Below are 57,671 nucleotides of genomic sequence, written 5' to 3' on the forward strand. Positions count from 1 at the left end.
TGTGGGATTGGCAGTTTCGGAGAACATCAATGTGTTTTCGCCCGCTTGTGATGGAATTTTGGATGCCAGCAAGTTGAAAATGCTGCCAAAGTTCATAAAACTGTCCAAACGGTCCATGCGCATCATAAAAATGAGCTTTTTGTTGTCGCTCTGCTACAATGTGGTGGGACTGTATTTTGCCGTGACAGGCCAGTTGCAGCCCGTGATTGCCGCTATTTTGATGCCTCTGAGTTCCATTAGTATAGTGGTGTTTACCACCTTGGCAACAAATTATTTGGGAAAAGAATTAAAAAATTTAGAAAGCTGATATATGTCATTTTTTGAGGAAAACCATCAGAGTAGTTTTACACCTAAATTCAGGCAGGTATGAGTGTTATTTATGTGTTGTTGGCCATAAGCATAACGGTGGCCATAGTCTTTTTTATAGCCTTTGTTTTTTCGGTAAAAAGCGGACAATACGATGATACCTATACCCCATCGGTAAGAATGTTGTTTGAAGATGAGGTGGTCAAGGACAAGGATAAATCAAACCTAAATAAAAAGGAAATCGAACAAACTAAAAGCACAAACCAATAAATATGGAAATACAACAGTTCCGTTACGATAACAAAATCGTACAAAAGTTCTTATACGCCACCATTCTATGGGGCGTAGTGGGTATGGCAGTAGGTCTCTTGTTGGCCTTTATGTTTTTGTTTCCCAATGTCACCGAAGGTATCTCTTGGTTGAGTTTTGGGCGTTTGCGTCCATTGCATACCAATGCCGTGATCTTCGCATTTGTGGGGAACGCCATTTTTGCAGGGGTGTATTACTCGCTGCAACGCTTGCTAAAAGCAAGAATGTTCAGTGATATCCTTAGCAACATCAACTTCTGGGGGTGGCAATTGATCATTGTGGCTGCAGCGTTGACCTTGCCCTTGGGGTACACCACATCCAAAGAATACGCCGAATTGGAGTGGCCGATAGATTTGGCCATTGCGGTAGTTTGGGTAATTTTTGGTTGGAACATGATCGGTACCATCTTAAAAAGAAGACAAAGGCACCTCTATGTGGCGATTTGGTTCTATCTGGCCACATTTGTAACCGTAGCAGTGCTGCACATCTTCAATAGCTTGGAATTGCCAGTAACGGCCTTGAAGAGTTACTCCGTTTACGCTGGTGTGCAAGATGCCTTGGTGCAATGGTGGTATGGTCACAATGCGGTGGCATTCTTTTTGACCACACCTTTCTTAGGTTTGATGTACTACTTTGTTCCCAAAGCGGCCAACCGTCCCATTTATTCCTATAGACTGTCCATTGTCCACTTCTGGTCATTGATATTTATTTATATCTGGGCTGGCCCCCACCATTTGTTGTATTCTGCATTGCCTGATTGGGCACAGAACCTCGGTGTGGTATTCTCCATCATGTTGATTGCTCCATCTTGGGGTGGTATGATCAACGGATTGTTGACCCTTCGCGGTGTATGGGACAAGGTGCGCACCGATGCTACATTAAAATTTATGGTGGTTGCTATCACAGGTTATGGTATGGCCACTTTTGAAGGCCCCATGCTTTCTTTGAAAAACGTAAACGCCATTGCCCACTTTAGTGACTGGATCATTGCCCACGTTCACGTTGGTGCCTTGGCTTGGAACGGATTCTTGACCTTTGGTATGATTTATTGGTTGGTGCCCCGAATGTTCAAAACGGAACTCCACTCCAAAGGATTGGCAAACTTCCACTTCTGGATCGGAACTTTGGGTATTGTATTGTATGCCCTGCCCATGTACGTAGCTGGATTCACCCAAGCCTTGATGTGGAAGGAATTCAACCCAGATGGCACCTTGGTCTACGGTAACTTCTTGGAAACCGTTACCCAAATTATCCCCATGTACTGGATGAGGGCCATTGGAGGTTCCTTGTACATCTTGGGTATGTTCGTACTGCTGTACAATGTGGTAAGAACAATTAGGTCGGGCAGTAAGGTCGAAGATGAAGCAGCAGAAGCTCCAGCTTTGGAACGCGTTGCGAAAAGAAGAGTAGCGGGCGAAACCTTCCACAATTGGTTGGAAAGAAAACCCGTCCAATTGACCATCTTGGCCACCATCGCCATCTTGATTGGTGGTATCATTCAGATTGTACCGACCATTTTGGTGAAATCCAATATTCCTACGATTACCAGTGTTAAACCCTATACACCATTAGAGTTGGAAGGGAGGGACCTTTATATTAGAGAAGGCTGTGTGAGCTGTCACTCGCAAATGATTCGTCCGTTCCGTAGTGAAGTGGAGCGTTATGGCGAATATGCCAAGGCAGGGGAGTTTGTTTACGACCACCCGTTCTTGTGGGGTAGTAAACGTACAGGTCCTGACTTGCTTCGAGTAGGTGGAAAATATTCCGATAGCTGGCACTTGAACCATATGTACGATCCACAGAGTACGTCCGCAGGTTCCATTATGCCATCGTACGAATGGCTGGTGACAGATGAGCACGATCGTAGCGATATTCAGGCCAAAATGGAAACCATGGTAAAACTTGGAGTACCTTATACAGAAGAAGATATTGCCAATGCACCAGAATCCATGGCAGAGCAAGCAGCGTCAATTGAAAAGAGTCTTTACGCAGACCCAGAATTTGAGAGAACGTACGAAGCGGATAAAAAGTACGCACAGGAAAATGGATTGGATTTTGTGGAAATGCGAGATCGTGAAATCGTAGCCTTGATTGCCTATCTACAGCGATTGGGTACCGATATCAAAATTGAAGGAACAGAAGAAACTATATCTCAAAACAAATAACCATGTTGAAATTTGTAAAAGAACATATGGAAACCATCGACGGGATAGCCAACTATCCCATGGTTTCCCTGCTTATCTTCTTTGTGTTTTTTGTGTTATTGTTCTGGTGGGTTTTCACCGCCACCAAGGAACACATAAGGGAGATGTCCGAACTGCCTTTGGATAACGATGATCAACAAAACAAACTATAACATTATGAGCACAAAAACACCTTGGTGGATACGAGTCCCCGTTCTATTCTTTTTGATCTTCGGATTGATGGAATTCTTTATAGACTCTGGTGATAAACCTGCAATTATCGAATATCCGATCACACAGTTTTTCCTGCTGTTGGTTTTAATGATTCTTATTGCCATAGAACTGATATTGGCTTCTATAGAGAACATAATGTTCCAAACCCTTTCAGAAGAAGGCAAGGAGCGCTACTTAGAGGCCAAAAGCAAAAAGTACGAATGGACATGGGCCAAAAATCTCATGAAAAATTTGACCAAGAGCCGCTCCATTGAGCGCGAAGGGGAAATTGTCCTCGATCACAATTACGATGGTATTCGTGAGTTGGACAACGTATTGCCTCCTTGGTGGGTATACCTCTTTTATGGCACCATAATTTTCTCGGTAGTGTACTTGGTGCGTTTTCATGTTATTGGGGATTATGATCAAGCACAGGAATACGAACAAGAAGTTGCTGCTGCACAGCAGGCCATAGAAGAATATAAAAGGACCGCAAAGGATTTGGTGGATGCCAGTACGGTAGAGTTCCTATCGAATGAATCGGACTTGGCCGCTGGGGAGAAAATTTTCCAGACCAATTGTGTTGCATGTCATACACAAGATGGAGGTGGGTCCATTGGGCCTAACCTAACCGATAAGTATTGGATATTGGGCGGAGGCATCAAAAATGTCTTCACCACAATTTCCGAAGGTGGACGTGACGGTAAAGGGATGATTGCATGGAAGCAAAGCTTAAAGCCTGCGGAAATAGCCCAGGTGGCCAGTTATGTCATCTCATTGGGCGGAACCACACCCGCCAATCCAAAGGAACCTGAAGGTGAAATTTGGGTGGACCCAAATGCTCCAGAAGATACCAATGGAACCGAATCTGAAACCCCGCCGACAGAGCAGGTTTCGGACTCAACTGAAGTAGCCATGCAGTAGCCTTTTAGGGCCGTCTATGGTAGTATATGAATCGATAAATCACAAATTCGATGGAAGAGAATTTTAGGGATTCCATAGGCACAATCACAGAAGAAGGAAAAAGGAATTGGATCTTTCCAAAGAAACCCAGTGGACGGTATTACGATTACCGAAAGTACGTAAGTTACTTTCTGCTGATTTTCTTGATAGCAGCCCCCTTTGTCAAGATCAACGGGCACCAGTTTTTGTTGTTCAATGTGCTGGATAGGCGCTTCAATATATTCGGGGTTCCATTTTGGCCGCAGGATTTTCACTTGGTGGTGGTGTCCATGATCATTGGAGTGATTTTCATCGCACTGTTCACAGTGGCCTACGGGCGTATTTTTTGTGGATGGATGTGCCCCCAGACCATTTTTTTGGAAATGGTGTTCCGCCGTATCGAATATTGGATAGATGGTGACCGAGGTGCGCAAATGCGATTGGCCAAAGCACCTTGGACGGGCAAGAAGATTCGGAAAAGAGTATTGAAGTGGATCATATTCTTCATTATCTCCTTTTTAATTGCCAATGTTTTCTTGGCGTACTTGATTGGCAGTGATCAATTGATTTCCTATATCACGGACGGTCCAATGGAGCACCTTGGCACCATGGTTCCGTTGCTGATTTTCACTGGAGTGTTCTACTTCATCTTCGCGTGGTTCAGGGAGCAGGTGTGCATCATTGCTTGCCCTTATGGAAGATTGCAAGGGGTATTGCTTGATAATAAATCCATTGTGGTGGCCTATGATCATAAACGGGGCGAAGGTGAAAATGGGCGCAAAAAGTTCAGAAAAAATGAAGACAGGGAAGCGCTCGGACATGGCGATTGTATTGATTGCCTACAATGTGTAAATGTCTGTCCTACGGGAATAGACATCCGTAACGGGACACAGTTGGAATGTGTGAACTGTACCGCCTGTATCGATGAGTGCGATCACATTATGGAGAGCATCGATAAGCCCAAAGGGTTGATCAGATACGCCAGTGAAGACGAGATTACCCATAAGAACAAGTTCAAGTTTACACCTCGGATGAAGGGGTACACCGCGGTACTTGTTGTTTTGATAGGGGTTTTGATCGGAATGTTGTTTATGCGGAACGAGGTCGAAGCAAATATTTTACGTTTGCCAGGGCAACTGTACGAGCGAAAAGAGAACAATATCATCAGTAACGTTTACACCTATAAATTGATGAACAAGACCACCAAGGATATCGAAAATGTGTCTTTTGAACTGATGTCGCACAATGGAGAAATCAAAATGGTTTCACAAGATAAGTTTACCGTTCCTGCAGAGGAGCTTACGGAAGGAACGTTGTTCATCGAAATAAACGCTTCGGCATTGAACGGTGATAAGGACAAATTGAAGATTGGTGTATATAGTGGAGAGAAACTCATAGAAACCACGGTGACGCAGTTTTTGGCACCAAGGAGTTATAATTAAAAAAGAAAATAATGAAAATTAATTGGGGAACAGGAATCGTATTGGCATTTATAGGCTTCATAAGCTTTATCCTATACTTTGTGGTTAGGATGAGCACGGATGACAGTGCCAACCACGATTTGGTAACGGAGGAATATTATAAGAAAGAATTGGCCTATCAACAGCAGATAGATGCATCAAAAACCGCTATGGAAATGAATGCCAACCTTACCGTTGAAAAAACGGCCGAAGGCTTGATGATTTATTTTCCAGAGCGTTTCAACCCGAATAAGATAAGTGGAACAGTGTCCCTATACAGACCGTCTAACAAGCATTTGGATACAAACTTTCCTATAAGTTTGTCCAAAACACATTTGCTCATACCTGACAATCGCTTGGTGGACGGTCGCTGGGACATTTCCATAAACTGGGAATACGAAGGTAATTCCTTTTTACATAAACAAAAATTGGTGTACTGATCATGTTGACCTCTGCTTTGGTTCTGGGATTGTTGGGAAGTTTGCACTGCTTGGGCATGTGCGGGCCAATAGCCTTTATGTTGCCATTGGAGCAGAACAACAATGTAAAAAAGACGGTACAACTGTCCATTTACCACTTCGGGAGGTTATTGGCCTACGGAATCATTGGATTGCTTTTCGGACTTTTGGGCAAGGGTTTGTCCCTGTTCGGTATCCAACAGAAGCTTTCCATCGGTATTGGTGCCTTAATGATCATTTTGGTGCTCATTCCTGGAAAATACTTTAACGGGCATAAGCTTTTATCACCCGTTTACTCAATTATTGGCAAGGTAAAATCCAAACTTGGGGCCGAACTCAAAAAAAAGACACCCGATACCTTTTTGACCATAGGATTTTTGAACGGCTTTTTACCCTGTGGTCTGGTATATATGGCGCTTTTGGGGGCCATGGCCATGGGAAACCCTTTGGAAGGTGGGCTCTACATGATGATTTTTGGTTTGGGCACCGTACCTTTAATGTCCTTGGTGGTCTATTCCAAAGGAATGTTCAGTACCTCGATAAAATCTAGAATACAGAAATTGATACCGGTATTTGTGGTCATCATTGGTGTTTTGTTTATTGTGCGCGGGCTTGGATTGGGAATACCCTATGTTTCCCCAAAGGCAGCCCCGGCCGACACCGTATCGGCGACCATAGAATGCCATCAACCCTAAAAATCGAATCCAGAATGAAAATAACATCAGCGGAAGAAGCGGTAGGAATTGTAAAATCAGGCGACCGGGTCTTTTTCCAAGGAGCGGCTATGACCCCCAACGAATTGATAAATGCACTTTGTGAGCGTCACCATGAGCTGAAGGATGTTGAGATAATTTCTATCCACACCGAAGGAGATGCAAAGTATACCAGGGCTCCTTATTGCGAAGCGTTTACCTTAAACGCCTGTTTTGTGGGCGGTAATGTTAGGACTTTTGTAAATACCTATATGGGGGACTATATCCCTGTTTTTTTAAGTGAGATACCTTGGTTGTTTGCCGACGAATATTTGCCTTTGGATGTGGCCTTTGTGCAGGTTTCACCTCCGGACAAACATGGTTATTGTTCTTTGGGAGTTTCAGTCGATGTGGCTTTGCCCGCGGTAAGGACTGCAAAAAAGATAGTGGCACAGATAAATCCCAAAGTGCCACGTACCCATGGTACGGGGATTGTCCATATTGACGAAATAGAGTTTGCTATAGAGATCGATCGTCCCATTCACCAGCATGACCCAACTCAGCCATCGGAAGTGGAACAAGAGATTGGTCGGCATGTAGCATCTTTGATTGATGACGGGGCTACTTTGCAAATGGGAATAGGAAACATACCAAATGCCGTGCTTTCCAACTTGGGCAACCATAAAAACCTTGGAATCCATACAGAGATGTTCTCGGATGGAGTTTTGCCTTTATTGGAAAGTGGTGTGATCAATGGGAAAGAAAAAGCAGTGAAAAGAGGTAAAATAGTGAGCTGTTTTGCCGTGGGCTCCCAAAAACTGTACGACTTTATAGACGATAATCCAATATGTGACTTCAGGGATTCCGGTTATACCAATGATACGGCAAGAATCCGTAGAAACCCCAAAGCAACTGCAATAAACAGTGCCATAGAAATTGATCTTACAGGACAGGTCTGTGCGGATACCATTGGAGGATACCAGTTCTCTGGTGTAGGAGGGCAAATGGACTTTATGCGCGGGGCATCCCTTTCAAAAGGAGGTAAGCCTATTATTGCTATGTCCGCCACTACCAAAAAAGGAGTTTCCAAGATAACACCATTTTTAAAGCAAGGTGCAGGGGTTACCACAACTCGCGCCCATATGCATTATGTGGCCACTGAGTTCGGTGTCGTTAACTTATTTGGAAAGAATTTGCAGCAACGTGCCAAAGCACTTATTTCCATTGCGCACCCTGATCATAGGGAAGGTTTGGAAAAGGCGGCATACGATAGGTTTCACGGATGACCTTGGTAGAAGCAAAGCACTAAAAAAAGGGGCAATCTTAAGATTGCCCCTTTTTTTGAATTACATGAAACCAATCAAAAATGTAATCCTTTAAATTTTAAAGGTGATTACCGGAGCTTCTGAATGGTTGGCGATATCTTCGCCAATACTGCCCATAAAGAAATGGGATAGACCCCTTCTACCGTGGGTTGGAATGCCTATAAGGTCGGCTCCAATCTTTTTGCTAAAGTTTATCACTCCTTTTTCCACCGTGTAGTCGTTAAAGATTTCAACCTCCATGCCTACATTGGCCTCGTCCAGGAACTTGGATATCTTGGCATAGGCATCGTTGGTGCTCATAAACTCGTCTCCTGGCGTATTAATGTACACCAAATGCAGTTTTGAGCCCAAAAGCTCGGCCATTTTTTTTGCCTTTTTAAGGGCGGGTACACTTTCTTCCTCAAAATCACTGGCGAAGACGAAGTTTTTTGGGTTAAAATTGTCCACTTCGTTCCCTTTGATGACCAATACAGGTACATCAGAGGTTCTTACTACTCTTTCTGTGTTGGAACCGATGAAGATTTCTTGAAGGCCATCTGCTCCATTGGAACCCATTACAATAAGGTCTGCTTTGTGTTTTTCGGCGACTTCGGCGACTTCACTGAACACTTTATAGTGTTTGATAACCGGGGTAACCGTGATATCTTTTAGATAAGGCTTGTCCAAAAAATCGGAAAAACGTTTCTCACCAAGCTTGATTAGGTGTACCACCTGTTCTTGGGAAATATATCCAGATTCACCCATAATGGCTGGCGAAAGCTCCAACATATGTAGGACAAATAGCTCTGCATTTTGTTCCTTGGCCAATGAGGCGGCCACTTTTAGGGCCTTTTCTGATTGATTTGAAAAATCAACGGGTACGATTATACTTTTCATTTTTTTGCTTTTTTAGGTTAAACGGTCATGGAAAATATTCGGGTATTCGGTTTTTTACGGTGCATTTTAAGGTCAAAAGCCATGCTGATATTTCTGACAAAAGGCCTGCCTTTGTCCGTCACCTTTATGGTTTTGTCCTCTATTTTAACAAGGCCATCTGCTTCCAGTTCGGATAGGTTGGCCAGAATGTTCTCAAAATCAACGACTTCTTTTTCTTCAGGTTTCCAATTTGTCTCAAATCGACACATAATATTGAGGATATGTCTTCTCAAAATTTGGTCTTCCTCATTTAAAATGTGTCCTCTAAAAATAGGGATTACACCATGTGAAACCAAATTCTGGTATTCTTCCACATTCTTTACATTTTGGGCAAACCCGTACCAGCTATCACTGATGCTGGAGGCTCCCAAACCAATCATCAGTTTGGTTTTGGAGGGGGTGTAGCCCATAAAATTTCGGTGTAGGGTTCCATTTTCCAAGGCTTGGTATAGACTGTCCGTGGGAAGGGCAAAATGGTCCATGCCAACATCTTTATAGCCAAACTCTGCAAGCATTCTTTTGCCCATTTCGTACTGTGCTTTTTTCTCTATGGAAGAGGGAAGGTCCTCTTCTTTATACCCGCGCTGACCATTTCCCTTGAGCCACGGCACATGTGCATAGCTGTAGAAGGCTATTCGGTCCGGTTTTATGGCATTGGTCTTCATTATGGTCTGCTCCACATCACTGCAATCTTGAAAAGGAAGACCGTAAATAATATCGTGCCCAACCGAGGTGTACCCTGTCTCACGGGCCCACTCGGTAACATTTTTTACATTTTCAAACGGCTGAATCCTGTTGATGGCCCGTTGAACGGTAAGGTTGTAATCTTGTACGCCAAAACATACTCTCCTAAATCCTACACCGTAAAGGACCTGTAAATGTTCTTTGGTGGTGTTGTTGGGGTGCCCTTCAAAACTAAATTCAATGGTATCCGCCTTTTTACTAAGTCGTGTAATACCGTTGATCAACATTTTTAAGTTCTCAGGCGAAAAGAAGGTCGGTGTTCCACCACCAAGGTGAAGTTCTTTGATTACAGGTCTAGACCCCATCAATTCCACATAAAGTTCCCATTCCTTTAAAACAGCTGTGATATAAGGAGATTCCACTTCGTGCCTTTTAGTGATGCGCTTATGGCAACCACAAAAGGTGCACATGCTCTCGCAAAAGGGCAGATGTATATAAATGCTGATTCCTTCCTCGGGGTTTTCCTCGAAAGCTTGGATTACGCTTGACTTCCATTTTTTTCCTGAAAAAGTTTCCATGTCCCAATAGGGAACAGTAGGATAACTCGTGTATCGAGGACCTGGAACATTATATTTTTGAATTAATTCGCACATAAGCTGCATACCATTACATTATAGGTCAAATGTACTTTTGATGGTTTGCAAAAAACATGATAAATGTCAGTATTGCCATATTGAAGGTCCTGAGGAACAATGAATAGCGCTATGTAATGATCCAGAACCATGGCAAAACCTCATGTTTACTGCATAAAAATGGCCCAAGCAAATTCACTTGGACCTCTTTTTGGGCTATGTTCGGTGATTTAATTTTGCATGATAAAGTTTATTGGTATACTGTATTTAACGCTTACGGGCTTACCTCTTTGTTCACCGGGTTTTACCTTGGGCAGTGCAGCGATGATTCTCGCGGCCTCTTGTTCCAATAGTTTGTCCGGTCCTCTTTTTTCTATGCCTACGACCCGTCCGTTGGTATCAATTACAAATTGTACGTAAACCCTACCTGTAATCCCCATTTCTAGAGCGGATTTCGGATAGCTGAAATTTGCCTTGATGTGCTCCTGAACCTTTTCATTAAAACAGGCTTTGCGTTCCGCTTGGGTCTGTAGGCCCTCACATCCAGGAAAAACAGGTACGTGTTCAATAACAGCGAAAGGCACTATGATATCTTCTTCGACTTCTTCCACATCAACATCCTCAATTCGAACTACGGCATCCTCAATATAAGTTTCTTGGCTACTCTCGGTACTTTCTATTATGGTCTCTTTTACATCTTCCACATCATCCACTATCTCAATAACATTGGGAGCAGAAGGTGGGGGCGGAGGTGGAGCGGTACGTATCATTTCGGTAATAGGTACATCTTCCTTAAGTTCGTCGGTTAGCTGTACAACTTCAGAAACTTTGGATTCCTCTTCATAGAACTTTACTTCAAAGGATTGCCATGTCATGAACAATACCGAAGTAAGTCCTATCATAAAATATAGACTGCTGTTGCGTCCAATTTCTGCGTTTGGGTTCTTTTTTGGTTTCATGACTTCTACGATTTAACTATGTTAAAGGTAGATTTATCCCAAATCAGAAAATATGATAATAATCAGGTTTCAAAATGGAGAGGAAACGATTGTTTTTTAGTGTGTTAGGTTATTTGTTTGGTTGTAGTGCCCAGTCATCTTTGGTAAGGTCAATATTGAAGTTCAGACTCAGCCTTACCATATCCTCACGGTAATTTTTAAACCTCCTGTTACAGTATCCGATATCCGCTTTTAGATTTGGGGCAAGTTGTTTCCCGACCCCAATGAAAACTCTATTTTCACCGTATGCATTTCCCTTCAGATTAAGAAATAGCTCATCAAAAGCCTTAAAATAGATATCCTTATAAATAGGTAGAACATATTGAAGACGGTACCTGATTCTATTGTTCGCCTTGGGCGCTTCTGTATTGATAAGCCTTCGGTTTTCCAAACGGATACGATGATCCAAGGAATTATCGTTGAACTCTGTCTGTAAGTTATACTCCCCATACAACCAAAACTGGTTTGTGTTCACTACATCATTGGGTTCCAAATAGGAATTGGAATTGAGTAATGCAACCCCTCCGGTAAAAGTAGAGGCCTTACTTATTTTGTAGGATGCCCCTGTTCTAAAAAAGAAAAAGCCATATTTGTCAAGCATTTGATGATGGCGGATAATCCCAACCGCCGGTATGCTCCAATCTTCGTGAACTTTGGCGGTTCCACAAAGAACCAACCAAGACCCATATTCATTTTCCTCAGAATTTTGAGTATAACCAAACTGTATTGAAAAACAAGCGAAAACTATGGAACAAAGCCAATATGAAAGAAACTTTGAGAGCTCCATAATCAGCGGTTTTTGATTGTTGGAGTACAAAGTTTTCCATTAAATTAAATGACAAGTTATGATACTTGTCATAGATTGATTTTCTATATACCTAGGATATTTTTAAAGTTGTTTTTTCTTTTCGTTTTCCCAAATAAGGGCAGCTGCACCGCAAATGGCTGCCGTTTTCCCCTCCATTGAGGAATGCAGGAGCTTTACTTTTCCCTTGTAGACATCCAACAAGAAACCATTAAAGTATTTTTCCAAAGGTGTCATGATCCATTTTCCGCTATTGGTAAGCCCGCCCATTAAAATAAATGCTTCGGGTTGGGTAAAGGCCGTAAAATTTGCCAAGGCCTGTGCCATAATTCGGGCCGTATAGTCAAATGCCTTCAGTGCAATCTCATCGCCCTCTTCAGCGGCTTGGGTAATATCCTCTCCGTGAAGGTCGTTATAGGCAATATCCCTGAACCTGCTATCCACCAGATATTTGCTCTGCATGTACATTACGGTACGTTTTAGGCCTGTGGCGGAGACATAAGCTTCCAATCCTCCTTTTACACCGAGTCCGGTAAGCCTTCCATCGCCAATGGTCATATCCACATGGCCCAACTCGCCGGCAAAGCCGTCAAAACCGTCAATAAGTTGACCGTTGGCAACAATTCCGGCTCCAAAACCGGTGCCCAAGGTAATCACAATAAAATCAGTCATATTCTTGGCACCTCCGAACAGCATTTCCCCCAAAGCAGCGGCACTTGCATCGTTCATGATTCGGATGGGCATATCCAATCGCTGTTTGAGCAGTTTTACCAAGGGAACACTTCCTTTCCAAGCCAGATTACTGGCACTCTCAATGGTGCCGTTTTTACTGGATGCATTTGGTGCCCCGATACCACAGCCGATAATGTTGGCATCTTTCCCGAAATTTTCTAAAAGTTCATCAACGGTAGATTTTATTTTATCCAGGTAATTATCAAGGTTGGGATATTCTTTGGTCCTAAAAAATGTTTTTTCGTAGCATTCGCCATGTTTGTCCACCAAACCTATCTTGGTTTTGGTTCCACCTATATCAATTCCTATTACTAAATCCATTTTAATATTACGTTGTTGTTCGGTCCCTAAATATAACCAATATGGCAGCAATAAAATAACCCGTTGGATTTTTATAGTAACTCGTTTTTTGGAAAAATCGGGGATAAAAATCGAAGTTACTGATATCTGTCATGTTTTAGGTCACAGGTCGATTCTACTTTTGAATCGAGAATAGAAATCAATAAATATATTAGGTATGAGCAGTTTAAATAAAATATTAATTCCTTTTGATTTTTCCGAAGCATCAGTCAATGCTTTGGAATATGTGGTCAATTTTGTGGGCACGGAGAAATTCATTGGCATTGTTGGTCTGTATGTTGGTGCCATGCCCATAAGCGCATCTGACAATGAAAAACTGGGAAAAGATTTCTTCAAAGTTTTGGAGTCTTTCGAAGTGCGATTAAAAGTTGCTCCTGAATTTATTACAGATACGGGAGAAGTAATCAATACTATCCTGTCCGTACAAGAAAAGAGTGATGCCGATCTAATCATGATGGGCACCATGGGAGATAAGATTACGGATGAGGCCATAACAAATACCTCAAAATTGGTGCTGGAAGCCAATTGTCCTGTAATCTCCATTCCCTATGGAACCGAAATCAAGGATCCCAAAAACATTGCTTTGGTAATGGGCGGGGAACGAATTGATGATAAAGAGGTTTTGGGCACCCTTTTGGATGTGGCCCGAACTTTTGATGCCAGGGTTCATGTGCTCACCATTTACAAAGATTCGATATATGATGAAGAGGCGGTAATAGAATCCAATGAAAATTTATTGGAATACTACTTGGAGCATTTTTATGCTGATCATACATTCACTAAAAATGAGGACATAGAGCAAGGTATCCTTGACTATATCAAAGAAAAAAACATAGACCTGTTAACCATTTTGCCACGAAACCATACCGAAAAAAGTACCCCTTCGGAGGGTAGGTTGACCAAACTGTTGACCCTCCACTCCGAGATACCTGTTTTGGCCTTGGACTAACCTTTTTACCTTTTTAGCATGCTGCCACTGCTGATTATTTTAGGTATCACCATTGTTTTGTTCGTTTGGGGAAAGTTCCCTCCCGATGTGGTCGCCCTCATGGCGATGTTGTCGCTCTTTCTTACGGGTATTTTAGATTTGGGAGAGACTTTGGCCGGGTTCAGTAATCCGACCGTGATCATGATCGCGGCCCTGTTTATAATAGGGGAAGGGCTTTCCCGAACGGGATGGACCGCAATGGCGGGGCAATTTTTTGTGAAATGGGCAAGAAAGAATGTATCGCGACTATTGGTCATCGTTACTTTGGGCTCCAGCTTGTTGTCGGGTTTTGTGAGCAACACGGGAACGGTCGCAGCATTGCTTCCCGTAACTGTGACCGCAGCTTGGAACGCTGGCACACTTCCATCAAAATTATTGATTCCCGTAGCCTTTGGCTCCAATACCGGGGGATTGCTGACATTAACGGGTACACCTCCAAACATTATAGTGAGCAATGCATTGGCACAGAATGGGTTTACGGGTTTTTCGTTCTTTGAATTTGGATTGATAGGGGTGCCGCTCCTGATTATTTCCGTGCTCTATTTTAGGTATGTGGGCCATAAATTGCTTCCAGACCATAGAACCAATAACAAGCCCATGGCCATAGATCAGGAAATGCACAAATGGATAGAGAACTATAGTATCGGAGATAACCTGTACAGATTGCGCATACGTTCCATGTCGCAATTGATCAATACCAAGATCAAGGATTGGAATTTTGAGAGTGAGCACAAGGTATCTGTAATGCGCCTTAAGCGAAGGCATCCGAACAAACTGCACAGAATTCCACAATTTGTGGAAATGCCAGGGCTGGATACAGAAATGCGATATCACGATATCATAACCGTAAAAGGTGAACCAGAGGATGTAGATAAGTTGGTGATTAAGTTCCATTTAGGGGTAATCCCCCTTAAACCTGAATCCGATATGCTTAAAAAAGAGTTGATCAATCAGGAGGTGGGCATGGCGGAAATGATTATAACGCCAAAATCAGTTTTTGTAGGAAAGACCATTAATTTGGGACATTATCTTCGTCAAGCAGGAGTGCAACTTCTGGCGGTTTCTAGGGATAATGCACCTTTGACAGGAAAAATTGAGATCAAGGCAGGTGATGCGTTTGTGATTCGTGGTCAGTGGGAAAATATCATCGCACTCAAATCCATGTATGAAAACCTGGTGATATCCGGCAGTCCAGAAGCCTTGTCCAAAAATGTGGATCAACTCACCACTAGGAGCTATATTGCTCTTGGTACTTTGGTACTGATGATTCTACTTTTGGTATTTAATATATTGCCGGGAGCTATTGCCGCATTGGTTTGCGCAGGAATAATGATGTTGACCGGCTGTGTGCCCATAAGTAAAGCTTACAATGGGATCAGTTGGACCAGCGTGGTAATGATAGCGGCCATGATCCCCATGGGCTTGGCTTTGCAAAAAACAGGAGTCGCACAATTGGCCGCCAATAGCTTGGTGGATACCTTGGGAAACATACACCCCGTGGCTCTTTTGGCAGGTATTTTCCTGTTGACAGCGGCTTTTAGTCAAACAATCAATAACTCGGCTACAGCAGTATTGATGGCACCCATAGCGATTATGGCCTCAATGACCTTGGGAGTTTCCCCAAAACCTTTTATGATTGCCGTTGCCATAAGCGCATCCACTGCATTCTTGACACCAGTAGGAACGACCACAAACGCAATGGTCATGGCAGCGGGAGGATATAAGTTTATAGATTATATGAAAGTAGGCGGACCACTACTGCTACTTTTCTTTATAGCAACATTAGTACTAGTTCCATGGATTTGGAGCTTCTAACCATTAAAAAACATCAGAAATGAGCACAACCAAAGACCTAAGCAAGTATGGATTGAAAAATGTCCGCGCACAATGGAATCTTGATGCCGAGACACTACAAAAATTGACCGTCGAAAATAACATGGGGGTGGAAACGGATAACGGCACCCTGTGTGTAAATACAGGAAAGTTTACCGGTAGATCTCCAAAAGACCGTTTTTTGGTGAAGGACGAATACACCAAGGACAAAGTTTGGTGGGGCAGAATAAACAAACCAGTATCTCCCGAAAATTTTGATAAGTTATATGATGAGGTCACCAGCTACCTCGATGGCAAGGAAGTTTTTGTAAGGGATGCCTATGTATGTGCAGACCCAAAATATAGAATGAATGTTAGGACCATAACCGAATATCCATGGTCCAATTACTTCATCAAAAATATGTTCTTGCGTTTGGATGAGACCGAACTCGAAAACTTTGAAGAAGAATGGTTGGTGCTTTGTGCTCCCGGGTATGAAGCTCAGAACCCATCTGAATATGGAATATTGAGTGGCAACTTCTCAATACTCAACTTTACCAAGAAAATTGCCTTGGTAGCTGGCTCTGCCTATACGGGTGAGATGAAAAAAGGAATTTTCTCTGCATTGAACCTGATATTGCCGACAGAGAAAGAGGTATTGCCCATGCACTGCTCCGCCAATGTTGGCGAAGCAGGGGATACCGCAATTTTCTTTGGATTGTCAGGTACGGGTAAAACTACCTTGTCCGCCGATCCCGATCGTAAACTTATCGGGGACGATGAGCACGGCTGGACCAAGGAGGATACCATCTTCAATTTTGAAGGAGGGTGTTACGCCAAGGTGATCGACCTTACAGAAGAAAAGGAGCCGGATATCTTCAGGGCGATTAGACCAGGAGCCTTATTGGAAAACGTAGTATTTAAGGAAGGAACCAAAGAAGTGGATTATTCTGATAGTTCCATTACCCAGAACACAAGGGTAAGCTATCCGATTTTCCATATCGATAACATTCAGGAACCTTCTTACGCATCCAACCCCAAGAATATCTTTTTCTTAACTTGTGATGCCTTTGGGGTGTTGCCACCGGTATCCAAACTGACCCCTGGTCAAGCGGCGTATCATTTTATTTCTGGTTATACGGCCAAAGTGGCTGGGACAGAAGCTGGTATTACGGAGCCCGTTCCATCGTTCTCCGCATGTTTTGGGGAACCTTTTATGCCATTGCACCCAGCGGTGTACGCGGAAATGTTGAGCGAAAAAATGAAAGCCTCCGGGGTAAACGTCTGGTTGGTAAATACCGGATGGAGTGGAGGACCTTACGGAGTGGGGTCAAGAATCAAGCTTAAATACACTAGGGCAATGATTTCTGCTGTTCTTGAAGGTAAATTGGATGATGTGGACTTTGATACCCATCCGATTTTTGGTTTATACATGCCAAAATATTGTCCAGGAGTACCAACAGAAATTTTGGACCCAATGAACACGTGGTTGCAAAAAGGAGCGTATGTGAGCAAGGCCATTCAATTGGCGCACTCGTTCCACATTAACTTTGATAAATTTGCAAGTCAAGCATCGGATGAGATCATGAACGGAGGACCGCTCATTGATTCGCACCACAGCTTGACAGAACATTTTTAAGAATCAGTACAGTGAGTGATAAGAACATTTTTAATATTGAAAACTTAGGGGCGCCTACATATAGGTCGCCCCTTCAACTTAGTACCGTAGAGGGAGACCATATTTTTAATTTTGTGAGCGAGTCCGATAGACTGGTGTTCGACCTTTCCATGGACTATTATAATCACTGTTTGAACGATGGAGAGTCTCCTATCTGCATGGAGCAAGCGGGGCCAAGGCAGGATATATTTTTTGATGCCAAGAATGCCACTGCGGCCATAGTTACTTGCGGTGGACTGTGCCCCGGAATAAACAATGTGATCAGGGGCTTGGTGATGGCTCTTCATTATTTCTACGGGGTTAAAAAAATTGTTGGTATTCCCTACGGATATGAAGGTCTAAATCCTGAAAAGGGCCATGAGCTGGTGGAATTGACCCCGGATAAGGTCAAGGATATTCATCAATTTGGAGGTACTTTTTTGGGTTCTTCAAGAGGTGGACAGGATGTCTCGGTAATGGTGGATACCCTTGAAAGCAATAAGATTGACATGCTTTTTGCCATCGGAGGGGACGGAACCTTAAAAGGTGTGAATGCCATTGGTGAGGAAATTTCCAAAAGAGATGCCAAAATCAGCGTTGTAGGGATTCCAAAGACCATCGACAACGATATTGACCTGATCGATGAATCCTTTGGATTTCAGACAGCTTTTGATGTGGCCAGTCCCATTTTAAGGGATGCCCACAACGAAGCTACAGGGGCTTACAATGGTATTTCCATTATCAAATTAATGGGGAGGGACAGCGGTTTTATCGCAGCATCGGCCGCTTTGGCCATGCCAGTGGTCAATTTTGTGTTGGTCCCGGAGATGAATTTTTCATTAGAGGGGGAAAATGGGTTTTTTGCTGCTCTGGAACAAAGGTTGCTTCAGAAAAAACATGCGGTTATTGTAGTGGCCGAGGGTGCTGGCCAACAATTGTTCAAGGAAAGGCAAATAGTTACCGATGCATCGGGAAATGTTCAGCACGAGGATATTGGTGTCTTCCTAAAGGAAAAAATATCGGAATACTTCAAAGGAAAGAGTCCTGTGACCATTAAATATATCGACCCAAGCTACATTGTTCGTTGCGCACCTGCCAATTCCAGCGATAGTGTATATTGTAGCCGATTGGCATACCATGCGGTGCACGGGGCCATGGCCGGAAAGACCAAATTTGTCGCCAGCAGGGTCAACAATAGGTACGTGTACATTCCCATCTCGGAAGTAACCAAAAAACGCAAGAAAATTGATTTGGAGGGCGAATTTTGGTTCTCCGTATTACAGAGTACAGGGCAGCCTTTTTTCTTGGGATAGAAATTGAACTTGAACTGACAATTGTCATTAAATAGTATCTTTACTAGGCTTAGATTTGAATATAATCAAAACAATAATCATGGAAGTACATGTTCAATATCAAAAGATGATGACCAGCGAATCATTAACCCAATTATTAATGAAAAAACTGGAAGGGTTGGAAACAAAATATAACTGGTTGATCAAGGCCAATGTGTTATTTAAAACAGAGAACGATAAAACGGGAGAAGGCAAGATTTGTGAAATAGAACTGAGTGCCCCCGGACCAAGAATCTTTGCAAAGTCCGATACCGATGATTTTGAAAAATCCATGTCCCAAACTGTTGAGGATTTAAGAAGACAACTTGAAAAGAGACAGGCAACTTTTGCCTCGCATTGATAAATTAGGCATTTGCTGCGCATGAATTTTTTAAAACAATCGTGATGAAACTCAAATTAATAGGCATAATTCTATTGCTACTTACCAGCTGTTCGTCTACCAAGTTGGTGAGTACTTGGAAGAACCCGGACAATGTGGTTTTTGATGCCTATCAAGTACTGGTCGTGGGTATGGTAAAAGATGATGCGGCCAGAATGGAGTTTGAGGATAGATTTGTCCATGCTTTGAAAGAGCAAGGGGTAGATGCCATGCGCAGCATTGACCTGTTCGATGTGGAATTTACTTCAGCTGAAAGGTCGGAGCAAGAATTAAAAGAGGTAGAGGAACAACTATTGGACAAGGGCTTTGATGCCATTCTGTTTACCAAGGTGGTGGGTGCGGAAAATAGGAGGACATTTCGGGAACGCATCAACAATATTGATAAAATGATGCTCAGGTTCAGCAGTGATTATTTAGAGCATCAGGATATCTACTACAATTCTGAGTATTACGACAGTTTTAATATTTACCACGCTGAAACATCTCTCTACTGTATTTGCGTAGGAAAGGAGATAGAGCTCATCTGGAGGGGCGATGTGGATGTTACCGAGCCCGAAAACGTGAACAAGACCATTGACTCCTACATCAAATTGATCACAAAATCAATGGGCGAGCAGGATGTTATCTTCAATTAGAAAGACCCATAGCCTCTAAAACTCCTAGAAAGTCAAGTGCAATCAACACAGGGATTGCTATCAAGATTACGATCAATATAAAAACCATGATTCGTAAAAACCCGACCATGAGTTTGTTGCCTATGCTAATTTCATCTTCCATAATAGTGTAGTTTCTAACAATTTAAGAAAATATTTGGTTATTTCCTTATATGGGCCGACCACTATTCGATTAACGGATGTTTTTAGGCTACGTAATGTGAATGGGTCAATCGTTGTCATCTTTCTTTTTGCTCAGCAGTTTTGCAAGTTCTTCCAAAGTAATGCCTTTGGTTTCCGGCATCATAAAAATCACCCATAACAATTGAAGTACCATCATGACAGCAAAAAAGATAAAAATAGGCCATGGATTCTCCTTGAAGATGCCTATCTCCGCATCCAAAAAGGTAGGGGTCAGCAAGGTGATCAGAGCGGCAAAGACCCAATGTGTCCCTGTTCCCCAGGATTGTCCGTAGGAGCGAACCTTGTTAGGGAATATTTCAGAAATAAACACCCAAATAACCGCGCCCTGCCCTACTGCATGTGAAGCAATAAAAATCAAGATGAAAGTCAGCAATAATATCGAGTTGGCCCCTGAATAGAAGCACCATCCCACCATGGCCAAACTCACAATGTATCCGATGGAGCCAATGTACATGAGTTGTTTTCTGCCAAGTTTATCGATAAGGGATATGCCTACAAAGGTGAAAATCAAATTAATGACACCGATGGATATGGAACTAAAAAGCGATTCACCTGAAGCGAGACCTGCCCGTTCCAAAATTTCAGGTGCGTAGTAGAGGACAAAATTGATCCCAGATAGTTGATTGAAGAAGGCGATTAAAAAAGCCAATACCAAAGGTTTATTGTACTTTCCAGAAAACAAGCCTTCACTTGTCTTTTCTTTGGTCTCCACTATCGCAATTTTGATTTGTTCCAGATGAAGTGATGCCTTGTCCTTCGCAATTCCCAAAAGCGTTATGGACTCGATGACCAGGGCATCTGCCTTATCCTTCATTAAAAGCCATCTTGGGCTGTTGGGGATTTTGAACACCATGATGGTATAGATCAGAGCGGGGAGGCCCTCAATGCCCAACATCCAACGCCAAGCTATGCTTTCCTCAAAAATTATCCCGATAAGATAGTTGGAGATAAAAGCCAATAGAATCCCAAAAACAATATTGAACTGGTACATGGCCGTGAGCCTTCCTCGGGTCTGGGCCGTGGAAATCTCGGAAATGTAAACAGGAGCAGCTACAGATGAGGCTCCTACGCCCACGCCGCCGATAAACCTAAAAAACGAAAAACTATAAGCTTCCGGAGCAAAGGCCGAGCCTAGAGCCGATGCGAAATACAGAATGCCTATCCAGAACAAGGTTTTCTTTCTTCCCAAACGGTCTGTGGGAATTCCCCCGAAAAGCGAACCTAAAACGGTTCCCCACAATGCCATGGACATGATAAAGATACCGTGGAAGGTAAAAATGGAATCGCCCAAAAACCAGTTGGTGTCCCATATCTCTTTTATGGGTTGGTTGGCCCCGGAGATTACTACGGTGTCGAACCCAAACAAAAAGCCCGCTAGGGCCGCCGTCAATGAAATTCTGAAAATACGTTTGTCCATGGAGGATGAATTTTGCTAAAGCTAACCAAAATTTATAAAATCTTGGAAATGTATTTCATGATCAATTCCGAAGCACCTTTATTGACGTTGATGTAATTGGCGTTGATAGCTCCAATATTTTTGATGGAAATAGGTTTGTTCAATAGGTCATTCATCAAATTGTCAAAACTATCCTGACTGGAAATCGGAATAATTCCTCCTTCGTTGACCAAGTCCTCCGCTTCCTTGAAACCTCCAAATTGTGGTCCGATGATAATTGGGATGCCAAAAACCGCAGGCTCCATGGTATTGTGCAATCCTGTGGCAAAGCCACCGCCCACGTAGGCAACGTTGGCATAGCTGTAAATTTTGGTCAGCAAACCAATGGTGTCCACAATAAGGACATCGATTTCCATAAGGTTTTGGTTGCCCAATTCGGAGTAGCGTACCGCGGGTTTTTCGAGTGCAGAAGCAATTTTATCGATATGTGCCGACTTGATTTCGTGCGGTGCGATGACAAACTTTACTTTTTCGGTGGCTGTGTTGATGTAATTGATTAGGATTTTTTCATCTTCCGGCCATGTGCTTCCGGCCACCAAGCAAAGTTGATTGTTCTTGAAGCGATCCATAAAGTCCAATTGGTTGTTTCGTTTCAGGATTTCAGAAACTCGGTCCAATCGAGTATCGCCACCAATACTGGAATTTTTTATTCCGATGGATTCCAAAAGTTTTTTTGATTTATCATCCTGAACAAAATAATGGTCAAACTTCCTTAGGCTCTTTCGCATAAACCCTCCAAAGGATTTAAAATAAATCTGTCTTTCTGAGAAAATGGCGGAGACCAAAATGGTTGGGATATTTCTTTTTTTGAGATGATATAGGTAATTGGGCCAGACCTCATATTTTACAAAAATGGCCAATTTCGGATTTATAAGATCTAAAAAGCGTTTGACCTTGGCATTGCTGTCCATAGGTAGGTACACCACCACATCGGCTGCGGATGTGTCCTTTTTGACCTCATAGCCGGAAGGCGAAAAGAAGCTGAGAACCAATTTATGTTCGGGATATTTGGAGCGTAATCGTTCCAAAATAGGGAGGCCTTGCTCAAACTCGCCAAGGGAAGCCACGTGCATCCAAATGGTTTTGTCTCCCTTGTTCAATTTTTCTTCCAACAAAGGAAAAGTTCTCTTCCTGCCTTGAACGAATAATTTGATCTTAGCATTGAAAAGGGCAATCACTTTAAGGCCAAACCAAGCAACGTTGATGAGAATGTTGTAAAGAAAGCGCAAGGACATCATTTTTCGCTAAAATACATTCTTTCCGCCAGAGACCATTATGGCATCTTAATTTCTTAATTTTGACGTATTAATTTATTCGGATGAAAAAAATTCAAATGGTTGACCTAAAAGGTCAATATGAAGGTATAAAAACGGAGGTCAATGATGCCATTGCGGAAATCTTGGATTCTTCTGCATTTATAAACGGGCCCCATGTACAGGCCTTTCAAAATGAGCTACAGGAGTATTTGGACGTTAAACATGTGATTCCATGTGCCAATGGCACCGATGCACTGCAAATATGTATGATGGGCCTTGGACTGAAACCGGGCGATGAGGTGATTACAGCTGACTTTACCTTTGCGGCGACCGTGGAAGTAATCGGTCTGCTGCAATTAACACCTGTTTTGGTAGATGTAGAGCCCGATACGTTTAATATAGATGTGAAAGCCATCGAAAAGGCGATTACCCCTAAAACAAAGGCAATCGTTCCTGTTCATCTATTTGGGCAATGCGCCAATATGGACGAAATTATGGAATTGGCCAAAAAACATGATTTATATGTCATTGAAGATAATGCGCAGGCCATAGGAGGTTCTTATTTTTCCAAAGACGGTTCTAAACAAAAGGCAGGCACAATCGGAAATGTAGGGGCAACATCGTTCTTCCCATCAAAAAATTTGGGCTGTTATGGAGATGGCGGCGCTATTTTTACCAACGATGATGATTTGGCACATATTATCCGTGGTATTGTAAACCACGGCATGTACAAAAGGTACTACCATGATGTAGTCGGGGTAAACTCCCGATTGGACTCCATTCAGGCTGCTGTTCTAAGGGCCAAATTGCCCAAGTTGGACCACTACAATCAAAAACGTTGGGAGGCAGCATCAAAATATTCCAAGGCATTTAAGGGGCAGGAGCATATCATTGTTCCAAAGATTTCCTGCGGTTGCGATACGGAGAAAAGCGTTTGCGATTGCCATGTATTTCACCAATATACATTACGGATCACCAATGGCAAAAGAGACGCGCTTGTGCAACATTTAAATGATAACGACGTTCCTTGTGGTGTATATTATCCGGTTCCGTTGCACAAACAGAAAGCTTATGTGGACGACCGATACAACGAAGATGATTTTCCTGTGACCAATCAATTGGTGAACGAAGTGATTTCTCTTCCGATGCATACCGAGCTGGATGATGAACAAATTGAATATATAACCAGTTTGGTAATCGACTTCGTAAACAAATAAAAATGAAAATACTCGTAACTGGCGGTTTGGGCTTTATTGGCTCCCACACCGTTGTTGAACTACAGAATGAAGGTTTTGAAGTGGTTATTGTGGATAACCTTTCCAACTCATCCATTAATGTTTTGGATGGTATTGAGGCCATCACAGGAAAGAAACCTCTTTTTGAAGAATTTGACCTTCGTGATAAGCCCAAGGTCCAAGATTTCTTCCAAAAACACAGTGATGTTGCCGGTGTAATTCATTTCGCGGCATCAAAGGCTGTTGGAGAAAGCGTGGAAGAACCCCTTCTGTACTACGAGAACAACCTTGGTGTATTGGTCTATATCCTTCAAGAGTTGAAGAAAAAGGGTGGTGCAAGCTTCATCTTTAGTAGTTCCTGCACGGTTTATGGCCAAGCGGATGAAATGCCGATAACTGAGTCAGCCCCAGTTAAACCTGCTGAATCCCCATACGGGAATACCAAGCAAGTGGGAGAGGAAATTATTAGGGATACCTGCAAGGTAAACCCAGACCTTAAAGCCATTGCATTGCGATATTTCAATCCGATAGGAGCGCATCCATCAGGAAAAATTGGAGAATTGCCCATCGGTGTTCCTCAAAACTTGGTTCCTTTTATCACCCAAACAGGCATTGGACTTCGCGAGCAGCTTTCTGTTTTTGGCGATGATTACCCCACGGAAGATGGCACATGTATCAGGGATTACATCCATGTGGTTGATTTGGCCAAGGCGCACGTAGCGGCATTGCAACGTCTTTTGAAAGATGAAAATGAAACTAACTACGAAGTCTTCAATCTCGGAACAGGGACCGGAAGCTCCGTTCTGGAGGTCATCCAAAGTTTTGAGCGAGTTTCCGGCGAAAAGCTAAATTATAAGATTGTGGATAGAAGGTCGGGAGATATAATCCAAGCCTATGCCGATACCAAAAGAGCCAATGAAGTGCTTGGGTGGAAAGCAAAATCCAGTCTGGATGATGCCATGAAATCTGCTTGGGAATGGGAGAAAATAGTAAGAAGTTAAGTCGGAATAATCCCAAATCTTGATTTGTACGTAGATAGAGTATGCTTCCCAACTACAATAACAGTTTGGAGTTGCTGGAAAGTGTCCAGCAAGAGCAGCTCTATCAAAAACTTTTGATGCAGCTCAAAAAAGATTTTGAATTGGCCAATGTGCCCATTAATCTTCCTTTGGATATAGCTCCCGAAGAACTGAAAAGTATCATTCACGAAAAAATTTACTTTTTGATTGTGGAAAAGTTCCCGGAATATCTCAACCTATTATATGTGGTGGATATTTCGGAAAATGAAATTAAAAGGATAGCTCCATCCGATGTTGTTGACATTTCGGCCGAGGTATCCTTTTTGTTGTTGAAAAGGGAATGGCAAAAAGTGTGGTACAAGGCCAAATATAGCCGCTGACCTTTGGTCATACCTTCACATAGATGCCTTTTTTGTCCATAAAGTAGCCCACGACCCAACAGGTGAACATGATCCACAAGGCAAATAACAAAGAGCCCATATAACCACCGGACCAAGAAATGAACACGTTGTCGGCAATCCATCTATATAGCGAACCATCTTTGGTGTTGATTGCGTAAAGTGATATCACAAATACTTCGGACAACAGATAAATGAACAAGGTGTTTTTGCCGAAGACCTCAAAAAAGTAGCTCCAACTTTTTGCTTTCCTCATATCCAAAATATAGATGAGTATGGCAATCGCCATCAGGTCGATTCCGCAAGTAAGCAGTACAAAAGAGCTTGTCCACAGTTTTTTGTTGATGGGAAGAATCAGGTCCCATGCCAATCCAGCGAAGATCAGGGTAAAGCCCACCATCATCAATTTGGCCACTGTTTCATAATTTTGGCCGTTGTTCTGGATAAATCTACCCGCCAAATAACCAATAATTACGTTTACAATAGCTGGCAGTGTGCTGAGCAATCCTTCAGGGTCAAAAGCTATGCCCTCGCCATGGTACATGTGGCTCGGTCCAATTAGCCATTCATCCAGTTTAAGGACAGCATTCTCTGTCAGTGTGAGGTCCCCAAAACCGATCAGAATCAGATGGTAGCCAACCAAAAATGCCAAGCTCAGCCAAATGGCCGTTTTTGTCTTTACAAAATGAAGGATTATGGAGGCGAACATATAGCAGAGCGCAATACGTTGAAGAACGCCAAATACTCTGGTTTCCGAAAATGGCTTCAACTGTCCTTCATCAAAAAACGGATACCAATACATTAAAAATCCCAAAAGAAAAATAATGGCGGTTCGCTTCAATATTTTTTTAAATACAGCCCCATTTCCCATAGCTTCATACTTTTTCATGCTAAAGCTCATGGAGTTTCCAACAACAAAGAGGAAAGTGGGAAAAACAAGGTCGGTCAACGTAAAACCGTTCCATTCGGCATGTAATAATGGTGAAAAGGAGGTAGAACCATTTCCTGGGGAGTTGACTATGATCATCAAGGCAACATCAAGGCCCCTGAAAACATCGAGGGAGAGGTATCTGTTTTTGAGTTTGGACATGTTTGGTTGGTTTAGGGTCGGTCAAGTTAAATTATTTTTAGTTTCCACTGTTAATTTCAGTTAAAAATTTCATTTTTATTGCTTTACCGTTTATTCTGTGATATAGTTGTAAATTTGAGTAAGAAAATCACGGGAATACAAGCATATAAATGCTAAAACCCGTATTTTTGACAAAATTTTCCATAAAGTTTTGGAGAAACAGAAAGAATGGACAAATATTCATTTTTAAACGCTGCGCACACTTCATTTTTTGCGGAGCAATACGATAAATATCTAACGAATCCCGATCAAGTAGAGCCCAGTTGGAGGGCTTTTTTTCAGGGTTTTGATTTTGGTCTGGAAGGATCCCTCGAAGATTTGGGAATCGAATCGGATAAGGGTGATGGCGGCATGGTCGTGCTTTCCAATGGACGGAAAGTAGAAATGCCGGAAACCTTGCAAAAGGAGTTTCAGGTCATCCGCCTAATCGATGGTTACCGTTCCCGTGGGCACCTCTTTACCAAAACCAACCCGGTAAGGGAAAGGCGCAAGTATGAGCCTACCTTGGACATAGACAACTTTGGTCTTACCCAAGATGATCTGGACACTGTTTTTGATGCTGGAAAGATATTGGGCATTGGCCCTGCATCCCTAAAGGAAATCATACGCCATCTGGAAAGCATTTATTGCGATGCCATTGGGGTGGAGTATATGTATATCCGCACTCCGGAACGCATCCAGTGGATTCAGGATTGGCTCAACAAGAACGATAATCATCCCGATTTTACACCGGACGAGAAAAAGAATATCCTCCGTAAGTTGAACGAGGCCGTTTCCTTTGAAAGCTTTTTGCACACCAAATATGTGGGGCAAAAGCGATTTTCGCTGGAAGGCGGTGAATCTCTGATCCCGGCATTGGACGTGATCGTTGAAAAGGCTGCGGACAAGGGAGTAAAACAGTTTGTGGTCGGAATGGCCCACAGAGGTCGTTTGAACGTATTAACCAATATTTTTGGAAAGTCGCCCAAAGACATCTTCAGTGAGTTTGATGGTAAGGATTACGAGGAAACCATCTTTGATGGTGACGTAAAATACCACTTGGGATGGACCTCAAAACGTGAGACCGACTCTGGGAAAATGGTAAATATGAACATTGCCCCGAACCCTTCGCACCTAGAGACCGTGAACTCTATCGTTGAGGGTATTTCCAGAGCTAAGCAGGACCGCGATCATGGGGACAATATTTCTGAAGTATTACCGATTTTGATTCATGGTGACGCCGCTTTTGCTGCCCAGGGAGTGGTCTACGAAGTGATTCAGATGGCCCGTTTGGATGGTTACACCACAGGAGGGACCATTCATATTGTGGTAAATAATCAGATTGGATTTACTACAAATTATTTGGATGCAAGGTCCTCGACCTACTGTACCGATGTGGGCAAGGTTACCCTTTCGCCTGTACTTCACGTAAATGCTGATGATGCAGAGGCCGTGGTACATGCCACCACCTTTGCCTTGGAATATAGAATGCGGTACAAGCGGGACATTTTCTTGGATCTATTGGGATACCGTAAATATGGACACAACGAGGGTGATGAGCCCAAGTTTACCCAGCCGTTGTTGTACAAATCCATATCAAAGCATAAAAACCCAAGGGATATTTACGCAGAGAAGTTGATAGCAGAAGGCATTATCGACGAGAACTACGTAAAGGAACTTGAAGAAAAATATAAGAACGATCTTGAGGAGAATCTTTTGGATTCCCGAAAAATCGAGAAGACCAGAATAACCCCGTTCATGCAAGATGAATGGGAAGGGTTTGAGCAAGTGACCGAAGAGGTAATGCTGAAACCTATGGACACTTCCTACGATCTTAAAAAGTTGGATGAGGTTGCCAAGAGTATCACCAAATTGCCAGAGGATAAAAAATTCCTGAGGAAATTGGAGCGATTGGTGGAAGGTCGCCATGCCATGTATTTTGAGGATAATAAACTCGATTGGGCCATGGGCGAACTTTTGGCCTATGGATCGTTGATCGAGGAAGGTTACGATGTTAGGATGACAGGCCAGGATGTGGAAAGGGGAACCTTCTCGCACAGGCATGCGGTCATCAAAACCGAAATGCACGAGGAAGAAGTGGTGCTGCTGAACGAGATGGGAGACAACCAGAATGGGAAATTCCATATCTATAACTCCTTACTGTCAGAATATGCCGTTATGGGATTTGATTATGGCTATGCCATGGCAAGTCCGAAAACATTGACCATATGGGAGGCACAGTTTGGGGATTTCAGTAACGGTGCACAGATTATTATAGATCAATATTTGTCCTCGGCGGAGGATAAATGGAAATTGCAGAACGGATTGGTCCTTTTGTTGCCCCACGGTTATGAAGGTCAGGGAGCGGAGCACTCATCTGCACGTATGGAGCGATACTTACAGCTTTGTGCCAAGGATAATATGTTCGTGGCGGATGTGACCACTCCGGCAAACCTGTTCCACTTGTTCCGAAGACAAACTAAGGCCAACTTCCGTAAACCATTGGTGGTATTTACGCCAAAAAGTTTGTTGAGGCACCCAAAAGTAGTCTCCACCAAAGAAGAAATGGCCAACGGTAGTTTCCAAATGGTGATAGATGATGCCGATGCAAAAGCGACCAAAGTAAAAACATTGGTGTTCTGTACCGGTAAATTCTATTATGATCTTCTGGACAAACGCGATGAACTGGAAAGGGACGATGTAGCTTTGGTACGTGTGGAGCAATTGTTCCCTTTGCCTGCCGAAGAAATGCGAAGCATTATCAAAAAATACAAGAACGCTGACGATATTGTTTGGGCGCAGGAAGAACCAAGGAATATGGGGGCATGGGGCCACATGTTGATGCATCTGGACGAGGCCAAACAGTTTAGGGTGGCATCCCGCAGGTTCTACGGAGCGCCCGCCGCTGGTAGTGCCGTGCGTTCAAAAAGACGTCATGCCCAAGTATTGGACTACGTTTTTGACAAGAGTAAGGACAACATGCAAATAAGATAATTCAAGTATAAACTATAACAGAATGGTTTTAGAAATGAAAGTTCCCTCACCAGGGGAATCCATTACAGAGGTAGAAATAGCCGAGTGGTTGGTAGAGGATGGAGACTATGTGGAGAAGGACCAGGCCATAGCCGAAGTAGATTCGGACAAGGCAACATTGGAGCTTCCTGCAGAGGAGAGCGGAATTATTACCCTTAAGGCCGAAGTCGGGGATGCCGTAGCTGTTGGCGAGGTGGTTTGCCTCATCGATACAAGCGCCGAAAAACCCGGAGGCTCATCGGATAAATCAGATAAAAAGGAAGAATCCAAGAAAGAGGAGTCCAAAAAAGAAGAAACAAAGAAGGAAGCGCCAAAGAAAGAGGAACCCAAAAAGGAAAGCTATGCTTCCGGTACCCCATCACCAGCGGCCAAGAAAATATTGGACGAAAAAGGAGTCGACCCTTCATCAGTTTCTGGAAGTGGCAAAGATGGAAGAATTACCAAGGATGATGCGGTAAAAGCCGTTCCATCCATGGGAACACCTACTGGCGGTAACCGCGGCGAAAGTCGTTCCAAATTGTCCATGTTAAGAAGAAAGGTGGCCGAACGATTGGTTTCTGCCAAGAACGAGACCGCGATGTTGACCACATTCAACGAAGTGGATATGTCCGCGATCTTTGAATTGAGAAATCAATACAAGGAAGAGTTCAAGAACAAACATGGTGTAAGTCTTGGATTCATGTCCTTTTTCACCAAAGCGGTAATCCGTGCCTTGGAAATGTATCCGGCCGTTAACTCTATGATCGATGGCAAGGAAATGATTACGTACGAATTCTGTGATATCAGCATTGCGGTATCAGGACCAAAAGGTTTGATGGTTCCCGTAATCAGAAATGCGGAAAACTTGACGTTCAGAGGAATCGAATCCGAAGTAAAACGTTTGGCCATCCGTGCAAGAGAAGGTGAAATTACTGTTGATGAAATGACAGGAGGTACCTTTACCATTACCAACGGAGGTGTGTTTGGTTCCATGTTGTCCACTCCTATCATCAACCCACCACAAAGTGGAATCTTGGGAATGCACAACATTGTAGAGCGTGCCATTGTTAGGGATGGCGCCATTGCCATTGCACCGGTAATGTACGTAGCACTTTCTTATGACCACCGTATTATTGACGGTAAGGAATCCGTAGGGTTCTTGGTGGCTGTCAAAGAAGCATTGGAAAGTCCAGAAGAATTGTTGATGGACGGAAACGTGAAAAAAGCGTTGGAATTATAATCTAAATATTAAATAGAAAAGTCGCTGAGCAAAGTCGAAGCGATATCGTGAAATCTATAAGCAAATGCCTTTACTTTTTTAAGTAGAGGCATTTTTTATTGTAGTCGATTACGGCCTTACCTTTTTTCAGTAGATCCGCGCCTATGATTCCATCAACGGGCAGGGCATTGTGGGAAACTAAAGCTTGGTTCACATGGGTAAGATCAAAAAGAACGACCTTCTGTTTTTTCTTTTTCCAGTCCCCGATCTGTATTTTGTTCTTAATGGAGATCAAAGTTTCCATTTCCGAAGCACCAGCTCCAGCGGCTTTAATGTCCGTAGCTTCCGAGGCCATTTCAAAAAATGCAATTTTGTCCATCCCCACGCAGGTATTGGATGCTCCGGTGTCCAAAATAAACTTGCCCGTAACACCATTGATACTGGCAACGAGTTCAAAATGGTTGGTCTCGGTCAATACCAAAGGTATTTTAATGTAGTCTTTGGATTTAAGGAATTTTTTGAGTGATGCCATAGGGAAATATACGCTTGAGGAATCTTTAATCCGAACAAAGTTTTGGGACGTCTAAGATAAGCCTATTTTTGTGTTATGATTGAATTCAGCTTTAAGAAGATTGCCGTCATCGCTGTGTGCGTGGTAATCACCATGTCCTGTAATCAGAAGGATAAGGAAATGGACACGGTGAAAATTGCCGAAAATTACGTCAGTGCCCTGAACACATCCGATTATAAGGAACTGGTCGGGTTGTTTTTGGACAGCATACGGTTTAATGAAATGGACCATGTGAGGACTTTTAGTAAAGAGGGCTATCGTTCTTTGTTTCAGTGGGATTCCGTGTTCCGTCCAAAGTATAAGATCTTGGATATTAACAAAAGCGGGGACAGCCTTGAATTAAAAGTCTCAAAGGCGTGTGATAGGATTCTTTTTCTGCAAGAAGAACCCTTCGTTAGCCGTGAAATCATGAAAATCAAGAATGGCAAAATTTATAGTATTGATATCGTCGAATATGTCGATTTCAAGGATTCTTTGTGGGCCGATAGGCGGGAAAATTTGGTGTCTTGGATAGCTGAGCATCATCCTGAATTGGATGGGTTTATTTATGACCAAACCAAGGAAGGTGCAGTAAAATTTCAAAAGGCCATAGCTTTTTACAGGACCAGAAAGGATTCAATACGTGTTCAAGAATAATAGAATGATCATAACCGATACCCACACCCATTTATATAGTGAAGCCTTTGACGAGGATAGAGATGAGATGATGCAGCGGGCCCTTGATGCCGGGGTGGAACGCTTTTTTATCCCTGCTATCGATTCAACCTATACCCAATCCATGTTGGATTTGGAATCCGATTATCCGGACAACGTGTTTTTGATGATGGGACTTCACCCTACTCATGTCAAGGAAAACTATAAAGACGAACTGGCCCACGTAGAAGAGTGGTTGGATAAGAAAAAGTTTTACGCCGTGGGCGAAATAGGGGTGGACCTGTATTGGGACAAGACCTTTTTAAAAGAGCAGCAGGAGGCCTTTGCCCATCAGATTCGGTTGGCGAGAAAGCATCAGTTGCCCATAGTGATTCATTGCCGTGATGCCTTTGATGAGGTGTTCGAGGTCTTGGAACAGGAAAAAGGAGAGGGTCTCTTTGGGATTTTTCACTGTTTTACGGGGAGCTTGGAACAGGCGCATCAGGCTATATCATACGACATGAAGCTGGGCATTGGAGGAGTGGCCACCTTTAAAAATGGTAAAATAGATCAGTTCTTGGACCAAATCGACCTGAAGCATATTGTTCTGGAAACCGATGCACCATATTTGGCACCGGCACCCTATCGTGGAAAACGGAACGAAAGCTCGTACATTATCAAGGTATTGGAAAAACTATCATCCATGTATGGTATGCCAGAAGAAGAAATCGCTGCAATCACCACAGAAAACTCCAAAGAAATATTTGGAATCTGATCTATGAAAAAGAAGACCAACATATTACTGATCTATACGGGAGGAACCATTGGTATGGTGAAGGACTATAAAACCGGTGCGCTCAAGGCGTTCAATTTTGAGGAACTGGTGAAAAATATTCCCGAGCTGAAGCAATTGGATTGTAACCTAAGGGGTGTCTCTTTCAGTGATCCCATCGATTCATCGAACATGAACCCCGGTTATTGGGCACAGATTGCTTCCATAATTGAAGAGCACTACGAGGAAAATGATGGTTTTGTGGTGCTTCATGGTAGCGATACGATGAGTTACTCTGCGTCGGCACTTAGCTTTATGCTCGAGAATTTGGAGAAGCCGGTAATTTTTACTGGATCGCAATTGCCTATTGGGGATCTACGTACAGATGCCAAGGAGAACCTGATCACGTCCATCGAGATAGCCGCCCTTCAGAAAAAGGGGAAACCCATTATACGCGAGGTCGGTCTATATTTCGAATATAAGCTCTATCGTGGCAACAGGACCACCAAAATAAATGCGGAACATTTTGAAGCTTTCAATTCCTTAAACTATCCTCCCTTAGTGGAGTCCGGTGTCCATTTAAATGTCCACGACAACTATTTGATAAAAAAGGTGACCAAAAATAAGTCGCTCCAAGTACATAAAAAGATGGATGATCGGGTTGCGATTTTGAAACTTTTCCCCGGAATCAATCAAAATGTACTGCAATCGGTGCTGAATATTCCCGATTTAAAGGCATTGATACTAGAAACCTATGGTGCTGGAAACGCTCCAATGGACGAATGGTTTTTGAATGCGATAAAAAAAGCCGTGGAAAATGGATTGCACATGATCAACGTTACCCAATGCTCTGGCGGCAGTGTTTCTATGGGGCATTACGAAACCAGTGAAAAACTGAAGGAGATGCAACTGGTTAACGGCAAGGATATTACAACTGAGGCTGCCATAACAAAAGCGATGTACCTATTAGGGACGGGGGTTCCCGACAAATTGTTCAAGACAATTTTTGAGACGCCCCTTCGTGGTGAGATGGTGTAAAATTAACGCATCAAATTTCTATAACTAATAATTTTTTCGTTTATTGGTCGGCCTAAATGGAACAATAGAGAGGTGGCCGAGTGGTCGAAGGCGCACGCCTGGAAAGTGTGTATACACCAAAAGTGTATCGAGGGTTCGAATCCCTTCCTCTCTGCTAGGTATTTTAATTTTTCAATTGTAAAATTTTTATATCTTTATATTATTAACTAACTAAATTTAAGTTTAAGTAAAATGAAAAAAATATCCTTTACTCTGGCTGCTGCTGGAATGTTTGTGATGGGAACAACAACTGCATCTGCAGCAATGTTACAAGAAGAAGCTGAAGCCAGCGCTAGCTTCACCCAAGTATTGAAAGAGCAATTTATCCAAGGGGGTCCTGCCTTCATGGGAATTGTACTTCTTTGTTTGATCTTGGGATTGGCTGTTGCCATCGAAAGAATTATTTATTTGAATTTGGCAACTACCAACTCTACCAAATTGAAGCAACAAGTTGAGGACGCTTTGGCTTCTGGTGGTGTTGAGGCAGCCAAAGAGGTTTGTAGAAACACAAAAGGACCAGTTGCTTCTATCTACTATCAAGGTTTGGATAGAGTAGATGAAGGACTTGAGTCTGCTGAAAAAGCTGTTGTGGCTTACGGTGGTGTTCAAATGGGACAATTGGAGAAAAACGTTTCTTGGTTGTCTTTGTTTATCGCTATTGCTCCAATGCTTGGGTTCATGGGTACGGTAATCGGTATGATCGCGGCCTTCCAGAAAATTGCAGCAGTAGGTAACCTGAGTGCATCTTTGATTGCAGGAGATATCCAGGTAGCGTTATTGACAACCGTATTCGGTTTGATCACGGCGATTATCCTTCAGATTTTCTACAACTACATTATTGCTAAAATCGATAGTATCGTAAACGATATGGAAGACAGCTCAATCGCTTTGATTGATATGTTGGCTGCCCACAAGAAATAATTACGAATTAAAAACTATCGAGAATCATGAATAAAATAGTAAAAATATTGCTCATCGTCATCGGATTGGTAGCGGCCGTACTTTGGTTCTCTCTTCCGTCTGCCGATGATCCAAATGCCATTAACAGTGGCGCGATGAACTTCATGTTCATTATTATGTATATCCTTTTGGCTATTGCTGTGATTACTTCAGTAGTGTTCGGGTTGGCAAAATTGTTCACCACAAAAGGAAGTGTCAAGAAAGCCCTTTTCGCCATTGGCGGGTTAGCTATCATCGTAGCTATATCTTATGGGATTTCTTCGGACAATATGGCTGTGGTTGAAACAATGTCCGAAAGAGGTATTGAAACCACGGAAGGAACTGTGAAAAACATTGGAATGGGATTGAACGTATTTTTCATCCTAACCCTTATTGCGGTAGTTCTGATGATAGTACCAGGTTTGAAAAGAATGTTTGTAAAGTAAAAATTGAATTATGCCTAGAAGAAAAGGTGCGCCGGAAGTAAATGCCGGTTCCATGGCGGATATTGCATTCCTTCTGCTGATCTTTTTCTTGGTGACCACCACCATAGAAACTGACGCAGGTTTGGATCGTATGTTGCCGCCGATTGAGCCGCCAGAGCAAGATGTTGTGATTAAGCAGAAGAATATTTTTACTGTTAACATCAACAGGAATGGACAGCTTTTGGTTGAGGATAATTTGATGGAAATTGAGGATTTGAGAGAAGCCGCCACCGCCTTTTTGGAAAACGGTGCCGATGGATCTTGTACTTATTGTAAAGGTAAGAAGGATCCTTCTTCATCAGATAACCCGACAAAAGCGATTATTTCATTGAAGAACGACAGGGAGACCAAGTATAGTACGTATATTACTGTTCAGAACGAGTTAGTAGGTGCGTATAACGACTTGCGTAACCGTGAAGCACAGCGTTTGTATGGACAGGACTTTACAACTATGGAATCAAAATATTTGGATCCAGAGACTCCATCAAACGTGAGAGATGACCTGAAAGACAAAGTGAAACGTATCCAAGAGATGTTTCCACAGAAGCTTTCAGAGGCAGAAACAACAACCGATTAAAAACTATATTTAATATGGCTAAGTTTACCAAAAAGAAGGAAGGAGATTTACCAGCGGTGTCAACAGCTTCGTTGCCAGATATCGTTTTTATGCTACTTTTCTTCTTTATGACAGTGACCACGATGAAGGATAGTTCTTTAATGGTTGCAAACACCCTTCCAAATGCATCTGAAATAAAGAAGCTCGAGAAGAAGGATCGCGTTATTTATATTTATGTAGGGACACCTACTCAAGAATATCAAAAGGTTTTTGGTACAGAGCCAAAAATCCAATTGAATGATAAATTTGCCAATGTGGACGAAGTAGGTTCATTTATTTTGGCAGAACGTGCAAAGAAACCGCAAGAACTTCAAAATGTATTGACTACTGCTTTGAAGGTTGATAAAGAGGCCAATATGGGCCTTATTACCGACATTAAGCAACAATTGAGAGAAGTAAATGCCCTTAAAGTGAATTATACCACTTATGAGGGAGATGCTTTTAACAATCTACAGTAGGCAATAGCTTAGATTTAGTGGGAAACGCTCCAAATTTTTAATTTGGGGCGTTTTTTGTTTTAAATTGTCACATGATTCAGTTGTTTTACAAGATTTCGATTATTTCACTTTGCATGTTGTGCTCTTGTTTTGTTTTGGGCCAATCAGCTACAGATAGCACACAGGTACAACCCGTGGATAACAGTTATCTGGAAGACCAGTTTTATATAGGTGTTGGATATAACGTGCTGTTGAATAGTCCTGATGCACTCGACCAGCGTAACCTTTCCTATAATCTGCAACTTGGTTTTATCAAGGATATTCCGCTCAACAAAAGGAGAAACTTTGGATTTGGTGTTGGTTTGGGCTACGCCGCTAATTCCTACTATTCCAATATGGGGGTTACAGAGGACGGTGATGTAAGGACTTATCAGATTGTAGATGATGAGAACTTTAACCGTAGTAAGTTGGAAACACATGCGATAGAATTTCCTCTAGAGGTTAGGTGGCGTACATCTACAGCAACAGAATATAAGTTTTGGAGAATATATGCAGGAGCCAAATTGGGGTATGTGTTTTCTGGGAGATCCAAATTGGTTGCTGATGAGGGAAATGTTTCCTTCTCAAATGATGACATTAATACACTACAGTACGGCCTTATGCTGAATTTTGGATATAATACATGGAACATCCATGCTTATTATAGTTTAAATCCTTTGTTGAAAGAAGGGGTTTCAATTGCAGGTGAATCCATCGATTTAAGAGTTCTACGGGTCGGACTCACCTTTTATATTCTATAGCCAGTATTTGAGAATAATAAGTTGGGAGCAGCATCCTAGCATAAAACCAATCAATAGCTCATTTTTTGTATGGGCATTTAGGTATAATCTGGATGTAGCTACCATTCCGGTAAATAAGGTAAACAAACTAATGGCGATGGTAATATTAATTTCAAAATGAATGCTCAGCGCTACCATAAAGGTCAGAATACTTCCCATCCCTAAAAGGTGCATACTGGTCTTGAACCGAAAAAACAACAGGACAATGGTAGCCGTGGTAGCCGTTAAGAGCCCGGTAAAGTAATAAAAGAGCTCGTGTACGTAATTATTGGGTATTACCTTGTACAATATCATCAAAAAGATAATGCAGCTAATATAGAGCGGATATTTGCGTTCTTGAATGGTCGGTAAAAATATGGAATTGATTACACCGAGATTTTTCAAGATCAGAAAAAAAATAATCGGAATAATCACCGTTAGTATAAAAATGGGGAGTATGTTCCCACTTTGGGTCTCTAAAGTGCTGTAAGGAGCCACCAAAAAATACACTATAGTTCCTCCAATCGGTATGAACAACGGATGGAATAGGTAAGATATAATGTTGTATACGTGGCGCATTATATTTCTTTTCGTAGCCTTGCCACTGGAATATCTAGCTGTTCCCGGTATTTGGCTACGGTTCGTCGGGCAATAGGATACCCTTTTTCTTTTAGAATCTTGGCCAATTTTGCATCAGTAAGAGGTTTCTTCTTTTCCTCATCGCGAATAACGGTCTCCAAAATCTTTTTGATTTCCCTTGTAGATACATCCTCTCCCTGCTCATTTTTCATGGCCTCTGAAAAGAAATCCTTTATCAGTTTGGTACCATAAGGAGTGTCCACATATTTACTGTTGGCCACCCTTGATACGGTGGATACGTCCATGTCTATTTTATCAGCTATATCCTTTAGGATCATGGGACGCAACTTGCGCTCGTCCCCCGTCATAAAGTACTCTTTTTGATATTCCATGATGGTGCTCATGGTAATGTACAGTGTCTGTTGGCGCTGCCTGATGGCGTCTATGAACCATTTGGCGGCATCCAATTTCTGTTTGATGAACATGACGGTGTCCTTCTGGGATTTGGACTTTTCCTTGGCGTTTTTATAGCCCTCCAGCATATTACTGTACTCTTTGGACACGTGTAGCTCTGGGGCGTTTCTCCCATTAAGGCTGAGTTCCAGTTCACCGTCCACGATCTTAATGGAAAAATCGGGAACAATATGCTCTATCATCCGGGTATTTCCTGAATACGACCCTCCCGGCTTTGGATTCAATTTTTCTATTTCAGAAATTGCTTCCTTAAGCTCTTCTTCTGAAACGTGGTGTTTTTGAATGAGCTTGGAATAATGCTTTTTTGTAAAATATTCGAAAGAACGCTCAAGTATATTGATGGCAAGTTCAACAGAAGGCTTTGGCTCCTTGCGCTTCAATTGTATGATGAGGCACTCATCCAATGAACGGGCAGCAACCCCCGGAGGGTCTAGGTCTTGAACGATTTTTAGAACCTGTTTTATTTTATCTTCCTCTACGTAAATGTTTTGTGTAAAGGCAAGGTCGTCCATTATATCTGGAAGTGGTCGGCGTATGTAGCCGCTTTCGTCCACACTGCCCACCAAAAATTCGGCAATAGCCCATTCTTGGTCATCCAGATAGACGGTATTGAGCTGGTTGAGCAAATATTGCGTAAAGGACGTGCCAGCGGCATAAGGCACCCTTTTGTCCTCATCGTCGGCACTGTAATTGTTGGCTTGGGTTCTGTAATCTGGTATTTCATCATCACTTAGGTAGTCATCAATATTGATTTCCTCCGTATCGATACTTTCATTATCATCCGATTCATCATACGTATCCTCATACATATCATCCAGAGCATCATTTTCCTCTTTTCCGCTCTCCAATGCAGGATTTTCCTCCAGCTCTTGTTTTAATCTTTGTTCAAAAGCCTGTGTGGGCAATTGAATAAGTTTCATGAGCTGAATCTGCTGTGGAGACAGTTTTTGGGAAAGTTTAAACTGTAGATGTTGTTTCAGCATACGGATTGATGATTTACAATCTTACCTTCTTAAAATAATAAAATCAAATTAAAACTCGGCGTTCTGCGGTGTTCTAGGGTAGGGGATTACATCTCTAATGTTGCCCATTCCTGTGGCAAATTGAACCATACGCTCAAATCCTAGTCCAAATCCACTGTGTACGGCAGTACCAAATTTTCTAAGGTCAAGGTACCACCAAAGTTCTTTGGCGTCTATGTCGAGTTCCTTTATTTTTTGTTCCAGCACATCCAAACGTTCTTCTCTTTGTGAGCCTCCTACAATCTCGCCAATACCGGGGAAAAGTACGTCCATGGCGCGTACGGTCTTGCCGTCCTCGTTCAATCGCATGTAAAAAGCCTTGATGTTCGCAGGGTAATCAAAAAGGATTACCGGACATTTAAAGTGCTTTTCCACCAAGAAACGTTCGTGCTCACTTTGTAGGTCCGCACCCCATTCATCAATAGGGAATTGGAATTTTTTCTTTTTGTTGGGCTTACTGTTCTTCAATATATCAATGGCTTCGGTGTAAGATACCCTTTTAAAGTTGTTCTCTACAACGAATTTCAACTTCTCGATAAGGGCCATCTCCGAGCGTTCGTTCTGCGGTTTGGCCTTTTCTTCGTCCAATAGGCGTTTTTCCAAGAATTCAAGATCATCCTGGCAATGGTCCAGTACATATTGAATAATGTATTTGATAAAATCTTCTGCAAGATCCATATTGGCATCAAGATCATAGAAAGCCATTTCAGGTTCTATCATCCAGAATTCCGCCAGGTGGCGGGATGTATTGGAGTTCTCTGCCCTAAATGTAGGTCCAAAAGTATAGACCTTGCCAAGTCCCATGGCATAGGTTTCAGCTTCCAACTGTCCCGATACGGTAAGGTTGGTCTCCTTTCCAAAAAAGTCCTCTGAGTAATCCACTTCACCAGAATCAGTCAATGGTGGTTTTTTGGCATCCAAGGTGGACACCCGGAACATTTCACCAGCGCCTTCAGCATCCGAACCTGTAATAATAGGGGCATGCATATAGTAGAATCCATTTTGCTGAAAGTAGCTGTGAACAGCAAATGAAAGTACCGACCTCACACGCATTACGGCAGAAAAGGTATTGGTCCTTACCCGAAGGTGAGCCTTCTCCCTTAAAAACTCCAACGAGTGTTTTTTTGGTTGGATAGGATAGGTCTCCGGGTCTGCCGTTCCGTGAACAAATATGTCAGTTGCCTGAATTTCCACACTCTGCCCACGGCCTTGACTTTCTTCCAAAGTCCCTGTTACTTTTAGGGCGGCCCCGGTTGAAATCTTTTTGAGCAATGCTTCGTCCAGATTTTCAAAATCGACTACACATTGGATATTATGTATGGTGGAACCATCGTTAAGGGCGATAAATCGGTTACTTCTAAATGTTTTTACCCATCCATTTACTTCAACGGAATCTCCTACGGGTTGCTTTTCTAGCAATTCTTTTATGGAATAAGACATCATTCTAAAACTATGGTGATTTAGTTGGTAAAGATAGGTTTTTGATAAAAAATGATGGCAATGGATTGGCCTAATTTATGCCGGTTGTAAACACTATTTTTCCTTGGGGTTGTCCTCGTCCTGGGGCAATATGTCGATTTGAGGTTTTTTGAGCACTTGCTTGTTGGCAATGCTTCGTTCCAAAGACAATAACAAGGAAGGTAACAGAATCAAATTGGAAAGCATGGCAAAGAGCAAGGTGGCCGATACCAGTCCTCCCAACGCTTTGGTGCCCCCAAAACTTGAGATGATAAATACAGAAAACCCAAAGAACAGCACAATGGAGGTGTAGAACATGCTCACTCCCGTCTCACGCAAGGCCGCGTACACGGACCGTTTGATGTGCCAACGATTTGCTGTGAGTTCCTGTCGGTATTTTGCCAGAAAGTGGATCGTGTCGTCCACGGAAATCCCAAAAGCGATACTGAACACCAAGATGGTAGATGGTTTTATGGGTACTCCCAAATAACCCATGAGGCCGGCTGTTATGACCAATGGCAATAGGTTGGGCACCAAGGATATGATGACCATTCTAAATGATCGGAACAGGTAGGCCATAAAAAGGGAAATCAAGCCTATGGCCAGTGCAAGCGACAATAATAGGTTTTTTACCAAATATTTAGTCCCTTTTAGGAACAATAAAGCTTTACCCGTCATAAAAACGTTGTACCTCTCGTCTGGGAATTCCTTTGTGATGGCTTGTTGCACATCTTTTTCGATTTCCTCCATGCGATCGATTTTTACATCGCGCATATAGGTGGTCAAACGGGCAGTTTGCCCTGTGCTGTCCACAAAGCTTTGTAAAAGGTCGGCCCCACCTGTAGATGACTTTTGAACAGCACTCATGATGAAGGTATTCTCTTGGCTGGTAGGGAGCTGATAGTATTTTGGAATACCGTTGTAGTACGCCTGCTTGGAATATTTTACCAGGTCAACTATAGAGATTGGTCTTGATAGTTCCGGTATTTCGTCTATAACGGTTCCCAAACGGTCCATACGTTTTAAGGTCGCTGGCTTCACCACTCCATTTTTTCGTTTGGTATCCACTACAATTTCCATGGGCATGATGCCGTCAAACTCTGCTTCAAAAAATTGGATATCCTTGTAGAAATGACTGTTCTTGGGCAAATCCTCAATCCTACTTCCCGTGATGCGCATCTGGTAAATGCCAATAATGCTCAAGACCAAAACAGCAACGGTGGTGATGTAAACTGCAATTCGATGGTTTCTAACAATGTTTTCCATCCAGTTCACAAAGTAATCCATCCACTTTTTGTTCAAGTGTTTGAGATGCTTCGTTTTGGGAAGCGGCATAAAACTGTAAATAATCGGGATGATCAATAGGGATAGGATAAAAATCCCAACAATATTAATGGAGGCTACGATACCAAATTCCTTGAGAAGGTCGCTGTCCAAAATGATAAATGTAGCGAAACCTGAAGCTGTGGTAATATTGGTCATTAGGGTGGCGTTGCCGATCTTGGATATAACCCGTTGCAACGATAATGCCTGGTTTCCGTGCTTTTTGACTTCTTGCTGATATTTATTGATCAAGAAGATACAATTGGGAATACCGATTACAATGATCAGAGGTGGAATGAGTGCCGTTAGTATAGTTATCTCGTACCTTAAAAGACCGAGTATTCCAAAGGCCCACATCACCCCAATAATGACTACGCACATGGAGATAAAGGTTGCCCTGAAACTCCTAAAGAAAAAGAAAAATATAAGGGATGTAACCAAAAGTGCACCTACTATGAACAATCCGATTTCATCAATAATGGATTTGGTGTTCCAAGTACGGATATAGGGCATCCCGGAAATGCGAACATCCATCTGGGTTTCTTGTTCAAAGTCTTCCACGAGTTCGGCAAGGTCGTTCAAGATAAACTCGTTTCTTACCGCAGTGTTCATAATGTCCTTATCCAGATAAACAATGGTCTGTATAGTTCCGCTTTCAGGATTGTACACTAAGTTATCGTAAAACGGAAGTTCTTTGAACAGGTGGTTGGTAAGGGAGTCGATTTCCTGCTTGGTCTTTGGAGCACGGGAAATCAAAGGTTCCATGGAGAAGGTCTGGGTCTCATTATCTTTAATGAGTTCCTTTAAGTTCTCTAGGGAAATCACATAATCAACCTCAGGAAATGCATCAAGCTGTTTGCTCAATGTATTCCAACGGTTAAAGTTTTTTGGTGTGAATAGGGCGGAATCCCTAATGGCAAGAACAATAGCATTGCCTTCTTCACCAAAGATTTTGGTAAAAGCGTTGTATTGAATACTAGCTGGATGGTCGTCTGGCAGAATATTGGCTTCTGTATTGGAAAACTGCATGTTTTTCCATTGCATGGCCAAAAAAACGGTAATGCCGATAACCGTCAAAAGAATCAGGATTCTATTGCGGAGTATAATGCCAGCGACCTTGGGCCAAAATCCTTTAGTGAGCTTTGCTACCATTTGGGTTTTGTTGGCCGCAAAGGTAGAAAATGATATGCTGTGTTCCTAGGAAAGTAGCTGGTCAAAATCCAAGTTTTATACCTTCATGATCTCCGCTTCTTTAGCAGTGAGGATAGCGTCGACCCTGTCGATGTATTTGTTGGTTAGTTCCTGGACATCTACCTCGGCGTTGTTCAGAAGGTCTTCGGAAATATCCAGCGCTTTCAATTCTTTATTTGCCTCTTGTCTAGCGCTTCGTATACTTACTTTGGCATCCTCGGCCTCGCCTTTTGCCTGCTTTGCCAATTGTATCCTTCGCTCTTCCGTTAATGGTGGAACGTTAATGATTATGGTTTCCCCATTGTTCATTGGGTTGAACCCCAAATTAGCATTCATGATGGCGGTCTCTATTTCACCCAACAGGTTTTTTTCCCATGGTTGAACCGACAGTGTGCGCGCATCGGGAGTATTGATGTTGGATACTTGGGAAAGTGGTGTCTGCGAACCATAATAGTCTACCATTACCGTAGAAAGCATGATGGGGCTTGCTTTACCGGCCCTAATCTTGGTCAATGCCTTTTGCAAGTGTTCAATGCTTGCTTCCATGCTTTCTTTTGTGCTATCAAGAATAAATTTTACTTCTTCGTCCATAACTTTCAAATTTATAAAATTGAAACCAAAGTATATGCCAACCTATACGTTGACCACTGTTCCTATATTTTCTCCGGATACTATTTTCATTAAGTTGCCTTGAGTGTTCATGTCGAACACTACAATGGGCAGTTCGTTTTCCTGGCTTAGTGTAAATGCTGTGGTGTCCATAACCTTGAGTCCTTTGGAAAGCACTTCGTTAAAGGAAATGGAGTCAAACTTAGTGGCATTCTTATCTTTTTCGGGGTCGGAGGTGTAAATACCATCCACGCGGGTACCTTTTAAGATGACGTCGGCTTTTATTTCGATGGCCCTTAAAACAGCGGCCGAGTCCGTAGTGAAGTAGGGGTTTCCGGTTCCGCCACCAAAAATGACCACTCTGCCTTTTTCTAGGTGACGAATAGCTCTTCTTCTGATAAAAGGTTCGGCCACCTCATTGATTTTGATGGCAGATTGTAATCGGGTCTGAACTCCCTTGAGTTCCAAAGCGCTTTGTAGGGCAAGACCGTTGATTACCGTGGCAAGCATTCCCATATGGTCGCCCTGAACGCGGTCCATCCCTTGGCTTGCGCCGGCGAGACCCCTGAAAATATTACCGCCACCTATAACTATGGCGACTTCAACACCCTTTTCGATTACAGCTTGTATTTCTTCGGCATATTCGTCCAATCGCTTGGCGTCTATACCGTATTGCTGTTCGCCCATAAGGGCTTCCCCACTTAGTTTTAATAAAATTCTTTTGTAATGCATTGAGAGTTTCTTGAAGTCCGGACAAAAATAATCAAAAATATTTATGGCAAATGAAGAATTGCAGGTTAGATCTGGGCATAAAAAAACCGCTTCGGAAGGGAAGCGGTTTTTTATATTTATTCTACTGGTGAATTAGCCAAGGGCAACTCTTGTGAAACCTGTAACTTCCAAACTGGAATCTACAGATTTAACGTATTCTGCTACACTTTGCTTGCTGTCTTTAATGAAAGCTTGGTTCACCAAAGTGTTGTCTTTAAAGAAACGGTTCAATTTACCTTTTGCGATGTTGTCCAACATAGCTTCTGGTTTTCCTTCTTGACGCAATTGATCTTTAGCGATTTCAATTTCCTTATCAATGATGGATTGGTCTACACCTTCTTCGTTAAGTGCAACTGGGTTCATTGCAGCAGCTTGCATAGCTACGTCCTTTGCAGCTTCAGCAGCACCATCAACATTGGCGGACAATCCTACCAATGTAGCGATTTTGTTCCCAGCGTGGATGTATGAACCAACGAACGGAGCGTTCAACTTGTCAAAGCTTCCGATTTCTATTTTTTCACCGATAACACCTGTTTGCTCTGTCAATTTTTCGGAAACTGTCATTCCATTGAAGGAAGCAGCTAGGAAATCGTCTTTACTGTCAAAACCAAGGGCCAAATCGGCCAAATCGTTTGCAAGTTTTACAAAGCTATCGTTCTTGGCAACGAAGTCGGTCTCACAGTTAAGGGAGATTACTACTCCTTGTGTATTGTCATCGTTCACTTTTGCGATGGCAGCACCTTCGGAAGATTCTCTGTCAGCTCTTTTAGCAGCAACTTTTTGACCTTGTTTTCTTAGGATTTCAATGGCTTGGTCAAAATCACCATCTGCTTCGACCAAAGCTTTTTTACAATCCATCATACCAGCTCCAGTAGCCTTTCTTAAATTATTTACCTCTGCGGCAGTAATCTTTGCCATTTTTCTTTTCTTTTAAAATTTTATGTAAAGTAAAACACTAAAAAAGTGTTTTTGTTTAGGACAATGTTAAATCAATGGGTTTATTCAACTCCACCTTTTACGCTGTCTTGCCATTCTTTAAGCTCATCCCACTCACCATCGGCAGCCATTTTTGCTTGTTTTGGCCAAGATGTTGGGTCTAGGTGAGCCAAAGTTGAGCTAGCTTCTGTCAAAGTTTCTTTGATGTCGTCAGCGTCAGCTTTTGCCAATTCAGCGTAAGTAGTGATTCCACTTTCTACTAAAGCCTCGGCAGCTTTAGGTCCTATACCTTCAATTTTGGTAAGGTCGTCTGCTTTAGCTTCTTTTTTAGGAGCGGCTTCAGCTTTTTTGGCTGATTTTTCTTCAGAGGATTTTTTCTCCTTTTTGGGTGCGTCCTCGTCTTTGTCTTTTCCACTACCTTTTTCGCTCTTTCGCTCTTCCAAACCTTCGGCTACTGCACTGGTTACGGATTCCAAGATAGCTTCGATGGATTTACCTGCATCGTCGTTGGATGGAATTGCGTAATCAACATCACGAGGGTCGGAGTTGGTATCCACCATTGCAAAAATCGGGATGTTCAATTTTTGGGCTTCTTTTACCGCAATGTGCTCACGCATGGTATCCACGATAAAAAGTGCACCTGGCAAACGGGTCATATCCGCGATTGAACCCAAGTTTTTGTCCAACTTGGCACGAAGACGATCAACTTGTAATCTTTCCTTTTTAGAAAGGGTGTTGAAAGTACCGTCCTTCTTCATGCGGTCGATAGAAGCCATTTTTTTAACGGCTTTACGAATGGTCACAAAGTTGGTCAACATACCACCTGGCCATCTTTCTGTGATGTAAGGCATGTTTACTTTGGATACTTTGTCCGCAACAATATCTTTTGCTTGTTTTTTTGTGGCTACGAAAAGGATTTTTCTTCCTGATGCAGCAATTTTCTTAAGGGCCTCGTTGGCTTCCTCAAGTTTTGCAACCGTTTTGTAAAGGTTGATTACGTGAATCCCGTTACGCTCCATGTAGATGTAGGGCGCCATGTTCGGGTTCCACTTTCTAGTAAGGTGTCCAAAATGCACACCTGCTTCCAGTAAGTCTTTTACTTCAATTTTACTTGCCATTTTTTGTACTTAGTTTACGTTCCGTTGTAAGTAGCAATGTGCAGGTGGTCACAAATTTTGTTCGCCCTGCCCATTTAGATGCTAAACTAGTTTCCAAAAAGTCGATAATTTTATCCCTTTTGGAACAACGACAACTTTGATTAAAAATTTAACCCTGAAATTTGGATATTTTCAGGGTTTTCAATGAACTTATCTATAATTGTGTGTCGAAACACCCAATGTATATTAACGTTTGGAGAATTGGAATTTCTTACGGGCTTTCTTTTGACCGAATTTCTTTCTTTCCACCATTCTTGGATCCCTTGTCAACAAACCCTCTGGTTTAAGGATTCCCCTGTTTTCGATATCAATTTCGCACATTGCTCTGGACAAGGCCAAACGTACGGCTTCTGCTTGACCAGTGATACCACCACCGTAAACATTTACTTTTACGTCGTAGTTTCCTTCGGTCTCGGTTAAAGTAAAAGGTTGTTTTACTTTATATTGCAATGTACCTGTGGTAAAATAATCGTTAAGATTTCTTTTGTTTACTGTAATGTTTCCAGAACCTTCGGAAACGTAAACTCTGGCCACAGCTGTTTTTCTTCTGCCTATCTTATGAACCACTTCCATTATTTGTAGTCGTTTAAGTTTATTGCTTTTGGTTTTTGCGCTTCTTGTCCGTGCTCTGCACCGGCATATACCTTAAGGTTTCTGAAAAGTTCAGCTCCAAGTTTGTTCTTTGGAAGCATTCCTTTTACAGAGTTCTCAATGATGCGCTCAGGATGCTTTTCCAATACTTCTTTCGCAGAAGCGGAACGTTGTCCACCTGGATAACCTGTGTATCTTTGATATTCCTTATCGTCCCACTTGTTTCCGGTCATGTCGATTTTCTCGGCATTGATGACAATTACATTGTCCCCACAATCAACATGAGGGGTAAAGTTGGTCTTATATTTCCCTCTAAGTATTTTGGCTACTTTAGACGCCAATCTTCCTAAGGTCTGTCCTTCAGCATCAACCAATAACCATTGCTTGTCAACAGTAGATTTATTGGCGGAAATAGTTTTATAACTTAATGTATCCACTTCTCGAATATTATTGATTTAAATAACCTATCCCGATTAACGGGCTGCAAATGTACAATTATTAGATTGAATTACAAACGGTTGATTGGGAATATTTTTTCACTTTTTTCAAATTCAATATTAAAGCATAAAAATCGGTCAAAAGATAGATCGGTAAAATGTTAAAAAGAGTTAAAAATAATTTGTACTGTAACTCTATACAATTTCCTAGGTCTTTATCGTGTCAATCAATCAAAAAACGAACACGTGAGAAACGCAGCTCTGGTTTTCCTGACCCTATTCTTTATTTTTTCATCTCAAGCACAAGATTCCACTGAAGTCATTATCAAAAAAAAGTATACTACCCAATCTTTGGGCGAGTATGCGGCGCCCACTATTAATGGTATATTGGAAGACGAGGTATGGAACCTAGTTGAATGGGGCGGGGACTATATTGAGTGGCAGCCCGATGAGAATACTCCGCCATCACATCAAACCCAATTCAAAATACTTTACGATAGCAAGAACTTATACATAGGTGTGCGGTGTTTTGATGACGAGCCTGATAAAATTGTGAAGCGTTTATCCCGAAGGGACGGATTTGATGGGGACTGGGTGGAATTCAACATTGACAGTTATTTTGATAAACGTACTGCCTTCTCTTTTACCATTACGGCTGCAGGTGTTAAGGGAGATGAGTTCATATCAAACAATGGAAATAATTGGGACGAAAGTTGGAACCCCATTTGGTACGCCAAAGTAAATATTGACGATGAGGGTTGGACGGCTGAACTGCGTATTCCCTTGAGTCAATTAAAATTTAGTAGTGCCGAAGAACAGGTTTGGGGCCTGCAATCCACCAGACGTTTTTTCAGGAACGAGGAACGCTCCCTTTGGCAGCGTAAACCGGTGGACCAGCCCGGTTGGGTCAGCGAGTTTGGCGAACTGCACGGGCTACAGAACATTGAACCTCAAAAACAATTGGAGATTCAGCCTTACACCGTTGCAAAGACCGAAACCTACGAAGCGGAGGAAGGAAATCCCTTTAGGGACGGAAGCGAAAGTAACATTACTGCTGGGCTCGATGCCAAGATTGGAATCACCAATGACCTTACCTTGGATTTGACCGTCAACCCAGATTTTGGTCAAGTGGATGCAGACCCATCTGCTATTGCGTTGGATGGATTCCAGATATTTTTTCAGGAACGGCGCCCGTTTTTTGTGGAGAACAAGAACATCTTTGATTTTAGGGTGTCCCAGTCCGAAGCAGGGAACACCTTTGGCTCGGACAATATATTCTATTCCCGTAGGATAGGCAGAAGCCCACAGGGATATCCAGACACCGCAGATGGCGAGTTTGTGGACCAACCCGACAATACCCCGATTATTGGTGCAGCCAAGTTCAGTGGCAAGACCAAAGATGGATGGGCCATTGGGATGCTCGAAAGTGTGACCGCCCAACGAACCGCTACTATAATAAATGATGAAGGCGGGACTCGAAAAGAAATGGTAGAGCCCTTGACCAATTATTTTGTAGGAAGATTGCAAAAGGATTTCAATGAAAGGAATTCCTATATCGGGGGCATTTTTACAGCAACAAATAGGGAGCAGATTCCTGAACAGCTCAACTTTCTTCATGATGCCGCGTACACGGGCGGACTGGATTTTAAACATCAATGGGCCAATCGGGACTGGTATGTTGGTGGTAATATTACCATGAGCCATGTTCGAGGTAGTGAGGAGGCCATTACCAATACCCAACAATCCATTACGCACTTGTTCAATAGGGTGGGCGCGGCCCATGTTGCCGTGGATACTACAAGGACATCGCTTACGGGTACTGGAGGAAATGTGCAATTGGGCAAGGTGGGCAACGGCCACTGGAAATTTGAGTCGGGCGCCACATGGCGTTCTCCCGAACTGGAACTTAACGATATCGGGTTTCAACGTCAGGCCGACGATGTTCGCCATTATACTTGGATAGGATACCAAACCTTAAAGCCAGACAGTACTTTTAGGCGTGTGGGCATCAACTATAACCATTGGACAGCATGGGATTTTCAGGGCAACCACAATTACCTGCAATTCAATACCAATAGTTGGCAAAACTGGAAGAACAACTACCAGACCAATATCGGGTTCAATTTTGCGCCGATTGAGTATTCCAACTTCGCATTACGGGGCGGTCCTAGATTGCGACAATCTCCATGGGTGAGCTTTTGGAACAACATCAGCACCGATTACAGGAAAAAATTACGTTTTTCCTTTTTCCATAATGGACGAAGAGCCTTGGACAATTCCATAAAGAACTATTATATGGAAGGAGGGTTTGCGTACCAGCCCATTAATGCATTGCGGATTTCCGTATTCCCTTCTTTGGATATCAATCACGATAAACTCCAGTTCATAGACAATTTTGATGATGTGAATGGTTCGCCAAGATATTTGAATGGAAAAATAGATCAACGAACGTTGAGTATGTCCGTTCGACTGAACTATACCATCAATCCCAACCTGACCATTCAATATTGGGGACAGCCTTTTATTTCGAGGGGGAGATATTCCAATTTTAAACACATCACCGATCCTGTGGCCAAGGTCTTTGAGGATAGATTTGTACAATATTCGGCAGAACAAACTACTTTATCGGATGGAACCTATGCCATTGATGAAGATTTGGACGGAGTCACCGATTTTAGTTTTGATAACCCCGATTTTTCCTTTGTGCAGTTTCGTTCCAACTTGGTGATACGATGGGAGTATATTCCAGGCTCGGAAATATTTTTGGTCTGGTCTCAGGATGTGTCAAGAAATGGTGACCCTACAAATGGACTGCTATCCAGCTTGGGAGATAACATTTTTGGTCAAAAACCACAGAATATCTTCCTGCTGAAGGCTACCTATCGGTTTGTTTTGTGATAAATATTAAGTAGTAAAAATACTACAATAATGAATTGCTCGTTTTAACGATAACGTTTAAAACAAATCTCATGATAAAGAATGTTTTTACACTTTTATTGGTAGCAATCCTTTTTGCTTCTTGTTCATCCGATAATGGAGATGACTCAGGTAACAATTCTATTGTTGGTACTTGGGATATTGTGGAATTAAATTTTGGAGAATCAGTTGATTGGGATGGTGACGGAACCTCATCTGATAATTTGCTGGATGAAATAGAATGTTTTGCAGGTGCGGTAACCTTTACCGCTGAAGGAGAATATTCATCTGCAACTACCGAAATCAATTTTGAAGCTACCGAAACAGAGTTTACAATAACTTGCGGTGGCCCCGTTACTGCTTCCGGAACTTACAGCGTTGATGGTAATACATTAACCGCCACTGATGCTGAAGATGGTGGAACAGGGGAATCTACATATAGTATCTCTGGAGACACACTTACTGTTGTCGGTCCCGTGCAGATTGTTGATGTGGAAGCTGTTGATGGCGAAGCAACTGTTGTGTTAGTTAGGAGGTAGTTAAGAAAACAACAACATTCGTTAAGGAATTATTCGGTGGAATGCCCTAACGAGTGCTTCATTCGCCTCTGTATCACCAATGGTGATCCTAACCTTACCAGGAGCACCGAATTGCGAAACAGGTCGCACCATAATGCCCTGCTCCATCATCTTGTCCGTGAATTCCATCTCGGGCAATGGTGGGTCAATGATAAAAAAGTTGGCTTGACTCGGCCAGTATTTGATACCCAGTTCATCAAATGCCTTTGCAATGCATTTTCTGCCTTCCAAAACAGTTTGTACTGTTTCCTCAACGAATTCTGTATCGTTCAATGCGCCAATGGCCGCCTCAATGGAAGTCAATGGCAATAAAAAGGGTTTGTGTATCAAGCGTACGTAGTTGGCAATGGTTGCCGTCGTGTATCCGTATCCGATTCGTTGTCCTGCGAGACCATAGGTTTTGGAAAAACTGTTCAGCCCGATAACGTTGTGTCCTTCCAAGACATACGGCAATGCGGTCACATAATCTGGGGCATCCGCAAAATGGCGGTACACCTCATCAAAAACTATTACAATATTCTTTGGGACACGGGCGATAAAATCGTCCATTACCGATTTTGGAATATAGGTTCCCGTAGGATTATTGGGGCTGGTCAGGAAAATGATCTTGGTCTTCTCGGTGATGGCGCTTAAAATGCCTTCCACATTCAGTTCGTAGTTGGGAGCCAAAAGAGGAATGTCTACTTGCTTGGCACCATACCATCTGGAAAAAACAGCGTACGGCAGGAAGCAGGGGTTGGAAAAAATCACTTCGTCCCCTTCGTTGATAAAAGCGCGAAGCAGCATATCAATCACCTCTGACCCGCTATTGCCACACAAAAACTGGTCGGCACTCAACTGACCATCAAAATCTTTGACCAAGGCCTCACACAAACGAATATCGGTCTGGTCGGGGTAGATGTCAATCTTGTCCAAGGCAGCCTTCATCGCAGCAACCGCCTTTGGCGATGCTCCCAAAGGATTTTCGTTGGAGGAAAGTTTGTATATTTTTGTATTCGTCGGTGGAATGTTTTTTCCGCCTTTATAGACCTCTTTGGGTACCAAATGAGGTTTGAAAATGGATGTTATGTCTTTTTTCATTTTTTGATTTGACATCAAGTCAAGATTTTTATTAAATCCCTTCCTCCGTATAATACTCGAATGATACGTACATATCCGCGCATCTTGCGATAGAATATTACGTGTGATTTATAGGGGAAACTGAACAATTCATTCCTGATTTCCTTTCTTTCTATTCCAATATTGGGATTTTTGGCTATCACTTCGAAGTGACTGTTCATGCCGATTAAATATTCAATGGCTTGGGAAGCGCCGAATTTGAGTTCGCCATATTCGAAAATATCCTCAATATCATTATCTGCTTCTTTGGATAGAACATAGCTGGCTGTCATCCATTCTTTTTTGCCGCAATGATTTGCTCCATTGTTCTGTGGCTGTCAGGAGCATTCCAACCTTTCTCAATCTCATTTCTAAGATCATTGATAACCTTGTCCCTATACACTTTATGCAAACGTAAAGCATCGCGAATAACTTCGCTGTTGTTCTGATATTCGCCAGTTGCAACTTGTTGGGCAATATATTCTTCCTGTTTTTTTGTGAAACTGATATTCATGGCAAACCATTATTGATTCTTCAAAAATACATAAAATGTCCATATTTAGCAAAAATGGACATTTCTACGCTACATATTTTCCCCAAACAATAAATAGGCCATCGCCTTTTCGGTATTCCCATCTTCCAATAGCTGTTTGGCCAAGGTATGCAGTTCGGTTTTGGATTTATCTTGTATTCCCGCGACCTCAACAATGGTCTTAATGTCTTGTGGGGAAGGCAGTTGCTCTAAATTTCCCAATCGCCCTAAATTGTTTCCTGTAAGCACATCGCTTTCTCTAATGCCCTTGGGCAAAGCATCCACGCCAATGCCATGGGTACGGATGGGCTTTGGAATCTCAAAAAGGGATTCTTTAATCGCTCGAATGTACCAGTTGCCGCCCATACGGCCCACCAAGTCCAATTTTTCAGTGTCTAGGACATCATCCGTCAAGTAGTCGTCGTTGATGTGAATCATGTCCACTTGGGCAATGATCAAGTTTCCTGCTCCTGGGGTTTGGGCCAGTTCCACTACTTCCAAAACGGTACACTCAAAGGATACGGGAGCCTCGCCCACGCGAGGCGGTTTTACTTTGACACTGGGTACTTCGGTAAAACCTGCTTTCACAAATTCGTTCACGCCTTTCTCGTATGCCGTACTGGAAAGCGACATCTGCTCCGCCATTTTGTGGTTCACTACATTGATGACCACCTCGGGCACTTCCACCACATTTTGATGGGTATGTTTTAAAGAGTTATCCCTGCCGCTTCGAGTTGGGGAAAATACCATCACGGGCGGATTGGAACTGAAGACATTGAAAAAACTGTACGGACTCAAATTTACATTCCCTTCGGCATCTACCGTACTGGCAAAGCAAATCGGTCTTGGTGCCACAGCAGTGGATAGGATAGTATATAGTTCGGGTTGAGGTATGGTGGTTGGGTCTAAGGTTTTTATCATTTAGATTGATTTTGCGTTGTTGTTCCTGCGCTTGGGCAGGAATCGATATTGTTTTTAAAATGGTGACTGAGCGGAGCCGAAGTCACATAATATCCAAAGCCAAGTAGCTTCGGCCCCGCTCAATTACCAAAATTACATTGCAGGCAACACTTTTGTGGTCACTTTGCCAAATCCGACTCTAATATCGCCATTTTGTGCGTAACCGCTCATCGTTACCGTATCGCCATCTTCTATGAATTTTCGTTCGGAGCCATCTTTCAATTGGATGGATTTAGAGCCTCCCCAAGATAATTCAAGCATGGAGCCAAAACTGTTTTCTTCTTTGCCTGAAATGGTTCCAGAAGCCATCATATCCCCAATATTGATGTTGCAACCGTTTACCGTATGATGCGCCAATTGTTGGGCCATGTTCCAGTACATATGTTTAAAATTACTAAAGCAAACTGTGGTTTCTTCACCGTTTTCTGGTTGGATACCGACTTCTAGATTGATGTCATAATTCCTTTTACCTTCATATTTTAGATAGGGGAGGACTTCGGGTTCTTGTTTGGGGCCATTTGTTCTGAAAGGCTCCAAAGCTTCCAACGTAACCACCCATGGTGAAATGGACGATGCAAAATTCTTGGCCAAAAATGGTCCCAGCGGCACATATTCCCATTTCTGAATATCTCTGGCCGACCAATCGTTGAACAATACCAATCCAAAAATATAATTCTCGGCATCTTTAGTAGGGACAGATTCGCCCAATTGGGTTTCTTTTCCACAGATAAAACCCATCTCAAGTTCAAAATCCAACCGTTTGGTGGGACCAAAAACTGGGGAGTCCGCACCGTTGGGCATCGTTTGTCCTTTGGGCCGATGGATGGGCTGTCCGCTCACAACAATGGAACTTGCCCTGCCGTGATACCCCACGGGAATATGTTTCCAATTGGGCAATAGGGCATTTTCGGGGTCGCGGAACATTTTGCCCACATTGGTGGCGTGCTCCAAACTGGAATAAAAATCAGTGTAGTCTCCCACTGTGACGGGCATGTGCATTTGTGCCTCCGACTGTTTTACGAAAAGTTCGGACTTGCCCGCCAAAACGGACTCGTCATCCTTTAACCAATACTGAATCTTTTTGCGGACCCGCGTTGTGATTTCCTTCCCGAGGGAAATAAAATCATTCAAGGTATCCTTTTCCAGTAGTGCTGTGTTAAAATCGAACACATCCAACTCGGCCACAGCGGCCAAATCCAAAATATGTTCACCTATGGCAACACCCACTCGCGGGCTTCTGTCTTTAGTGGAAAAAATCCCAAAGGGAATATTGTGAATCGAAAAATCTGAGTTTTCAGGTATTTCTATGATCATTTAAAATTGAATTTGTCAGCTCGAGCGCAGTCGAGAGCGATACATAAGCCTTCTTTTCTCGACTGCGCTCGAAATGACAGAAGGCATTGATAAATAGAGTCTACTCCAACCATGATTTATAATACTTACCATCATCAATTTTGAGGGCGTTCTCCGTAACCTGCAATGGTTTAAAGGTATCGATCATCACGGCCAATTCTTCCGTACCCTTTTTACCAATACTCGCTTCATAGGTGCCAGGATGTGGCCCGTGTGGAATACCCGCAGGGTGCAATGAAATATACCCTGGTCCAATGCCTGTGCGGCTCATAAAATCACCATCCACGTAGTACAATACCTCATCCGAATCTATATTGGAGTGATTGTAGGGTGCTGGAATGGATTTTGGGTGATAATCATAAAGTCTTGGGCAGAAGGAACACACCACAAAAGCACCTGTCTCAAATGTTTGGTGCACTGGTGGCGGTTGATGTATGCGTCCCGTTATGGGCTCAAAATTATGAATGGAAAATCCGTAAGGATAATTGTAACCGTCCCAACCGACTACATCAAAAGGATGTGAGGCATAGACCAATTGGTGCAACATGCCCTGCTTTTTGATTTTCATCAAAAACTCTCCTTTTTCATCAAAAGTTTGAAGGTCTTGTGGCAATTTATAATCCCGCTCACAGAAAGGTGAGTGTTCCAACAATTGTCCGAACCAGTTTCGATAGCGCTTTGGGGTATAGATGGGGTGGAAGGACTCGGCATACAAAATGCGGTTGTCCTCCGTATCAAATTCGATTTGATAGATCATCCCTCGTGGAATGATGAGGTAATCCCCATATTCAAACGGAATATTCCCTAAAAAGGTTTTTAAAGTTCCCGAACCTTTGTGGATAAAGAGCATTTCGTCGGCATCGGCATTTTTGTAGAAATAGTCCGTAACGGATTTTCTGGGTGCCGCCAAGCCTACATGAACATCGTTGTTCACCAAAAGAGGTTCCCGCGATTCCAAAAAATCATCCTTTGGAGCCACATCAAAACCGATGAACTTACGACTGGTAATGTTCTTTTCCACGGCAATTTTCGGACTCACGTCCAAGGCCTTCCCAATTTCCTTGACCTGCGTAGGTCGGTGAACATGATAGGAAAGCGAGGACATCCCATCGAACCCGATAGTCCCAAAAAGCTGCTCGTAATAGAGCCCGCCGTTCGGTTTCTCGAATTGGGTATGCCTTTTTTGCGGAATTTTCCCAAGTTTATGATAGATAGGCATTGCTTTAATTTTTAGTGACAAGTATTGAGTGATACGCTCCAAATCGGAACGTAACACTTAACACTTACAATTTACAATTTATCAGTGCAATGTGCCACGAAGCTCTTGCTCACGCTCTATGGCTTCGAACAGTGCTTTAAAGTTACCTTTTCCAAACGACTGTGCACCTTTTCTTTGGATAATTTCGAAGAACATCGTTGGTCTCGGTTCTACGGGTTTGGTAAAAATTTGCAATAAATACCCTTCATCATCGCGGTCCACCAAAATGCCCAATTCTTTCAATGGGGCAATATCCTCGTCAATTTCACCAACACGGTCGGTTACCGCATCATAATAGGTTGCTGGAACACGTAGAAATTCGACTCCTCTGCTTCTAAGGTCGCGAACGGTTTGGATAATATCGTCGGTGGCAACGGCAATGTGCTGAACGCCTTCGTCTTCATAAAAATCCAAATATTCTTCTACTTGTGATTTTTTCTGTCCTTCGGCTGGCTCATTGATCGGAAATTTGATGCGTCCGTTTCCGTTGCTCATCACTTTGCTCATCAAAGCGGTGTATTCGGTGGAAATATCCTTGTCATCAAACGAAAGAATATTTTTGAATCCCAACACGTCTTCATAAAACTTTACCCAATGGTTCATTTTGTTCCACCCCACGTTGCCGACCATGTGGTCAACAAATTTTAAGCCAGTAGGCTCTGGGTTATAGTCAGGGGTTTCCCATTTTTTATAGCCAGGAAGGAATGTTCCGTTGTAATCCTTGCGTTCCACAAAAATATGGACGGTCTCGCCGTAGGTATGGATTCCTGCGCGTACCACTTTTCCATTCTTATCCTCTTCAACTTTCGGCTCCATATAGGATTTGGCACCGCGTTCCATGGCATTGTTATAAGCTATGGTGGCATCATCTACCCAAAGGGCTACGACTTTTACGCCATCCCCGTGCTTATCGATGTGTTTACCGATTTCGGTTCCACTTTTAAGGGGGGAGGTCAGCACCAATCGGATTTTGTCCTGTACTACTACATAACTTTCTCGGTCGCGTAGGCCAGTTTCCAGACCTGCTTGCGCATAGGATTGGAATCCGAAAGCGGTCTTGTAAAAGTGGGCGGCCTGTTTGGAGTTGCCAACGTACAGTTCAATATAGTCGGTACCGTTAATGGGCATAAAATCTTCGGATGTGTTTGCTTTTTTTGGGATTGTAGATGTTTCCATGGGCTCTATTTTTTTATTGTTCAGTTCTATTTTGTTGCATCAACAACAAAAATAATAATTTTGGGACACGAAAACGATTTTACCTACTCAATTTTGAGTTAAAATTTTTGATGCTCTTTGTCAATGGCATTTGTGAAAATTG

General features: G+C 42.6%; 56 protein-coding genes and 1 tRNA gene (1 of these 57 only partly in view). 31 read left to right on the plus strand and 26 right to left on the minus strand.

Going from position 1 to position 57,671, the window contains the following annotated elements; all coding sequences use genetic code 11:
• The 9 genes in view from J0656_RS13020 to J0656_RS13060 are tightly spaced (at most 59 nt apart) and all read left to right on the plus strand, a layout consistent with a single transcriptional unit that may run on beyond the window.
• Positions 1-307: the end of a heavy metal translocating P-type ATPase gene (locus tag J0656_RS13020; protein ID WP_207034604.1), read on the plus strand. The gene continues 2,078 nt to the left of window position 1, outside the view; the window shows 307 of its 2,385 coding nt (coding positions 2,079-2,385); the start codon falls outside the window, past its left edge; the stop codon is at positions 305-307.
• A gap of 59 nt (positions 308-366) precedes the next feature.
• Positions 367-576, plus strand: coding sequence for a cbb3-type cytochrome oxidase assembly protein CcoS (ccoS, locus tag J0656_RS13025; RefSeq protein WP_207034606.1), 210 nt, complete (start codon positions 367-369; stop codon positions 574-576).
• A 2-nt stretch (positions 577-578) separates the two neighbouring features.
• Complete coding sequence (ccoN, locus tag J0656_RS13030; protein ID WP_207034609.1) at positions 579-2,780, plus strand: cytochrome-c oxidase, cbb3-type subunit I; 2,202 nt, start codon at positions 579-581, stop codon at positions 2,778-2,780.
• 2 nt (positions 2,781-2,782) lie between these two features.
• Positions 2,783-2,971, plus strand: a complete 189-nt coding sequence (locus J0656_RS13035; RefSeq protein ID WP_067037876.1) for a cytochrome C oxidase subunit IV — start codon at positions 2,783-2,785, stop codon at positions 2,969-2,971.
• A 4-nt stretch (positions 2,972-2,975) separates the two neighbouring features.
• Positions 2,976-3,935, plus strand: coding sequence for a cbb3-type cytochrome c oxidase N-terminal domain-containing protein (locus J0656_RS13040; protein WP_207034611.1), 960 nt, complete (start codon positions 2,976-2,978; stop codon positions 3,933-3,935).
• Positions 3,936-3,985: 50 nt separating this feature from the next.
• Positions 3,986-5,395 (plus strand): cytochrome c oxidase accessory protein CcoG, encoded by a 1,410-nt coding sequence (ccoG, locus tag J0656_RS13045; protein ID WP_207034613.1) that lies wholly within the window; start codon positions 3,986-3,988, stop codon positions 5,393-5,395.
• Between the two features lie 11 nt (positions 5,396-5,406).
• The gene (locus J0656_RS13050) at positions 5,407-5,853 is read left to right on the plus strand and encodes a FixH family protein (RefSeq protein ID WP_207034615.1); all 447 of its coding nucleotides are present in this window, start codon (positions 5,407-5,409) and stop codon (positions 5,851-5,853) included.
• Positions 5,854-5,855: 2 nt separating this feature from the next.
• A complete protein-coding gene (locus J0656_RS13055; RefSeq protein ID WP_207034617.1) occupies positions 5,856-6,566 on the plus strand; it encodes a sulfite exporter TauE/SafE family protein in 711 nt (236 codons plus the stop codon).
• 14 nt (positions 6,567-6,580) lie between these two features.
• Positions 6,581-7,849 carry an acetyl-CoA hydrolase/transferase family protein gene (locus J0656_RS13060; protein WP_207034619.1) on the plus strand — a complete coding sequence of 423 codons (1,269 nt, stop codon included), beginning with the start codon at positions 6,581-6,583 and terminating at the stop codon, positions 7,847-7,849.
• A 90-nt stretch (positions 7,850-7,939) separates the two neighbouring features.
• Here J0656_RS13060 and J0656_RS13065 read toward each other — a convergent pair whose 3' ends face one another.
• The 5 genes from J0656_RS13065 to J0656_RS13085 all read right to left on the minus strand — a co-directional run bounded on the left by J0656_RS13065 (position 7,940) and on the right by J0656_RS13085 (position 12,975).
• Positions 7,940-8,764, minus strand: coding sequence for a universal stress protein (locus J0656_RS13065; RefSeq protein ID WP_207034621.1), 825 nt, complete (start codon positions 8,762-8,764; stop codon positions 7,940-7,942).
• A 17-nt stretch (positions 8,765-8,781) separates the two neighbouring features.
• Entirely contained in the window at positions 8,782-10,140 is a 1,359-nt protein-coding gene (hemN, locus tag J0656_RS13070; protein ID WP_207034623.1) for an oxygen-independent coproporphyrinogen III oxidase, read from the minus strand.
• Between the two features lie 209 nt (positions 10,141-10,349).
• Positions 10,350-11,078, minus strand: a complete 729-nt coding sequence (locus J0656_RS13075) for an energy transducer TonB (RefSeq protein ID WP_207034625.1) — start codon at positions 11,076-11,078, stop codon at positions 10,350-10,352.
• 109 nt (positions 11,079-11,187) lie between these two features.
• Positions 11,188-11,904: a DUF2490 domain-containing protein gene (locus tag J0656_RS13080; protein ID WP_207034627.1), complete on the minus strand. Its 717-nt coding sequence runs from the start codon at positions 11,902-11,904 to the stop codon at positions 11,188-11,190.
• 102 nt (positions 11,905-12,006) lie between these two features.
• On the minus strand, positions 12,007-12,975 hold the full coding sequence (locus J0656_RS13085; protein WP_207034629.1) for an ROK family protein: 969 nt from the start codon (positions 12,973-12,975) through the stop codon (positions 12,007-12,009).
• Between the two features lie 196 nt (positions 12,976-13,171).
• Here J0656_RS13085 and J0656_RS13090 point away from each other — a divergent pair, with 196 nt between their 5' ends.
• The 6 genes from J0656_RS13090 to J0656_RS13115 all read left to right on the plus strand — a co-directional run bounded on the left by J0656_RS13090 (position 13,172) and on the right by J0656_RS13115 (position 19,837).
• Complete coding sequence (locus J0656_RS13090; RefSeq protein WP_207034631.1) at positions 13,172-13,963, plus strand: universal stress protein; 792 nt, start codon at positions 13,172-13,174, stop codon at positions 13,961-13,963.
• 18 nt (positions 13,964-13,981) lie between these two features.
• Positions 13,982-15,817: an SLC13 family permease gene (locus tag J0656_RS13095; RefSeq protein WP_207034634.1), complete on the plus strand. Its 1,836-nt coding sequence runs from the start codon at positions 13,982-13,984 to the stop codon at positions 15,815-15,817.
• Positions 15,818-15,836: 19 nt separating this feature from the next.
• Complete coding sequence (pckA, locus tag J0656_RS13100; RefSeq protein WP_207034636.1) at positions 15,837-17,453, plus strand: phosphoenolpyruvate carboxykinase (ATP); 1,617 nt, start codon at positions 15,837-15,839, stop codon at positions 17,451-17,453.
• Positions 17,454-17,464: 11 nt separating this feature from the next.
• Positions 17,465-18,784: an ATP-dependent 6-phosphofructokinase gene (locus J0656_RS13105; protein WP_207034638.1), complete on the plus strand. Its 1,320-nt coding sequence runs from the start codon at positions 17,465-17,467 to the stop codon at positions 18,782-18,784.
• A 79-nt stretch (positions 18,785-18,863) separates the two neighbouring features.
• Positions 18,864-19,163, plus strand: coding sequence for an HPF/RaiA family ribosome-associated protein (locus J0656_RS13110; RefSeq protein ID WP_207034640.1), 300 nt, complete (start codon positions 18,864-18,866; stop codon positions 19,161-19,163).
• 44 nt (positions 19,164-19,207) lie between these two features.
• Entirely contained in the window at positions 19,208-19,837 is a 630-nt protein-coding gene (locus tag J0656_RS13115) for a hypothetical protein (RefSeq protein ID WP_207034642.1), read from the plus strand.
• Between the two features lie 247 nt (positions 19,838-20,084).
• On the opposite strand, the gene J0656_RS13120 is transcribed toward J0656_RS13115, so the two are convergent.
• Both J0656_RS13120 and J0656_RS13125 read right to left on the minus strand, forming a co-directional pair.
• The gene (locus J0656_RS13120) at positions 20,085-21,476 is read right to left on the minus strand and encodes a sugar porter family MFS transporter (RefSeq protein ID WP_207034644.1); all 1,392 of its coding nucleotides are present in this window, start codon (positions 21,474-21,476) and stop codon (positions 20,085-20,087) included.
• 32 nt (positions 21,477-21,508) lie between these two features.
• Positions 21,509-22,750, minus strand: a complete 1,242-nt coding sequence (locus J0656_RS13125; RefSeq protein WP_207034839.1) for a 3-deoxy-D-manno-octulosonic acid transferase — start codon at positions 22,748-22,750, stop codon at positions 21,509-21,511.
• Positions 22,751-22,833: 83 nt separating this feature from the next.
• On the opposite strand from J0656_RS13125, the gene J0656_RS13130 reads away from it, so the two are divergent.
• Genes J0656_RS13130 through J0656_RS13140 form a run of 3 tightly spaced genes read left to right on the plus strand, consistent with a single transcriptional unit; the run spans position 22,834 to position 25,405 of the window.
• Positions 22,834-23,988 carry a DegT/DnrJ/EryC1/StrS family aminotransferase gene (locus J0656_RS13130; protein WP_207034646.1) on the plus strand — a complete coding sequence of 385 codons (1,155 nt, stop codon included), beginning with the start codon at positions 22,834-22,836 and terminating at the stop codon, positions 23,986-23,988.
• A 2-nt stretch (positions 23,989-23,990) separates the two neighbouring features.
• On the plus strand, positions 23,991-25,007 hold the full coding sequence (gene galE, locus J0656_RS13135; protein ID WP_207034648.1) for a UDP-glucose 4-epimerase GalE: 1,017 nt from the start codon (positions 23,991-23,993) through the stop codon (positions 25,005-25,007).
• A gap of 41 nt (positions 25,008-25,048) precedes the next feature.
• Entirely contained in the window at positions 25,049-25,405 is a 357-nt protein-coding gene (locus J0656_RS13140; protein ID WP_207034651.1) for a hypothetical protein, read from the plus strand.
• Positions 25,406-25,412: 7 nt separating this feature from the next.
• Here J0656_RS13140 and J0656_RS13145 read toward each other — a convergent pair whose 3' ends face one another.
• Positions 25,413-26,513: an acyltransferase family protein gene (locus J0656_RS13145; RefSeq protein ID WP_207034653.1), complete on the minus strand. Its 1,101-nt coding sequence runs from the start codon at positions 26,511-26,513 to the stop codon at positions 25,413-25,415.
• Positions 26,514-26,720: 207 nt separating this feature from the next.
• On the opposite strand from J0656_RS13145, the gene J0656_RS13150 reads away from it, so the two are divergent.
• Both J0656_RS13150 and odhB read left to right on the plus strand, forming a co-directional pair.
• Entirely contained in the window at positions 26,721-29,525 is a 2,805-nt protein-coding gene (locus tag J0656_RS13150) for a 2-oxoglutarate dehydrogenase E1 component (RefSeq protein ID WP_207034655.1), read from the plus strand.
• 22 nt (positions 29,526-29,547) lie between these two features.
• Positions 29,548-30,783 carry a 2-oxoglutarate dehydrogenase complex dihydrolipoyllysine-residue succinyltransferase gene (odhB, locus tag J0656_RS13155; protein WP_207034657.1) on the plus strand — a complete coding sequence of 412 codons (1,236 nt, stop codon included), beginning with the start codon at positions 29,548-29,550 and terminating at the stop codon, positions 30,781-30,783.
• Positions 30,784-30,853: 70 nt separating this feature from the next.
• Here the strand turns inward: odhB and J0656_RS13160 are convergent, their stop codons facing one another.
• Positions 30,854-31,294, minus strand: coding sequence for a retropepsin-like aspartic protease family protein (locus tag J0656_RS13160; protein WP_207034659.1), 441 nt, complete (start codon positions 31,292-31,294; stop codon positions 30,854-30,856).
• 75 nt (positions 31,295-31,369) lie between these two features.
• On the opposite strand from J0656_RS13160, the gene J0656_RS13165 reads away from it, so the two are divergent.
• The 9 genes from J0656_RS13165 (at position 31,370) to J0656_RS13205 (ending at position 37,092) form a co-directional block, all read left to right on the plus strand.
• On the plus strand, positions 31,370-31,969 hold the full coding sequence (locus J0656_RS13165; protein WP_207034661.1) for a hypothetical protein: 600 nt from the start codon (positions 31,370-31,372) through the stop codon (positions 31,967-31,969).
• A gap of 4 nt (positions 31,970-31,973) precedes the next feature.
• The gene (locus J0656_RS13170) at positions 31,974-32,741 is read left to right on the plus strand and encodes a TatD family hydrolase (protein WP_207034663.1); all 768 of its coding nucleotides are present in this window, start codon (positions 31,974-31,976) and stop codon (positions 32,739-32,741) included.
• A gap of 3 nt (positions 32,742-32,744) precedes the next feature.
• Positions 32,745-33,776, plus strand: a complete 1,032-nt coding sequence (locus J0656_RS13175; RefSeq protein WP_207034665.1) for an asparaginase — start codon at positions 32,745-32,747, stop codon at positions 33,774-33,776.
• Between the two features lie 66 nt (positions 33,777-33,842).
• A tRNA-Ser gene (locus J0656_RS13180) sits at positions 33,843-33,930 on the plus strand.
• 77 nt (positions 33,931-34,007) lie between these two features.
• Positions 34,008-34,736 carry a MotA/TolQ/ExbB proton channel family protein gene (locus tag J0656_RS13185; protein WP_108246355.1) on the plus strand — a complete coding sequence of 243 codons (729 nt, stop codon included), beginning with the start codon at positions 34,008-34,010 and terminating at the stop codon, positions 34,734-34,736.
• Positions 34,737-34,762: 26 nt separating this feature from the next.
• A complete protein-coding gene (locus tag J0656_RS13190) occupies positions 34,763-35,200 on the plus strand; it encodes a hypothetical protein (protein ID WP_207034667.1) in 438 nt (145 codons plus the stop codon).
• Positions 35,201-35,210: 10 nt separating this feature from the next.
• Positions 35,211-35,816 carry an ExbD/TolR family protein gene (locus tag J0656_RS13195; RefSeq protein ID WP_207034669.1) on the plus strand — a complete coding sequence of 202 codons (606 nt, stop codon included), beginning with the start codon at positions 35,211-35,213 and terminating at the stop codon, positions 35,814-35,816.
• 14 nt (positions 35,817-35,830) lie between these two features.
• Complete coding sequence (locus J0656_RS13200) at positions 35,831-36,313, plus strand: ExbD/TolR family protein (protein ID WP_108246352.1); 483 nt, start codon at positions 35,831-35,833, stop codon at positions 36,311-36,313.
• Between the two features lie 71 nt (positions 36,314-36,384).
• On the plus strand, positions 36,385-37,092 hold the full coding sequence (locus J0656_RS13205) for a porin family protein (protein WP_207034671.1): 708 nt from the start codon (positions 36,385-36,387) through the stop codon (positions 37,090-37,092).
• Here J0656_RS13205 and J0656_RS13210 read toward each other — a convergent pair.
• The 10 genes from J0656_RS13210 to rplM all read right to left on the minus strand — a co-directional run bounded on the left by J0656_RS13210 (position 37,087) and on the right by rplM (position 47,658).
• Positions 37,087-37,689 carry a hypothetical protein gene (locus J0656_RS13210; protein WP_207034673.1) on the minus strand — a complete coding sequence of 201 codons (603 nt, stop codon included), beginning with the start codon at positions 37,687-37,689 and terminating at the stop codon, positions 37,087-37,089. The genes J0656_RS13205 and J0656_RS13210 overlap by 6 nt on opposite strands.
• Complete coding sequence (gene rpoN / locus J0656_RS13215; RefSeq protein WP_207034676.1) at positions 37,689-39,146, minus strand: RNA polymerase factor sigma-54; 1,458 nt, start codon at positions 39,144-39,146, stop codon at positions 37,689-37,691. Before rpoN ends, J0656_RS13210 begins: the two co-directional genes overlap by 1 nt.
• Positions 39,147-39,194: 48 nt before the next feature.
• On the minus strand, positions 39,195-40,628 hold the full coding sequence (gene asnS / locus J0656_RS13220; protein ID WP_207034677.1) for an asparagine--tRNA ligase: 1,434 nt from the start codon (positions 40,626-40,628) through the stop codon (positions 39,195-39,197).
• Between the two features lie 90 nt (positions 40,629-40,718).
• On the minus strand, positions 40,719-43,118 hold the full coding sequence (locus J0656_RS13225) for an efflux RND transporter permease subunit (RefSeq protein ID WP_207034679.1): 2,400 nt from the start codon (positions 43,116-43,118) through the stop codon (positions 40,719-40,721).
• A 75-nt stretch (positions 43,119-43,193) separates the two neighbouring features.
• On the minus strand, positions 43,194-43,748 hold the full coding sequence (gene frr / locus J0656_RS13230) for a ribosome recycling factor (RefSeq protein WP_207034681.1): 555 nt from the start codon (positions 43,746-43,748) through the stop codon (positions 43,194-43,196).
• A 42-nt stretch (positions 43,749-43,790) separates the two neighbouring features.
• Entirely contained in the window at positions 43,791-44,498 is a 708-nt protein-coding gene (pyrH, locus tag J0656_RS13235) for a UMP kinase (RefSeq protein ID WP_207034683.1), read from the minus strand.
• Positions 44,499-44,630: 132 nt separating this feature from the next.
• A complete protein-coding gene (gene tsf / locus J0656_RS13240; RefSeq protein ID WP_207034685.1) occupies positions 44,631-45,455 on the minus strand; it encodes a translation elongation factor Ts in 825 nt (274 codons plus the stop codon).
• 80 nt (positions 45,456-45,535) lie between these two features.
• Positions 45,536-46,591, minus strand: a complete 1,056-nt coding sequence (rpsB, locus tag J0656_RS13245) for a 30S ribosomal protein S2 (RefSeq protein ID WP_207034687.1) — start codon at positions 46,589-46,591, stop codon at positions 45,536-45,538.
• Between the two features lie 225 nt (positions 46,592-46,816).
• Positions 46,817-47,203, minus strand: a complete 387-nt coding sequence (gene rpsI, locus J0656_RS13250) for a 30S ribosomal protein S9 (RefSeq protein WP_207034689.1) — start codon at positions 47,201-47,203, stop codon at positions 46,817-46,819.
• Positions 47,203-47,658: a 50S ribosomal protein L13 gene (gene rplM, locus J0656_RS13255; protein WP_207034691.1), complete on the minus strand. Its 456-nt coding sequence runs from the start codon at positions 47,656-47,658 to the stop codon at positions 47,203-47,205. The genes rpsI and rplM overlap by 1 nt, the downstream gene beginning before the upstream one ends.
• A gap of 246 nt (positions 47,659-47,904) precedes the next feature.
• Between rplM and J0656_RS13260 the strand changes: the two genes are divergently transcribed.
• Together J0656_RS13260 and J0656_RS13265 are read left to right on the plus strand one after the other, a co-directional pair.
• Positions 47,905-50,556, plus strand: a complete 2,652-nt coding sequence (locus tag J0656_RS13260; RefSeq protein WP_207034693.1) for a DUF5916 domain-containing protein — start codon at positions 47,905-47,907, stop codon at positions 50,554-50,556.
• Between the two features lie 71 nt (positions 50,557-50,627).
• A complete protein-coding gene (locus J0656_RS13265; protein WP_207034695.1) occupies positions 50,628-51,113 on the plus strand; it encodes a lipocalin family protein in 486 nt (161 codons plus the stop codon).
• Between the two features lie 21 nt (positions 51,114-51,134).
• Here the strand turns inward: J0656_RS13265 and J0656_RS13270 are convergent, their stop codons facing one another.
• The 7 genes from J0656_RS13270 to hppD form a co-directional block, all read right to left on the minus strand.
• On the minus strand, positions 51,135-52,232 hold the full coding sequence (locus J0656_RS13270) for a pyridoxal phosphate-dependent aminotransferase (RefSeq protein ID WP_207034697.1): 1,098 nt from the start codon (positions 52,230-52,232) through the stop codon (positions 51,135-51,137).
• 14 nt (positions 52,233-52,246) lie between these two features.
• Positions 52,247-52,543 carry a type II toxin-antitoxin system RelE/ParE family toxin gene (locus tag J0656_RS13275; protein ID WP_207034699.1) on the minus strand — a complete coding sequence of 99 codons (297 nt, stop codon included), beginning with the start codon at positions 52,541-52,543 and terminating at the stop codon, positions 52,247-52,249.
• The gene (locus tag J0656_RS13280; RefSeq protein WP_207034701.1) at positions 52,540-52,764 is read right to left on the minus strand and encodes a type II toxin-antitoxin system ParD family antitoxin; all 225 of its coding nucleotides are present in this window, start codon (positions 52,762-52,764) and stop codon (positions 52,540-52,542) included. The genes J0656_RS13275 and J0656_RS13280 overlap by 4 nt, the downstream gene beginning before the upstream one ends.
• A 69-nt stretch (positions 52,765-52,833) precedes the next feature.
• Complete coding sequence (locus J0656_RS13285; protein WP_207034704.1) at positions 52,834-53,703, minus strand: flavin reductase family protein; 870 nt, start codon at positions 53,701-53,703, stop codon at positions 52,834-52,836.
• 132 nt (positions 53,704-53,835) lie between these two features.
• Positions 53,836-55,056, minus strand: coding sequence for a fumarylacetoacetase (gene fahA / locus J0656_RS13290; protein WP_207034706.1), 1,221 nt, complete (start codon positions 55,054-55,056; stop codon positions 53,836-53,838).
• Positions 55,057-55,156: 100 nt separating this feature from the next.
• A complete protein-coding gene (locus tag J0656_RS13295; protein WP_207034708.1) occupies positions 55,157-56,314 on the minus strand; it encodes a homogentisate 1,2-dioxygenase in 1,158 nt (385 codons plus the stop codon).
• Positions 56,315-56,395: 81 nt separating this feature from the next.
• Positions 56,396-57,529 (minus strand): 4-hydroxyphenylpyruvate dioxygenase, encoded by a 1,134-nt coding sequence (gene hppD / locus J0656_RS13300; RefSeq protein WP_207034709.1) that lies wholly within the window; start codon positions 57,527-57,529, stop codon positions 56,396-56,398.
• Positions 57,530-57,671: the final 142 nt, after the last annotated feature.

The sequence above is a fragment of the Flagellimonas aurea genome (genome assembly GCF_017313785.1).
GTDB lineage: Bacteria > Bacteroidota > Bacteroidia > Flavobacteriales > Flavobacteriaceae > Flagellimonas > Flagellimonas aurea.

Bases quoted from the DNA above. Each gene is read 5' to 3' on its own strand.
- ccoS (WP_207034606.1), top strand. From the start codon at position 367: ATGAGTGTTATTTATGTGTTGTTGGCCATAAGCATAACGGTGGCCATA.
- ccoN (WP_207034609.1), top strand. From the start codon at position 579: ATGGAAATACAACAGTTCCGTTACGATAACAAAATCGTACAAAAGTTC.
- J0656_RS13035 (WP_067037876.1), top strand. From the start codon at position 2,783: ATGTTGAAATTTGTAAAAGAACATATGGAAACCATCGACGGGATAGCC.
- J0656_RS13040 (WP_207034611.1), top strand. From the start codon at position 2,976: ATGAGCACAAAAACACCTTGGTGGATACGAGTCCCCGTTCTATTCTTT.
- ccoG (WP_207034613.1), top strand. From the start codon at position 3,986: ATGGAAGAGAATTTTAGGGATTCCATAGGCACAATCACAGAAGAAGGA.
- J0656_RS13050 (WP_207034615.1), top strand. From the start codon at position 5,407: ATGAAAATTAATTGGGGAACAGGAATCGTATTGGCATTTATAGGCTTC.
- J0656_RS13055 (WP_207034617.1), top strand. From the start codon at position 5,856: ATGTTGACCTCTGCTTTGGTTCTGGGATTGTTGGGAAGTTTGCACTGC.
- J0656_RS13060 (WP_207034619.1), top strand. From the start codon at position 6,581: ATGAAAATAACATCAGCGGAAGAAGCGGTAGGAATTGTAAAATCAGGC.
- J0656_RS13065 (WP_207034621.1), bottom strand. From the start codon at position 8,764: ATGAAAAGTATAATCGTACCCGTTGATTTTTCAAATCAATCAGAAAAG.
- hemN (WP_207034623.1), bottom strand. From the start codon at position 10,140: ATGTGCGAATTAATTCAAAAATATAATGTTCCAGGTCCTCGATACACG.
- J0656_RS13075 (WP_207034625.1), bottom strand. From the start codon at position 11,078: ATGAAACCAAAAAAGAACCCAAACGCAGAAATTGGACGCAACAGCAGT.
- J0656_RS13080 (WP_207034627.1), bottom strand. From the start codon at position 11,904: ATGGAGCTCTCAAAGTTTCTTTCATATTGGCTTTGTTCCATAGTTTTC.
- J0656_RS13085 (WP_207034629.1), bottom strand. From the start codon at position 12,975: ATGGATTTAGTAATAGGAATTGATATAGGTGGAACCAAAACCAAGATA.
- J0656_RS13090 (WP_207034631.1), top strand. From the start codon at position 13,172: ATGAGCAGTTTAAATAAAATATTAATTCCTTTTGATTTTTCCGAAGCA.
- J0656_RS13095 (WP_207034634.1), top strand. From the start codon at position 13,982: ATGCTGCCACTGCTGATTATTTTAGGTATCACCATTGTTTTGTTCGTT.
- pckA (WP_207034636.1), top strand. From the start codon at position 15,837: ATGAGCACAACCAAAGACCTAAGCAAGTATGGATTGAAAAATGTCCGC.
- J0656_RS13110 (WP_207034640.1), top strand. From the start codon at position 18,864: ATGGAAGTACATGTTCAATATCAAAAGATGATGACCAGCGAATCATTA.
- J0656_RS13115 (WP_207034642.1), top strand. From the start codon at position 19,208: ATGAAACTCAAATTAATAGGCATAATTCTATTGCTACTTACCAGCTGT.
- J0656_RS13120 (WP_207034644.1), bottom strand. From the start codon at position 21,476: ATGGACAAACGTATTTTCAGAATTTCATTGACGGCGGCCCTAGCGGGC.
- J0656_RS13125 (WP_207034839.1), bottom strand. From the start codon at position 22,750: ATGTCCTTGCGCTTTCTTTACAACATTCTCATCAACGTTGCTTGGTTT.
- J0656_RS13130 (WP_207034646.1), top strand. From the start codon at position 22,834: ATGAAAAAAATTCAAATGGTTGACCTAAAAGGTCAATATGAAGGTATA.
- galE (WP_207034648.1), top strand. From the start codon at position 23,991: ATGAAAATACTCGTAACTGGCGGTTTGGGCTTTATTGGCTCCCACACC.
- J0656_RS13140 (WP_207034651.1), top strand. From the start codon at position 25,049: ATGCTTCCCAACTACAATAACAGTTTGGAGTTGCTGGAAAGTGTCCAG.
- J0656_RS13145 (WP_207034653.1), bottom strand. From the start codon at position 26,513: ATGTCCAAACTCAAAAACAGATACCTCTCCCTCGATGTTTTCAGGGGC.
- J0656_RS13150 (WP_207034655.1), top strand. From the start codon at position 26,721: ATGGACAAATATTCATTTTTAAACGCTGCGCACACTTCATTTTTTGCG.
- odhB (WP_207034657.1), top strand. From the start codon at position 29,548: ATGGTTTTAGAAATGAAAGTTCCCTCACCAGGGGAATCCATTACAGAG.
- J0656_RS13160 (WP_207034659.1), bottom strand. From the start codon at position 31,294: ATGGCATCACTCAAAAAATTCCTTAAATCCAAAGACTACATTAAAATA.
- J0656_RS13165 (WP_207034661.1), top strand. From the start codon at position 31,370: ATGATTGAATTCAGCTTTAAGAAGATTGCCGTCATCGCTGTGTGCGTG.
- J0656_RS13170 (WP_207034663.1), top strand. From the start codon at position 31,974: ATGATCATAACCGATACCCACACCCATTTATATAGTGAAGCCTTTGAC.
- J0656_RS13175 (WP_207034665.1), top strand. From the start codon at position 32,745: ATGAAAAAGAAGACCAACATATTACTGATCTATACGGGAGGAACCATT.
- J0656_RS13185 (WP_108246355.1), top strand. From the start codon at position 34,008: ATGAAAAAAATATCCTTTACTCTGGCTGCTGCTGGAATGTTTGTGATG.
- J0656_RS13190 (WP_207034667.1), top strand. From the start codon at position 34,763: ATGAATAAAATAGTAAAAATATTGCTCATCGTCATCGGATTGGTAGCG.
- J0656_RS13195 (WP_207034669.1), top strand. From the start codon at position 35,211: ATGCCTAGAAGAAAAGGTGCGCCGGAAGTAAATGCCGGTTCCATGGCG.
- J0656_RS13200 (WP_108246352.1), top strand. From the start codon at position 35,831: ATGGCTAAGTTTACCAAAAAGAAGGAAGGAGATTTACCAGCGGTGTCA.
- J0656_RS13205 (WP_207034671.1), top strand. From the start codon at position 36,385: ATGATTCAGTTGTTTTACAAGATTTCGATTATTTCACTTTGCATGTTG.
- J0656_RS13210 (WP_207034673.1), bottom strand. From the start codon at position 37,689: ATGCGCCACGTATACAACATTATATCTTACCTATTCCATCCGTTGTTC.
- rpoN (WP_207034676.1), bottom strand. From the start codon at position 39,146: ATGCTGAAACAACATCTACAGTTTAAACTTTCCCAAAAACTGTCTCCA.
- asnS (WP_207034677.1), bottom strand. From the start codon at position 40,628: ATGATGTCTTATTCCATAAAAGAATTGCTAGAAAAGCAACCCGTAGGA.
- J0656_RS13225 (WP_207034679.1), bottom strand. From the start codon at position 43,118: ATGGTAGCAAAGCTCACTAAAGGATTTTGGCCCAAGGTCGCTGGCATT.
- frr (WP_207034681.1), bottom strand. From the start codon at position 43,748: ATGGACGAAGAAGTAAAATTTATTCTTGATAGCACAAAAGAAAGCATG.
- pyrH (WP_207034683.1), bottom strand. From the start codon at position 44,498: ATGCATTACAAAAGAATTTTATTAAAACTAAGTGGGGAAGCCCTTATG.
- tsf (WP_207034685.1), bottom strand. From the start codon at position 45,455: ATGGCAAAGATTACTGCCGCAGAGGTAAATAATTTAAGAAAGGCTACT.
- rpsB (WP_207034687.1), bottom strand. From the start codon at position 46,591: ATGGCAAGTAAAATTGAAGTAAAAGACTTACTGGAAGCAGGTGTGCAT.
- rpsI (WP_207034689.1), bottom strand. From the start codon at position 47,203: ATGGAAGTGGTTCATAAGATAGGCAGAAGAAAAACAGCTGTGGCCAGA.
- J0656_RS13265 (WP_207034695.1), top strand. From the start codon at position 50,628: ATGATAAAGAATGTTTTTACACTTTTATTGGTAGCAATCCTTTTTGCT.
- J0656_RS13270 (WP_207034697.1), bottom strand. From the start codon at position 52,232: ATGAAAAAAGACATAACATCCATTTTCAAACCTCATTTGGTACCCAAA.
- J0656_RS13275 (WP_207034699.1), bottom strand. From the start codon at position 52,543: ATGACAGCCAGCTATGTTCTATCCAAAGAAGCAGATAATGATATTGAG.
- J0656_RS13280 (WP_207034701.1), bottom strand. From the start codon at position 52,764: ATGAATATCAGTTTCACAAAAAAACAGGAAGAATATATTGCCCAACAA.
- J0656_RS13285 (WP_207034704.1), bottom strand. From the start codon at position 53,703: ATGATAAAAACCTTAGACCCAACCACCATACCTCAACCCGAACTATAT.
- fahA (WP_207034706.1), bottom strand. From the start codon at position 55,056: ATGATCATAGAAATACCTGAAAACTCAGATTTTTCGATTCACAATATT.
- J0656_RS13295 (WP_207034708.1), bottom strand. From the start codon at position 56,314: ATGCCTATCTATCATAAACTTGGGAAAATTCCGCAAAAAAGGCATACC.
- hppD (WP_207034709.1), bottom strand. From the start codon at position 57,529: ATGGAAACATCTACAATCCCAAAAAAAGCAAACACATCCGAAGATTTT.